Here is a 41,527-nt window from a genome sequence, read left to right as displayed (position 1 = left end):
CGCCGCCGCGCCCGCGGGCGACGGGCTGACCTTCCCCGCCGCGCGGCCCGCCGAGCGCATCGACGCGGTGTTCGCCGCGCGCGAGGCACGCGTCCTGTCCTGCGGGGGAGTGGCGGCCGCGAACGCCGATCTGGCCGGGGCCAGCGACCATCTGCCGGTGCTCGCCGAGTTGCAGCTTGGACTCTGACGGGCGAGCCGCCCGGGCCAGCCCGTAGCATTTGTTCATGACCCGTCGCTCTCAGCGGCGTGCGCTCTCCGTCCTTCTGGCGACGTCCGTGGCCTTGCCGCAGGTCACGCCCGCCGCGCATGCCGAGCCCCGCCCCGCCGCCGAGGCGTGGCAGAAGTCGACGAGCGCGCGCCTCGACGCGGACGGCTCGCTCTCCGACGTGCTCGCCGTCTCGCCGGGCGACGTGTGGGCGGTCGGCCAGCAGGAGATCTGGGACGTCTGGAAGAACCGCGGCACGATCCGCCACTGGAACGGCACCTCCTGGAACGAGGTGGCCGTGCGCGACGCCACCGCCGCGGGCAACCTGCGCGGCCTGGCCGCCGCCGGGGCCTCCGACGTGTGGGCGGTCGGCGACGGCCACGACGGCCTGCCCTACCTGGCCCACGGCGACGTCACCGGCTTCGACCGGGTCCGGCCGCAGGGGCTGCACGCCGGCGACTGGCTGGGCGGCATCGACGCCAAGTCCGGCCGGGTGGTCGCGGTCGGCAGCCGGGAGAAGTCCGGGCTCATCCTCACCGGCCAGGGCAACACCTGGACCGTCCAGGAGACCAAGGAGAAGGGCGCGCTCTACGCGGTCGCCTCGGGCTTCGCCGTCGGCGACACCGGCGGCGCGCCGCTGATCATGCACTACACGTCGGGGGCCTGGAAGTCGATGTCCGTGCCCGCCGTCCCCGGCGGCTACCTGCGCGACATCCAGGTCGACAGCTCCAAGCGGGCGGTGGCCGTCGGCGGGGTCTACCACGGCCCCGGCGAGATCTCGCCGCTCGTGCTCACCTGGAACGGCAAACGCTGGCAGCGCCTGGCGATCCCGGCCACCGGCGCCCGCCTCTACGGCGTCACCGGCGACGGCAAGGGCCGCTACTGGATGACCGGCTACGACCCGGAGCAGGCGGCCCAGCCGTTCGTGATGCGCTGCGAGAAGGACGCCTGCCAGATCATCCGCGGCGCCGCGGAGAAGGGCCGCAGCAGCGTACGCCTCCAGGCGGTGGCCTACCTGGCCGGCAAGGGGGCGCTGTGGGCGGTCGGCCACGCCGTCGACGCGGCCGACCGCTACACCGACGTCGTGGAGTCCTTCGCCCCCCGCACCACCACGGCCAAGTCGTGACGGGCCGGGCTACAGGACGGCGCCGTCGTCCCAGCCGGAGTCGTTGGGCGGGCCGTCGCCCATGCGCACGACCAGCGCCACGAACCCGCCGATGAACGCCGCCACCGCGGTGAACAGCGCCCACCCCTCCATCTGCCAGCTGGCCATCGCCGCCACCAGCAGGTAGGCGGGCCCGCCGAACAGCGCCACCCAGGCGAGCTTGGTGGGCAGGTCGAGCTTGGGCAGCGGCGGCGGGGGAGGCGGCTCGAAGTGCCCCTCGTCCTCGTCGTCGTCGCGGACGGGTTCGTCGCGGTCGTCACGGTCGTCGCGGTCGGGCGCGTCCTGGTCGAGTTCGGGCTCCTCGGACGGTTTGACCACCCTGCGGGTGGGCTCGGCGGGCACGTTCTCGCTGTCCGGCCATGGCTGGTCGGCCGAGTCGCGCTCGGCTGTGTCGTTGAAGGACGCGACGATCTGCCGCCAGACCTCGTCCTCGTCACTCTGGGGCGTCACCTAGATGGGCCTCTCCGCAGCGATCGCGACTTCCCCCTGGGTGCGATCAGTCCCTCTGCAAGGGTACCGAGGCATGTGTCCGGATGAAGTCGAGGCTACCGGCAAAGATCCTGTCGGCATCGTTGTCAAGCGTCGCAACATGGTAGCTGTCCGTGAGCTCCTCGATCGTGGCCTGCGGGACCTTCTGGCGAATGATCGCCACACTCGTCGGTTTCACCACGTGGTCGTCGCGGCTGTGGAAGACCAGCAGCGGCTGGGTGACCTTCGCCAGGTCGGCCTGCACCAGCGACCACAGCCCCGGCAGCGACGCGGCCGCCTTGACGGGCGTGCGGGCGTAGGCCAGCTCGGTCACGCCGGGCTTCTTGACGTCGCCCGCGACGCCGGGCACCGACGGCAGGAACCACTTCAGCAGCGGCGCCAGCCTCAGCAGCGGCACGTCACTGGCGATGGACGGGTTGACCACCACCACGCCCCTGACGGCGTCCCCGTGCACCTCGGCCAGCCGCAGCGCCAGGCAGCCGCCCAGCGACAGGCCCGCCACGAACAGCTCCGAGCAGCGCCCCTGGAGGTCGGCGAACGCCTTCTCCACCTCGGCGTACCAGTCTTCCCAGCGGGTGCGGTTCATCTCCTGCCACGTGGTGCCGTGCCCCGGCTGGCGGGGCAGCGAGACGCTGACCCCATGGCCCGCCAGGTACTCGGCCCAGGGCCGCAGCGACTGCGGCGTGCCGGTGAACCCATGGCACAGCAGCACACCGACCTGACCCGCTCGGTGGTGGTAGGGCTCCGCGCCTGGCATGAGCGGCATAACAGCTCCTTGACGCAATTTCATCCCGGAACTGCCCGATCGTCGCACGTTCAGGGGTGATTGTGCGAGAGCTGGTGTAGTTGCATCTCGCCAGGGATGGGAAGATGACTCTGCTCAATCACGATGTCCTGGGGAAGAGGTGGCCGGGTGTTCTACTGGGTGGTCAAGGCCATCTTGAAGCCGATCCTCATGCTCTTCCGCCCGTGGACGGAGGGCGGGGACAACGTACCCAAGCAGGGTCCCGCGATCCTGGCCGGAAACCACCTCTCCTTCGCCGACCACTTCTTCGGCCCGCTGCAGATCCGCCGCAAGGTGATCTCGCTCGGCAAGGCCGACTACTTCACCGGCACCGGCATCAAGGGCTTCTTCACCCGGCTGTTCTTCAGCGGCGTCGGCACCGTGCCGATCGACCGCTCCGGCGGCAAGGCCAGCGAGGCCGCGCTCCGCACCGGCCTGCGCATCCTGCGCGAGGGCAACGTCCTCGGCATCTACCCCGAGGGCACCCGCTCGCCCGACGGCCGGCTCTACAAGGGCAAGACCGGCGTGGCCCGGCTGGCGCTGGAGTCGCGGGTGCCGGTCATCCCGTGGGCGATGGTCAACACGTACGAGATGATGCCGCCCGGGCGGCTGTTCCCCAAGCTCGGCATCCGGCCGGGCGTCCGGTTCGGCAAGCCGCTCGACTTCTCCCGCTACTACGGCATGGAGGACGACCGGCTGGTCCTGCGCGCGGTCACCGACGAGATCATGTACGCGCTGATGGAGCTGTCCGGCCAGGAGTACGTCGACAAGTACGCCGCCAGCGCCCGGGTCGAGATGGAACGCGCCCGCCGCGCCGCCGCCAAGACCGGCTCCTGAGGGCCTGTCCGTTTTCGCGGTCAGCTCCTGAGGGCCTGTCCGTTCTCCGGCCGGTTCCCGGCGCCTTCGCGGTCAGCTTCTGAGAGCCTGTTCGCTTTTCGTCATCGCGCTGGTCAGTGAGGTCAGCTCCGCGCGGGTGAGCCGGTCGATCAGGTAGTCCCGCACGACCTCGACGTGCCCGGGAGCGACGCGTTCCAGGCAGCGCTCGCCCGCCTCCGTGAGCACCGCCAGCACCCCGCGGTCGTCGGACGGGCACGTGGCGCGCTCCACCAGCCCGGCCTTCTCCAGCTGCGTGATCTGGTACGTCAGCGCGCTCTTCGACACCACCACGCCCCGGGCCAGCTCGGTCATGCGCATCCGGCGCTCGGGGGCGGCCGACAACCGCACCAGGATCTCGTACTGCGGGTGCGTCAGCCCGGCCGCGGCCTTGAGCTGCTCCTCGATGCGCCGTTCGAGCAGGTGGGAGGCCGACAGGAAGGCGCGCCAGGCGGCCATCTCCGTCTCGTCGAGCCAGCGGGTGTCCGTCACGTCCCAAGTGTACTTGTTGTTCAGATTTGAACTACCGGTAGAGTGGTTGTTCAAATCTGAACGACTCCCTTTGGAGGGTCCATGATCGACCAGGCGCGTCCCATCGCCCTGCTGCTGGCCAGGATCGCCGTCGGCGTGATCTTCCTGGTGCACGGCTACCAGAAGTTCGCCGACATGGGCATCGCGGGCACCACGAAGTTCTTCGAGTCCGCGGGCATCCCCCTGGCCGGGGTGGCCGCGCCGGCCGTGGCGGTGCTGGAGGTGGCCGGCGGCATCGCGCTGATCCTCGGCGCCGCGCTGCCGATCGCGGGCACGCTGCTGGCCCTCGACATGATCGGGGCGATCGTGTTCGTCCACGGCTCCAGCGGCTTCGGGGCCGGTGAAGGGGGCTATGAGTTCGTCCTCGCGCTGGCGGCGGCGAGCCTGGCGGTGGGATTCACCGGCGGCGGCGCCCTGGCGCTCGACGCCCTCCTCGGCCGTCGCCGCACCACGGCTCCGGCCGCCGCCTAGCGACCCGCCCGTTCCGGCCGCTCAGGGACCCCCGCGCGCCCACGCGTGGGGGTCCTGCGGCCTTGCTGTCGTCCGTACGGCGCGAGGTCCTGCGGTCGGAGCTTCGTCCGTACGGCGTGTGCAGGGGCCTGCGGCCGGGGCTTCGTCTGTATGGCGTGCGCGGGGTCCTGCGGTCGGGGCTTCGTCTGTACGGCGGCCGGGGGCGTCGGGTGTGCCGGTGACGTCTCGCTGGGGCCTGGGCCTGGGGCGTCAGGTCAGGTGGGCGCGGATCTGCCTGATGTGCTCGGGGGTCGTGCGGCAGCAGCCGCCGATCAGCGACGCCCCGGCGCGCTCCCACTCCTTGGCGGCCAGCCCGTACTCCACCGGGTCGGACAGGCCCAGCCACCGGCGCTGCTCGGCGTCCCACGTCTCGCCCGAGTTGGGGTAGACCACGACGGGCAGGCCGCCGGACAGGCGGGCGACCAGCCCGGGGATGTGCCGCGGCGCCGTGCAGTTGACGCCGACCGCCACCACCTGAGGGTTTCCGGAGAACAGCGCGGCGGCCCGGTCGATCGGGGTGCCGTCGTTGATGCGCTCGGCGTCGCGGCAGGAGAAGCTCACCCACGCCTTGACCCCCGGCGTGGAGGCCAGCAGCCCGGCCAGCGCCCGCGCCTCGGCGTAGGACGGGATGGTCTCGCAGGCCAGCAGGTCGGCGCCGGCGGCGGCCAGGATCTCCCAGCGCGGACGGTGCCAGGCCAGCAGGCCGTCTTCGTCGAGGTCGTAGTCGCCGGTGTACTCGGCGCCGTTGGCCAGATAGGCGCCGTAGGGGCCGACCGAGGCCGCCACCAGGCCGCGACCGGCCTCGTCGCGGGCCTGCCCGGCCAGCTCGACAGACAACCTGATCAGCCGCTCGGCCTCGGACCGGTCGAGCCCGCGCCGCTGGAAGCCGGGGATGGTGGCCTGGTAGCTCGCCGTGGTCGCCACGTCGGCGCCCGCCGCGTAGTAGTCGGCGTGCACCCGCCTGATCAGCTCGGGCTGCTCCAGCAGCAGGCGCGCCGACCAGAGCTCGTCGCGCAGATCCGCGCCGAGCGACTCCAGATGCGTGGACAGGCCGCCGTCCAGGACGAGTGTGCTCACCCGTCCAGAATAGGAGGCCGCGGGGGATGGTGGCACATGGGAATGGCACGCCTTTTCCCGGGGAGGCCTGAATATCGCGGCGGAGATATCGCCGGGCGTGGAATTCATAATGGGTCGTGGGGGCATTCGCGCGCCGGTACGCGGGTGTGCCGGGTCGTTCGCGGCAGCGGGGCCCGTCATGGCGTGCCATCGTTCCCTGGACGCCCGCCACGGCCCATTACGCCGGGCTCGCAGATGATTAGGTAGCGAAATCAGCAAAGAATCCAGAATCCCCGCCTATGGTGGAAACGGCGGTTCTGGAAACGGCGCTACCACCAAGTCCGGTGCGGCACGGTTGGACCCGTTAGTGGCCGATTAGCCATTCACCCCAAGTGTCCGTGAACACGAGCCCCCGCCGATCACCGCCCAGCCGCCCCCACCCCACCAGCCCGCCGCCCGGCCCCGCGGGACTGTCCGGATGCCGCACAGCCGCGCCGCCGGGCCGCGCTGCGGCGTGTTCCCGCGTCGGACCGCTCATGGACGGAGGCGGCAGCGCTGCGGGGTGGTGCAGCGCTGCCGGGGTGTCAGGTGGGCGTCAGCCTCGTTTCCAGAAGGGACGGTGGTGCTTGCCGGGCTCGGGGTCGCCTGGAGCGAGCGGGCCGTCCTTGGGCAGCGGGTCGCCTGGGGCGAGTGGGCCGTCCTTGGGTAGGGGGTCGCCCGGCGCGATGGGATCGTCCGGGAGAGTGGGGTCGGTCGGGGCGTGGTCGGCGGGGGTGCCGGTGAGGGTGGCCAGCGCTTCGACGGCGTGGTCGTGCAGGGCGCGCAGGTCCGTGCCGGGACGTTCGGCCGCCTCCAGGTCGCGGGCCAGCGTCGCCAGCGCCTCGTTCCCGCCCAGGTACGACGCCAGCGCCGCCAGACGCGAGCCCAGGTCGGCCAGGTACAGCGCGTCCGGTACGCGCATTGCCCTGAGCCGGTCCAGTTCGGCCTTCAGCTGCGGCCTGACCGACTCCAGCCGGTGCGCCGGGCGCGGCGACGACGGAGGCGCGAACTTGGGCGAGGCTCCATGCCCAGGGCCGCCACCGGAGCCGGGTGCGGACGGCGCAGGCCCGGCAGGGCCGCCCGTGAGAGGCGGGGCCGGGAAGGGGGCGTCGGCCGGGGAGGGGCCGCCGAGCGGACTCGGCGCGCCGAAGCCCTGGTCGAAGGACGACGGGGCCGGCGGGGCCGGCGGCATCATCCGGGCGGCACCCGCGGGACGCGCCATCGTCATCGCCTGCGCCACGAACCCCCCGCCCATGGACGGGTTCGGCGGCAGCTCCCACCCGCTGGGCGGCTCGACCGGCTGGATCACCCGGTGCTCGGGCGCGCCCTCCGCGACCTGCCTCGTGTCGATCGCCACGTACGCCGTGAACCTGCACAGAACGCCGTTCTCCAGCGAGACCTCGACGATCCGCGACTCCAGGCCGTGCTCGCCCATGGCGTACCGGTCCTCCAGCTCGCGCAGGTGGGCGCGGGCCCAGACGGCGCGGAGGGCCGGACTGCCGGTGGTCACCCCTGTGACCCGCTCCTCCCACGGCCCCCCGGCCGACGTGCCGCGCACGGTGACGGCCTCGCCGCCCTCGCGGCACCGTCCGTACACCCGGAGCGGGACCCCGGGGAAGATCGAGCCGAGGTGGGTCACGGTGCCGGGCTCGGTCTCCAGCCCCTTCAGGGACAGGTCCGTCACCAGCGGCGCGCCGATCCTGCGGTGGATCTGCTCCATCGCCGCGTCGAGCCGGTCCTCGGACTCGACCAGCTCGCACCGGCCGGCGCCCAGCCCGGCGAGCCGGCCGAGGAAGCCGGCGTTCACCGCCCGGTCGATGCCGACCGTGTGCACCCGCATCGCCGACAGCGCGCCGCCGGCCTGCTCCAGGATCTGGTCCTCGTTGCCCACCTGGCCGTCGGTGACCAGCACCACCACCCGCTCCCTGTCGCCGGGCGCGCCGAGGAGGGCGGTGGCGCGGCGCAGCGGTTCGAGCAGCTCGGTGCCGCCGCGCGCGTCGACCCGCGCCAGGTGCTCGACCGCGCGGTACCGGTTGCGGTCGGACGCCTCCACCAGCCCCTCGAACGCCGCCTCGACCACCGAGTCGAACGTCAGCACGTTGAAGCGGTCGTGCGCGGTCAGCGTGTCGACGATGCGCGCCGCCGCCCGCCGCGCCGCGACCATCTTCCAGCCGCCCATGCTGCCCGAACGGTCGAGCACCAGCACCACGTCCCGCGGCGCGCGGGCGGCCTGGAGGGCGGGCGGGACGACGGTGAGCGCGAACGTCCCCCGCCCGTCGAACTGCAGGGACGTGGACGCCTCGAACGACAGCCGCAAAATGAAGTCACGGTCGAGGCGCTCGCCCGGACGCAGGCGCACGGTGTGGCCGTCCTCCTCGACCACGTGCAGGCTGGAGGCCACCTCACGCAGGTCGAGCCCGGAGGCGTCGACGCGGGCGGTGAGCGAGAGCCGTACGGGGTTGGGGAAGCCGGGCAGCAGCACCGGCGGCGTGATCCTCGACGCGTCGGGGACGGCGTCGGTGTCCGGCGCCACGCCGGAGCCCGCCGGGTCGCCGTCGAGCGGGGTGCCCGGGACGTACCGCGGGGCCACGACGAGCGGGAACCGGAAGGTCGCCGCGCCGTCCTCGTAGGGGAGGGGCTGGCTCATGGTCAGCCTGATCGAGACGCGTTCGCCGGGCAGGATGTTGCCCACCCTGATGGTGAAGACGTCGGGCCGGTCCTCCTCGGCGATGGCCGCCCGCCTGCCCTCGCGCAGCGCCTGGTCGTAGTCGGCCCTGGCCTGGCCGCGCTCCTTCAGCACGCCCTCCACGACCCGGTCGTCGGCCTCCATCCTGAAGGCCGTCACCGCCGCCCGGTCGGGCAGCGGGAAGACGTAGGTCGCCTCCAGCGTGACGTCGAACGGGTTGCGGAACCCCTGCTCGACCTCCACCCCGGCGACGAGCCCGGCGATGTCGGCGTGCACGTCCACGCTGTCCAGCGGCAGGTTGCCGCGCTCGGTCAGCAGCGCGCCGAACCCGGCCTCCGGCACCGGCAGGCACCGTGCGGGCTCCAGCGAAGTGATCTTCACAGCAGTCTCCTCTCTACGAGCACCGCGAGCAGCGGCCCAGCCGCCGCCAGCACCGCCTGAACGTCGTCCTCGGACGGAGGCCGCCCCCCGTCCCACACAATGCGCACCCCGTCCGCGAGCACGACCCCCGCGGCCGGCCCGCCCCCGGCATGCCCCGCTTCGGCGTCGGCGGGGCGTTCGCTCCCGGCCGGGGCGCGGCGGACCGGCCGCTCGGCCCAGAACCTTTCACGCCCCGGCTCGCCGCCGCCGCCTCCGGCCCGCCCGCCCGGCGGGCGCCGCGCCGCACGCGCCTGGCCGTCCAAGGTCCCGTTCGCCTCGCCGCCGGACGTCACGTTCGTCGTCGTGGCGACGACGGACGTGGGCCCCGCCGAGCGCGGGCTGTCCGGCGGAGAACCAGGGACCGCCCGCGCGTCGCCCGCGGACGGCACGTCGGCGAGCCCGGCGGCCGCCGCCAGCGTGGCGTTCGTCGCGCCGGCCAGCGCCGTCTGGATCTCGGCGATCGAGTGCCCCGCCGCCTGCATGCGCTTGACCGCCACCAGTTGCAGCAGGTGCCGCCGGCCGTAGCGGGCGATCCTGCCGCGCCGGGTCAGGGGCGGGTCCACGAGGCCGATGGTGGTGTACCACCTGATCAGGCGTTCCCCGGGCACGTCGCGGACCCGGCCGTTGACCGGCTGGGCGCCCGCGCGCAGCGCCCGCGCCGCGTGCTCGGCCAGCTCGCCGATGGTCCAGGTGTCGCTCATACCTCCACAATGACACTGTCACTATTACACTGTCAACGATCGAAAGATCGGAAGAATCCAGCCCCGGATGACGTTCTAAACAGGCATAAGCACCACTGAAGGGGAGGAAATACGACATGGCTACGATCACCGGTCCGCTCTCGGGTGAAGCCAAGAACACTGTCGCCGAAGCCCTGCAGGACGCCCTGGTCGATCTGATCGATCTCTCTCTGATCGCCAAGCAGGCGCACTGGAACCTTGTCGGCGCCCATTTCCGCCCGATTCACCTCCAGCTCGACGAGCTGACCGACCTGGCCCGTGCCCACATGGACACCATCGCCGAGCGGGCGGTCGCGCTCGGCGTGAACCCCGACGGGCGCTCGGCGACCGTCGCCAAGTCCACCAAGCTCCAGCAGCCCGAGCGCGGCTGGCTGGAGGACGGCAAGGTGGTGGCGACGATCACCGACATCCTCGACGGCATCAGCAAGCGCATGTACGAGCGCATCCGCGCCACCGACGAGGCCGACCCGGTCAGCCAGGACCTGCTCATCGCCGTGACGCAGGACATCGACAAGCAGCACTGGATGTTCCAGGCCCAGCGCTGACCGCGCGCGGCCGCCGGCCGCATCACCCGAAAAGCCCGGGCACGCCCACAGTGCCCGGGCTTTCGCGTGTCCGCCCCCAAGGTGGGCGATCTTCCGTCCGGTGGGTACGGACTGTCACGCATCGTCCAGGGCCTCCGGCGATCTCACGCCACGACGGAGCGCGGGGTTTGCGCAGAGTTTGATGTCGCGAGTCCTTGCCATTCATGTCGGTGCGGTCGACTAGCGTGGCACCTAGAGGGAGGCCCCACGATGTCCCACAAGACTCTCCTCCGCACGGGCCCGCTCTTGCAGGGCGGCATCAGCCCGTACGGGCCGCTCACGCCGGCGTCCGCCGACGGGCTCGCGCTCCCGCCGGGCTTCACCGGCCGGGTGGTGGCCCGGTCGGGCGACAAGGTGGCCGGGCTCACCTGGCACGCCGCGCCCGACGGCGGCGCCTGCTTCCCCGACGGCGCAGGCTGGATCTACGTCTCCAACTCCGAGCTGCCCCTGCTCGGCGGCGCCTCCGCGCTGCGCTTCCACGCCGACGGCACGGTCGCCGACGCCTACCGCATCCTGTCCGGCACCGACCTCAACTGCGCGGGCGGCGCCACGCCGTGGCACACCTGGCTGTCGTGCGAGCTCGGCGACCGCGGCCGCGTCTTCGAGTGCGACCCCTACGGCGCCCGCGCCGCCCGCCCCCGCCTGGCCATGGGCCGCTTCCGGCACGAGGCCGCCGCCTGCGACCCCGAGCGGCGCGTCGTCTACATGACCGAGGACGAGCACGACGGCTGCTTCTACCGCTTCCGTCCCGGCGACTGGGGCGACCTGACGGAGGGCACGCTGGAGGTGCTGTGCGCGTCGGGCGGATGGCGGCCGGTGCCGTCCCCGGCCGCGCTGCTCACCGCGGCCCGCCACCAGGTCGAGGACGCCCGCCACTTCGACGGCGGCGACGGCTGCCACTACGCGGGCGGCGTCTGCTACTTCACCACCAAGGGCGACACCGGCCTGTGGGCCTACGACGCCCACACCTCCACGCTCGACCGGCTGTGCGAGGGCGTGCGCGCGATCACCGCCGCCCCCTCCGGCGACCTCTACGTGGCCAGGGAGACGACGGAGATCGACGTCATCGCGCCCGACCGGGCCGTCACGCCGTTCCTGCGGCTCACCGGGCACGAGGGGGCCGAGCTCACGGGGCTGGCGTTCTCGCCGAGGGGCGACCGGCTCTACTTCTCGGCCAGGCGCGGCCGCACCGAGGGCCACACCTTCGAGGTCCGCGGCCCCTTCCGTCCCTGATCGCAGGCTCAGGTCAGGCAGCGGCCCCTTCCTCCCCTGATCGGTCTCCCGCCTCTCCCTGGCCCGCTTCGAGGCGCCGGGCTCGGAGTCCGACCGGGCCCAGGCCGAGCTCGTCCGCCGGTTCGGCACCGGCAGCCCCGACCTGGTCTTCCTGGTCACCCCCAGGTCGGGCACCGTCGACGACCCCGCGGCCGAGGCGGCGGGCCGCGCCCTCACCGACCGGATCGGCCGCTCGGACGGCGTCGCGGAGTCCTCCTCGTACTGGACCAGGGGCAGGCCCGCCACCCTGCGCAGCCGGGACGGCCGGCACGCGCTGATCGTGGTGCGCGTCCCCGGCGACGCCGACCACGTGCGGGCGCGGGTGCTGCCCGCGCTGGTGCCGCGGATCGTCGGCGAGCAGGGCCCGCTCCAGGTGCGGGCCGGCGGAGGGGAGGAGGTGTTCCGCGAGACCGTGCCGCTGGCCAGGCAGGACTTCGTCCGGGCCGAGCTGGTCATCTTCCCGCTGGCGTTCGTGCTGCTCTGGCTCTACCAGCGGCGGGTCATGGCCGCCCTTGCGCCGATCCTGGCGGGGGTGCTGGCCATGGTGGTCGGCCTGGCGCTGCTGCGCGGCGTCCTGGTGTTCGCGGAGGTCTCCACCTTCGCCCTCAACCTCACCCTCGCCATGGGCCTCGGGCTCGGCATCGACTACTGCCTGTTCGTCGTCCAGCGTTTCCGCGAGGAGGTGAGCGCCGGACGCGACCGCGCGGCGGCCGTCGCCGGAGCCGTCGAGCACGCCGGGCGGACCGTGCTGTTCAGCGGCCTCACGGTGGCCGCCTCGCTGGCCGTGCTGTTCGCGCTGCCCTTCGACTTCCTGCGCTCCTTCGCCTTCGCGGGCATCGCGGTCGTGGCCGGCGGCCTGTTCGCGGCGGTGATCGTGCTGCCCGCGGTGCTGGCCTCGGCCGGCGGCGCGATGCTGCCCGGGCCTGGGCGTCCCGGGCGCGGCGGAACCGAGGCCCGGGGAGCCGGGTTCTGGCACGGCCTGGCCGTCCGGGTCATGCGCCGGCCGGTGGTGTCCGGCGGCCTGGCGGCGGCGCTGCTGCTGGTGCTCGCCTCGCCGTTCCTCGGCCTGCGCTTCGGCACGGCCGACGACCGCATCCTGCCGCCGGAGGCGTCCTCGCGGCAGACCCAGGAGGTCATTCGGCAGACCTTCCCGGCGGAGGAGACCGACGCCATCCAGATCGTCTCGACGGGTGCGGCGCGGGCCGCCGACGTCTCGGCGTACGCGATGCGGCTCTCGCGGGTTCCCGGGGTCGCCCAGGTCGACTCCGCCGCCGGCGCCCACGCGGCCGGGCGGCGGGTCGGCGACGGCGACCCGGCCCGCTTCCGCGGGCAGGGCGCGTGGTTGTCGGTGGTGCCCTCCGCCGAGGCGCTGGCCGGTGACCCCGTCCGGCTGGTGGAGTCCGTACGGGCCGTGCCGCCGCCCTTCGAGGTCCTGGTCGGCGGCTATCCCGCCGAGCTGGCCGACTACCGCGCCTCGGTCGTCGACCGCCTGCCGCTGGTGCTGGCGCTCATGCTGGGCGTCACGTTCGCCGTGCTGTTCCTGATGACCGGCAGCCTGGTGCTCCCGCTCAAGGCGACCTTGCTGAACGTCCTCAGCCTCGGCGTCATGTTCGGCGCCGTCGTCTGGATCTTCCAGGAGGGCCACCTGTCGGGCCTGCTCGGCTTCACCCCGACCGGCACGCTCGACCCGAGCATCCCGATCCTCATGCTCTGCGTCGCCTATGGCCTGTCGATGGACTATGAGGTCTTCCTGCTGTCCAGGATCAAGGAGGAGTACGACAGGACGGGCGACACCGGGCAGGCCGTCGCCACCGGCATGCAGCGCGGCGCGCCCCTGATCACCGCGGCGGGCGGCATCCTGGCGCTCACGTTCGCCGCCTACGCCACCGCGCGGGTGGCGTTCGTGCAGATGCTCGGGGTCGGCATGGCCGTCGCGGTGCTGGCGGACGCCACCGTGATCAGGGCGGTGCTGGTGCCGAGCCTGATGCGCCTGGCCGGGCCGCTCAACTGGTGGCCGCGAGGTCGAGCGACCACATCTCCTCGGTGACCTCGGCGCCGTTCTCCACGCCCGGCTCCGCCGACTCCAGCTCGAACCCGGCCGTCTGGTAGATGCGCCGCGCGCTCACCAGGCAGTCGCGCGTCCACAGCGTGATCCGCCGGTAGCCCCGGTCCCTGGCGTGGCGCAGGCACTCGGCCACCAGGCGCCGCCCGATCCCGAGGCCGCGCGCCGACGGCTCGACCAGCAACATGCGCAGCTTGGCCGTCGTGTCGTCCTGGTGCACGCAGAACACGCACCCGGCGCGCTCGCCGTCGACCTCGGCGATCCAGCCGGCGTCGCGGGCGGGGTCGTAGGCGCCCACGATCCTGGCCACGAGCTGCTCGAACTCGGTGCCCCAGCCGTACTCCTCGCTGTAGAGGGCGCCGTGCCGGTAGGCGACCCAGCCGAGGTCGCCCGTCCGCGGGGGCCTGATCACGTACGAGCGGGCGGCCGGCTCGCCGAGCAGCCGCCGGATCGTCGCCATGCTGCCGACCAGCAGCGCCCGGTCGGCCTCGGGCAGGCCGTCGAGCAGCCGTTCGATCTCCTCGGCCGAACGGCGGTCGAGCCCGGCGAACGTGGCCGCGCCCGTCTCGGTCAGCCGGACGAGCTGCTTGCGGGCGTCGGCGGCCGACCGCTCGCGGGCGACCAGCCCGTCGCCCTCGAAACGGGCCAGGATCCGGCTCAGGTAGCCCGCGTCGAGGTCGAGCAGGCCGCGCAGCTCGCCGGTCTCCATGCTCTCGGCGTGCGCGAGCTCGAACAGCACCCTGACTTCCGTCAGCGAGTAGGGCGAGTCGAGCATGCCTGCCTGGAGGACGCCGATCACTTTCGTATAGAACCGGTTGAAGGCTCTGATCTCAGAAACTCTTGCCTCCGTCAACGAATTCATTGCCCCAGTCAACCATAAGAAGGATCCCGTTGTGAACCTCTACATAGGCGGTTACGGCCCCGGCATCGTCACGGTGGGCGGCGAGCTGACCCGCGTGGCCTCGCCGTCGTTCCTGGCCGCCCACCCCACCCTGCCGGTGCTGTACGCGGCCGGCGAGCTGCAGCGCGGCTGGCTCACCGCCTTCACCACCGAGGGCGGCCTGTCCCCGCTGGACGAACGGTCCAGCGACGGCGACAGCCCCTGCCACGTCGCCGTCCACCCCTCGGGGAGCCTGCTGGCCGTGGCCAACTACGGCGACGGCACCGCCGGCCTGCACCACCTGGACGAGCGGGGCGCCTTCACCGGCGACCCCGTCGTCCTGCGGCACGAGGGCTCGGGCCCCGACCCCGACCGCCAGGCCGGCTCGCACGCCCACATGTGCGTCTTCCACGACGACGTCCTGCACGTCTCCGACCTGGGCACCGACGAGATCCGCCGTTACCGCCTGGACGGCTCCCCGCTCGACCCGATCACCCTGGCCCCCGGCACCGGCCCCCGCCACTTCGCCTTCGCCGGCGACCGCCTGTACGTGGCCGGCGAGCTGGACGGCACCGTGACCCTCGTCGAGGGCGAGCGCCGCACCGTCGTGCCCGCCTCGCGCGCCGGGGGCGACAACGCGCCCAGCCACCTGCAGCTCGACGGCGACCTGGTCTACGTCGCCAACCGCGGGCCCGACACGGTCTCGGTGCTGCGCGCCGCCGACCTGTCCCCGGTGGCCGAGGTGCCCTCGGGCGGCGTCTGGCCCCGCCACTTCGCCATCGCCGGCGACCGCCTGTACGTCGCCAACCAGAACTCCGGCGAGGTGACCGTGTTCACGCTGGAGGACGGGGTGCCCGAGCCGGCCGGCCAGTCGTACGAGGTGCCCAGCCCGTCCTGCGTGCTGCCCGCATAGAACGCCGGGCGGGAAGCGGCCCGGTGTAAGGATCTGGCCAAGTCGTGGCCCGGCCCCGTGGCGGGCCGCGACGATGGCCGGGTGCGCAAGCTCCTGCTGCTCCTCACCCTGTTGATCGCCGTCCTGCCGGCCGCCGGATGCGGCGGCGGTCCCGTGCGGCCGGCGCCGTCCGCGTCGCCCGCGCCGCCCGTCCCGCAGCCGTCGGAGACGGGACGGCCGTCGCCGCCGCCGGTGGACGCGGGGGAGTCCTGGCGGATCACCACCCGCGGGGCCGACCACGAGATCGAGGGCTACGCCGACCACGTGAGCGTCCTGCCCGGCCGGCCCTTCGCCCTGCACGTCTCCACCACCGCCCCGCGCTTCACCGCCGGCGCGTTCAGGATGGGCGCGCACCCGGCCAAGGTGTGGGAGTCGCCGCAGGTGGAGGGCGTGCGCCAGCCTCCGGCCAGGACCGTGCACGGCATGGTGACCGCCGCCCACTGGAAGCCCTCGCTCACCGTGGACACCCGCGGCTGGACGGAGGGCGCGTACCTGATCAGGCTCGACGCCTCGACCGGCGCCCAGCGGTACGTGCCGATCACCGTCCGCTCGGCCTCCACCCGGGGCCGCGTGGTGATGGTGAACGCGGTGACCACCTGGCAGGCGTACAACCTGTGGGGCGGCCGCAGCCTGTACCTGGGCCCCGGCGGGTTCGCCGATCGCTCGCGCGAGGTCACCTTCGACCGCCCGTACGACGGCGGCGGCGCCCGCCTGTTCCTCGACTTCGAGCAGTCGGCCCTGGCCGTGGCCGAGCGCAGCGGCGTGCCCCTGGCCTACCTCACCAGCCTCGACCTCGGCCCCGGCGTGCTGGACGGCGCCAGGGCCGTGGTCTCGCTCGGCCACGACGAGTACTGGTCGCCCGCCATGCGCACGGCCGTCACCAGGGCCAGGGACAGCGGGACGAACCTCGCCTTCCTCGGCGCGAACGCCGTCTACTGGCGCATCGCGATCAAGGGCAGGACGGTCGCCTGCGACAAGGAACGGCTGTGCCCGCTGTGGCGGGACTCCCGCCCGGAGAGCGCCCTGGTGGGCCAGATGTACGACTGCTTCCCCGCCCAGGGCGCCTACACGGTCCGCAGGCCGGGCCACTGGATCTTCGCGGGCACCCGGGGGCGGCGCTTCCCCGGCATGGTCGGCCCGGAGACCGACAAGGTCTCGCGCGGCTCACCGAAGGGCGTGGAGGTGCTGGCCGACTCGCCGTTCTCGTGCGGAGGACGCGGGACGACGTCGCAGAGCACGTACTACACGGCGCCGAGCGGGGCCGGGGTGTTCGCCTCGGGCACGATGCGCTGGGTGTGCGCGATGCGCGGCAAGCGCTGCGGCCACGGCGTCCCGGAGTCCGCGGCCGCCTTCACCCGCCGCGCCACGGCGAACGTGCTGACCCGGTTCGCCGCCGGCCCGGCCGGACGCTCCGGTCAGCCCGCCCACCCTCCTCAGGGCCGCGCGGGCCCGCCGGGGAACGCCGCCCCCGGGGCCGGCCCGAGGGCGGCCGGGGCGGCTATGAGCGGCGCTCGCGCAGGATCGCCGCCAGCCGCTCCCTGATCTCCCGCTCGGCCGCCTCCTTGTGCACGCCGAGATCGGCCAGGGCCCGCACCACCGGGCCCTCCTCCAGGGAGAGCACGCCGAGCAGCAGGTGCTCGGTGCCGACGTAGTTGTGCCCGAGCCGCAGGGCCTCGCGCAGGGTGAGCTCCAGCGCCTTGGCGGACTGCGCGGAGAACGGCAGGGTGACGGGCGACTGCCCGCCGCCGGGCGCCATGGCCGCCGTGACGGCCTCCCTGACCGCCTCGGGGGAGGCCCCGAGCGTGGTCATGGTGGCGGCGGCCAGCGCCTCGGGCACGTGCAGCAGCCCGAGCACCAGGTGCCCGACCTCGATGTGGTCGTGCCCCGACAGGCGCGCCTCCTCCTGGGACTTGACCACCGCGACCCGGGCCTTGTCGGTGTAGCGGGCGTAGTTGCGCAGGTCGTCGGCGAGCGAGCCGCCCTCCTTGACCACGAACCGCTTCTGCGCGGCCTGCTTGGTCACGCCCATGCTGCGGCCGATGTCGGTCCAGGAGGCGCCGGAGTGGCGGGCGTGGTCCACGAAGTGGCCGATCAGGTGGTCGGCCACCTCTCCGAGGTGCTCGCCCAGCGTGACGGCGTCGGAGAGCTGGCCGAGCGGGTCGCCGTCCGGATGACGGCTCTTGATGGCGGCGATGAGGTCGTCGAGACGTACGGTTTCATCCATGCGTCAACCATAGGTTGACGCTGATGTGCCGTCAACCCCGGGTTGACGATCGCCGCTTCCAGGAAATGATCGAGGGCCGCGCGTTTGGTCTAGACCACTGAGCGTCGCGGCAGGCACAATGCGAGCAGTCACCGAGCAATGGTTCGTGAACCCCATCGGGAGGAACCCGCCATGCGTATAGGAGTGCTCACCGGAGGCGGAGACTGTCCGGGTCTCAACGCCGTCATCAGGGCCGTGGTGCGTAAGGGGGTGAGCACGTACGGCCATGAGTTCGTGGGCTTCCGCGACGGCTGGCGCGGGCCCCTGGAAGGCGACACGATGCCGCTCGACATCCAGGCCGTACGAGGCATCCTGCCGCGGGGCGGCACCATTCTCGGATCCTCCCGCACCAACCCGATCAAGATCGAGGGCGGCGTCGACCGCATCAAGGAGAACCTCGCCGCCACCGGCGTCGACGCCCTGATCGCCATCGGCGGCGAGGACACGCTCGGTGTGGCCAAACAGCTCTACGACCGTGACGTCAAGGTCGTGGGCGTGCCCAAGACCATCGACAACGACCTGTCCGGCACCGACTACACCTTCGGCTTCGACACCGCGGTCAACATCGCGATGGAGGCCATCGACCGGCTGCACACCACCGCCGAGTCCCACCACCGCGCGCTGATCTGCGAGGTCATGGGCCGCCACGCGGGCTGGATCGCGCTGCACGCGGGCATGGCCGGCGGCGCGAACGTGATCCTCATCCCCGAGAAGCCGTTCGACATCGACCGGGTCTGCGAGTACGTCGAGTCCCGCTTCCGCACCCGCTACTCGCCGATCATCGTCGTGGCCGAGGGCGCCCACCCGATCGAGGGCCAGATGGAGCTGCAGACCGGCACCCTCGACGCGTTCGGGCACGTCCGGCTCGGCGGCATCGGCGAGGTGCTGGCCAAGGAGATCGAGAAGCGCACCGGCAAGGAGGCCCGCACCACCGTGCTCGGCCACATCCAGCGCGGCGGCACCCCGACGGCCTACGACCGGGTGCTGGCCACCAGGTTCGGGCTGCAGGCGATCGACGCCGCGCACGAGGGCGACTACGGCACGATGGTCGCGCTGCGCGGCACCGACATCGTCCGGGTCGGGCTCGACGAGGCGACGGCCGAGCTGAAGACCGTCCCGGCCTCCCGGTACTCCGAGGCCGAGGTGTTCTTCGGGTGAGGCTCTCTACGGCTGGCTGAAAGCGGCTTGCAAGCGCCGGGCCGTACTTTCTGGGCAGCGGGGTTACCGCTTACAACCCCCCTCGGGGTACGGCTTGGGGCGCAGCGAGTCGGCGGCCCACTTTGCGCCGCAAGCCGTACCCAGGAGATAGCTCAATCGCGGGGCGCGCCGAGGTGATCCACCTCCGGCGCGCCCTCGTCGCGTCCGGCCCCGTCCGGACGCTCGTCGCCGCGGGCTACCTGCGGCGGGTGCGCATCATCCGCTGCTGTTGCGGGCGGGGGGCGGCCTGCGGCGCGGGGTAGGCCAGGCGCTGCTGCTGCTGGGCGGCGCGCCGGCGCAGCTCCAGGCGGGCGACCATCTCGGCGTCCTCGTGCAGCTCCTCCTCCGAGGGCGCGAGGATCACCATGAGCAGCATGGTCAGCGTGATCAGGCTGATCACGGTCATGAGCGGGACGAGGAAGTCGAGGGCGTCCGCGCCGGTGACCATGCCGGGCTCGGCGTCGACGGTGACCCGCATGGCGTACATGCCGGTGTAGTGCATGCCCGAGACGGCCACGCCCATGACCAGCGCCGCGCCGGTGATCCAGACCGGCTTCTTGACCCGCAGCGTGAACCAGAGCGCGGCGGTCGCGGCCACGACGGCGATCACCACGGACCCGGCCACGATCGTGCGGTCGTAGGAGACGTGGGCGCTCATGTTCATCGCGTACATGCCGAGGTAGTGCATGCTGGCCACGCCGAGCCCGGTGAGCAGGCCGCCGCCGAGCAGCGCCAGCGCCCGGCCGCGGCCGTAGGAGACCAGGAACAGCCCGGTGCCGACCACCACCACTGCCACGGCGGCCGAGGCGACGGTGAGCGGCACGTCGTACTTGATCTGCGTGCCCTCCACCGCGAAGCCCATCATCCCGACGAAGTGCATGACCCAGATGCCGGTGCCGCCGATGGAGATGGCCGCGCCGATCAACCAGCGCACCCGCGACGCGCCGCGGCTGGCGTGCGCCTGTGCGGTGAGCCGCAGTCCGAGCATCGAACCCAGGCACGACATCAGGTACGCCAGCAGCGGTGTGAGCGGTCCGTGGGTGAAATGATTAACAGCGGTCATATATCGACATTCCTTGTGATTAGGGGTTGACGGATTGTGTCATCCGGTCCGCCCCTTCTGTATGGATAACGCAACTATCTGTCAACCGGCGTGTCGGAAACATGAGAGGGTCTCATGAGCATTGAGGGGCCCTTCTGGCGCGCGATCGCCGTCTTCCGCGCCGCGTCGTTGCTGTACGCGGCCGTGCTGATGGCCCAGTACCGCGGGTACGAGCAGCCGGTCGCCGGCTGGCTGGTGATCGCCCTGATGGCGTTGTGGACGGCCGGAGCCACCTACGCGTACGCGTCGGAAAGGCTGCGCGGGTGGCCGCTGCTGGCCGTGGACCTGCTGGTGGCGCTGGCCTGCCTGCTGACGTCCCCGTACGTGGAGGGCGCCCGTCAGGGCGTGGCGGGCACCATGCCCGTGCCCGCCACCTGGGTCGCCGCGCCCGGCCTGGCCTGGGCCGTGTACGGCGGCAGGCGCGCGGGCGCGGTGGCGGCGGCCCTGGTCGCCGCCGCGGACCTGTGGCTGCGCGTGCGCGCCCCCGAGGCGCCCGTGATGATCAACGGCGCGGTCCTGCTGTTCCTGTCAGGAGTGGTGGTCGGACACGTGGCCCGGCTGGCCAAGGAGGCCGAGGAGCGCATGCAGCGCGCGGCCGAGATGGAGGCCGCCCAGCGCGAACGCGACCGGCTGGCCCGCGACCTGCACGACTCCGTCCTGCAGGTGCTGGCCCTGGTCCAGCGGCGCGGCCGGCAGATCGGCGGCGAGGCGGCCGAGCTGGGCCGCCTGGCCGGCGAGCAGGAGGCCGCGCTGCGCGAGCTCATCGCCGCCCGCCCCGCCCCGACCGGCGCCACGGACCTGCGCTCCCTGCTCATGCGGCACGGCTCGCCGCTGGTGACGGTCTCCACCCCGGCCACGCCGCTCGTCCTGCCCACGCCGGTGGCCGAGGGCGTGGCGGCCGCGGTCGGGGCCGCACTGGACAACGTGCGCGAGCACTGCGGCGCGGACGCGCGGGCCTGGGTGTTCGCCGAGTCCTGCGACGACGTGGTCATGGTGACCGTGCGCGACGAGGGCCCCGGCATCCCGGAGGGGCGCCTGGAGCGGGCCGCCGCCGAGGGCCGCCTGGGCGTCGCGCAGTCCATCCGCGGGCGCGTCGCCGACCTGGGCGGGACGGTCGCCGTCGCCTCCACGCCGTCCGGGACCGAGATCGAGATCAGTCTTCCCTGCGGATAGGCGCGGATAGGCGGGGACCGGCCCGGTTAGAGTGACGTCATGGTGCGGGTCATGGTGGTGGACGACCATCCCATGTGGCGCGACGGCGTGGCCAGGGATCTGTCCGAGGCGGGCTACGAGGTCGTGGCCGTGGTGGGGGAGGGCCGGCAGGCGATCAGGGCGGCCGCGGCCGTGCGCCCCCAGGTCGTCGTGCTGGATCTGCGCCTGCCCGACATGTCCGGCGCGGAGGTGGCCGCCGGGCTGGCCGGGGCCGAACCGGCGCCCAAGGTCCTGGTGTTGTCGGCCAGCGCCGAGCAGGACGACGTGCTGGCGGCCGTCAAGGCGGGCGCGTCCGGCTACCTGGTGAAGTCGGCGAGCCGGGAGGAGTTCCTCGACGCCGTCCGCCGCACCGCCGAAGGCGACGCCGTCTTCACGCCGGGCCTGGCCGGGCTGGTGCTGGGGGAGTACCGGAGGCTGGCCGCGCGCCCCGCCGCCGGACGCGCCGACGACGACGGCCCGAGGCTGACCGAGCGCGAGACCGAAGTGCTCAGGCTGGTCGCCAAGGGCCTGACCTACCGGCAGGTCGCCGACCGCCTGGTGCTCTCGCACCGCACGGTCCAGAACCACGTGCAGAACACGCTGAGCAAGCTCCAGCTGCACAACCGGGTGGAACTGGTCCGATATGCGATCGAGCAGGGCCTCGACGCGGACTAAACTCGATGGGTCGCGGCGTTGCCTTCCTAGCGGCCGCGCCTTCCCCGTCTTCCCCGGAGGTTCCACCATGACGATGTCCGCCCTGGGCGAGCCATGCGTTCTGCTCAAGCTGGGCGAGATCGTTCTCAAGGGCAAGAACCGTGAGCTGTTCGAGCGCCGTCTGATCGACAACATCCGCTTCGCGCTCCAGGATCTCGGCCTCAAGACGGACGTCCGCCGGCGCCACGGCGTCGTCGCGATCTTCCTGCCCGAGGGGTCGGACGTCGAGCAGGCCGACGCGGTGGCCCGGCGGGTCGCCGACGTGCCCGGCCTGGTGTGGATCCACCGCGCCTGGCGGGTGGCCAAAGACCCCGACACCGTGCTCAAGGCCGGCCTGGAACTGATCCGCGACCGCGAGGAGGTCGCCCGCGGGGCCCGCTTCGCGGTGCGCTCCCGCCGCCGCGACAAGCGCTTCCCGCTGACCTCCAACGAGCTCGACCGGCTCGTCGGCGGCGCGATCAACGACGAGTACCACCTGCCCGTCGACCTGAAGAACCCCGAGCTGACCGTCTTCATCGAGGTCGACCGGGACGAGGTGTTCGTCTTCACCGACGGCATCCCGGGCCAGGGCGGCCTGCCGGTCGGCAGCAGCGGCCGGGCGCTGGTGCTCATGTCGGGCGGCATCGACTCGCCGGTGGCGGCCTACCGGATGATGAAGCGCGGCCTGCACGTCGACTTCCTGCACTTCTCCGGCATCCCGTTCACCACCTCCGAGTCGATCTACAAGGCGTACGCGCTGGTCAGGAAGCTCGACAGGTTCCAGGGCAGGTCGCGGCTGTGGGTGGTGCCGTTCGGCAAGGCGCAGCAGTCGATCCGCAACTCGGGTCAGGACCGCCTGGCCGTGATCGCCCAGCGGCGGCTCATGCTGAAGACGGCCGAGGAGGTCGCCCACCGCATCCGCGCCGGCGCGCTGATCACCGGCGACGCGCTCGGCCAGGTCTCCTCCCAGACGCTGGCCAACATCACCGCCCAGGACAACGCGGTCGAGCTGCCGATCCTGCGCCCGCTCGTGGGCTGGGACAAGACCGAGATCATGGCCGAGGCCCGGCGCATCGGCACGCTGGAGATCTCGGAGCTGCCCGACGAGGACTGCTGCTCCCTGCTGGCTCCCAAGCGCGCCGAGACGCGGGCCAAGATCGACGACCTCAAGCAGATCGAGAAGCGGCTCGACGCCGAGGAGCTGTGCGTGCAGCTCGCCGACTCGATCCAGGAGTACACGCTGTAGCTCAGGCCGCGTCGACCTTGAACGGGTCGTGCTCGGCCAGCAGCTTGTCCAGTCTGGCCTGGTCCACGCGGTTGGTCACCTCCGCCAGCTCCTGCCGGTCGCGGACGACCTTGCACAGGTTGACCGTGGAGGTGACCACGTACAGCAGGCCGAGCGCGAGGAACGCCCTGATCCAGCCGGAGGCCGGCAGGTAGATCAGGGCGATCACCACGGACGACACGGAGACGGCGAACGACAGGACCGCCTGGACGTAGAACGCGGCGGTCTGCGTGGGACGGATGGGCTTGCTCATGAGTTCATGGTGATCTCGCAGGCCAGGCCGTCGCATGGGCTTTCGTACTCAAGTTACTAATGAGTACGAAAGGCCCGGCCGCAGCCCCGGACGCGGGGCGCGGGCGGGCCGATGGCAGGATGGCCCAAGACGCGAGATCGGTGAGGGGAGTGATCGTGGAGGAGTCGCGCCTGCCTCCAGGCCAGTACGTCCCGCGCGGCCGCCCCGTGATCCACTACGGCAGGGTGCCCGCCTTCAAGCCGGACAGCTGGGACTTCCGCGTCTTCGGCGCCACGGCCTCCGGCGAGGAGCACTGCCTGACGTGGGCGGACTTCGAGCTGCTGCCCCGGGACACGCGCATCGCCGACTTCCACTGCGTGACCAAGTTCTCCCTCATGGCCAACGAGTGGCGGGGCGTCACCCCGGCCACGATCATGGAGCTGGCGCCGCCCGACCCCGGCGTGCGCCACGTCATGATCTGGGCCGAGTACGGCTACAGCGCCAACCTCCGCATGTCCGACTTCGCCGCCCCCGACACCCTGTTCGCCACGGAGCTGGACGAGAAGCCGCTCAGCCCCGACCGCGGTTTCCCCGTGCGCATCGTGGTCCCCCACCTGTACGCGTGGAAGAGCGTCAAGTGGGTGCGCGCCGTCGAATACCTCCTGGAGGACCGGCGCGGCTTCTGGGAGGAACGCGGATACCACAACCTGGCCGATCCCTGGCGCGAACAGCGCTACTCCTATCAGGAGGAACCCGGCGAGGGCCCCCCGTAGACTTCACTGCGGGTTTCCACCCGAACACGACCGGTTATTGGCTACGGTTTGGCGCATGCAGACCACCGCATGCGTGGCGCTCTCCCTCCTGCTCTTCCTCCTCGGCTACGCCTGCGCCAGGACGCGCCGCCCGGCGCTCCCGGAAGGCGGCGGCAAGCACGAGGCCACCTTCACCGCGTTGCACGTCGCGGGGCTGGCCGCGCCCGCCCTGCGCGGCGGGCTCGACCGCGACTCGGCGCGCAAGGCCGTACGCCACCTGCACGCGCTGCTCGGCACCCGCGCCGTCGCGATCACCTCCACCGACGCCGCGCTGGCCTGGAACGGCCCGTGCACCGACGACGTGCTCACCTACGCCCGCACCACCCTGGCCGCCGGGCGGGCGCAGGTGTTCGCCGGGCAGCCGTACGGGGCCGTGGTCGTGCCGCTGACCGTGGACGACACGGTCGTGGGCACGCTGGCGGCCTTCGACGAGGAGGTCAGCGCGGCGCTCGTGCGCGCCGTGACCGAGCTGGGCCGCTGGGTGTCGGGGCAGCTGGAGCTGGCCGACCTCGACGCCTCCCGCAGGCGGGCCCTGGAGGCCGAGATGCGCGCCCTTCGTGCCCAGATCTCGCCGCACTTCGTCTACAACGCGCTGACCACGATCGCCTCGTTCGTCCGGACGAACCCCAAGCGCGCCCGCGAGCTGCTGCTCGACTTCGCCGACTTCTCCCGTTACGCCCTGCGCCGGGCCCACGACTTCACCACCCTGGCCGACGAGCTGACCTGCGTCGACCGGTACCTGCTGCTGGAGCGCGCCCGCTTCGGCGACAAGCTGCGCTTCAGCCTGCAGGTCGCGCCCGAGGTGCTGCCGGTGCCGGTGCCGTTCCTGTGCCTGCAACCGCTGGTGGAGAACGCCATCAAGCACGGCATGCGCGGCCGGCGCGGCGGCGGCGAGGTGCGGGTCGTGGTCCGCGACGCCGGCCCCGAGGCCCACATCACCGTCGAGGACGACGGCACCGGCATGGACCCCGAGTGCGCCAGGCGCATGCTCGACGGCGAACCGGCCCGCGAGGGCGGCGGCATCGGCCTGGCCAACGTGGACCTGCGCATGCGCCAGATCTACGGCGACGGCTACGGCCTCGTCGTGGAGACCGCGCTCGGCGCCGGCACCCGGGTCCGGCTGCGCGTCCCGAAGACGCAATTTACCTCATTGTAGTCAATTCCTTACGCTGAGCTGGCGTGTCGCTTGTGACCTCTGCTTTCATACGGCAGCGTGGAGCCCATGCTGAGGGTCCTGGCGGTCGACGACGAGCTGCCCGCTCTTGAGGAGCTCGCCTACCTGCTGCGCCAGGACACGAGAATCGAACACGTCGCGACCGCGGCCGACGGCGTCACCGCGCTGCAGGACATGGTGCAGATGATCGGCGGGGGCGAGCGGCTCGACGCGATCTTCCTCGACATCCGCATGCCGGGCCTCGACGGGCTCGACCTCGCCCGGCTGGTCGGCGGCTTCCCCAGCCCGCCCAAGCTGGTGTTCGTCACGGCGCACGAGGAGTGCGCGGTGCAGGCGTTCGAGCTGGAGGCCGTCGACTACCTGCTCAAACCGGTCCGGGCCGAGCGCCTGGCGGAGGCGGTCAGGCGGCTGGAGGCGGCCTCCGCGCCGCTCGCCGAGCCGAGCCAGGACGACGTGATCCCGGTCGAGCTGGGCGGGCGCACCAGGTTCGTGCCGCAGCAGGCCATCTGGTTCGCCGAGGCCAAGGGCGACTACGTGCGGCTGCACACCGGCGACGGCAGCTACCTCGTCCGCATGTCGCTGGCCGCGCTCGAACGCCGCTGGTCGGAGGCGGGGTTCATCCGCGTCCACCGCAGCACCCTGGTCTCGGCCCGGCACGTCAGCGAGCTGCGCTTCGAGGGCGGCCGGGTCACGCTCACCGTCGGCACCGAGACGTTGCAGGTCAGCCGGCGGCACAGCCGTCAGGTGCGCGAACAGCTCGTCCGCCAGCATCGCGGCGCCTTCTCCTGACCGCCGGCCCGCGGGGGCTGGTGCCGATGGGTGGGCGTGAAGCTGGGCGCGTCCGGCGGGCGCCGGGCGGACGCCGGGCCCCGGCCGCCGGGCGGTCTGCCGCCGCGATGGTAAAAGATTTCCCAGGTCACGTCGGGGGTGGGCCCTTGGCGGCGGTTCCCGCGATGCCCTCCAGGGGCCTGCCGGTCGCTGGGAGGAACCATGAACCAGCCGTTCGTCGCTCGCCGGTGACCGCTCGCCGTCCGGCCACCCTCCGTATGTCGATGACTACAGACCGTTCAGCGAGCTGGCCGTGAACAGGGTTTCGCCCACAAGATCGCGACCGTAGTGTTTCGGCATCGGAAGCCACCCGGCGCATCGGGGGGGACGGGCCGCAAGGCTCAAGCAAGGGCCTGATGCGTCGGCTTCACCGGTGACCACCAGGTCACCACGGCTGTCGGGCCTTTGACCGGGGGGTAGGGCCCGCCTGCCGATCAGGTGAGGGGGCGCCTGCGGAGGCCACGGACCCCGGCCCCGCGATCCGGCCTTCGGGGGCGGCCGGATCGTGCGAGCAGGCGCCCCTATCACGATTGCTGACCAGGACGGGCTCTCATCCCCGTCACCGGGGATCGCGCCGGGTCAGCCCTCGTCGCGGAGCTTCTTCAGCAGCTCGATGTCCTCGCGGTGCTTGTCGGCCTTGCCGGGCGTCTCGATGCAGATCGGCACGCCCGCCACCGCCGGATGCCGCATGATCTCGGCGAACGGCTGCGCGCCGATGTGGCCCGCGCCGATGTTCTCGTGCCGGTCCTTCTTGGCCCCGCACACGTCTTTGCTGTCGTTGGCGTGGATGAGCTTGAGCCGGCCGGGCGCGATGGCGTGCAGGGCGTCGAAGGTCTCCCGCACCCCGCCCTCGGCGGCCAGGTCGTGGCCGGCGGCGAAGGCGTGGCAGGTGTCGAGGCAGACGCAGGCGCGCGGGTGCCAGTCGAGCGCGGCGAGATAGGGCTCCAGGTCCTGGACGGTCGCGCAGAGCATCGCGCCCTGGCCCGCCATGGGCTCCAGCAGCAGGTCGGGGCCGCCCTCGGGGATCTCGTCGAGCAGCGGCAGCAGGGTCTCGTGAATCTGCCGCAGCGCGTCGTCGCGGGACTGGGTGACGGCCGAGCCGGTGTGGACCACGACGCCCTTGGCGCCGGTCTCGACCCCGCGCCGCAGCCCGTGGCGGACGACGGCGATGGAGTTGGCCAGCGTCTCGGGGTTGGGCGAGCCGAAGTTCACCAGGTACGGCACGTGGATGAACGCGGTGACGCCGGACTCGGCCAGCTTGGCGTCCTCGGCGGGCTTGCCGTCGTTGAGCGCCCAGCCGCGCGGGTTGGTGACGAACACCTGGACCATCTCGGCGCCGATCTCGGCCATGTACTTCAGGCCGCCGGTCGCCAGGCCGCCGGTGACGGACACGTGCCCGCCGATCAGGGATGTCAAGGTCATGATGGCTCCCAGTGTAGGCGCAGCTCAGGGGCGTCCCGGCCGGGGCCGGGTTGGAGCATGACACGAAAAGTCCTGGCCATCCCGTTGCGTACTTGGGAGTTCTCACGGATGGACCGGGAACCAGGCCCGTGTGTGTACTGCTGACATGTCCAACTCCCTGGCCGGGTTCAACCGGCGGCCGCGCTCGGAGGCGGAGGCGGAGCTGCTGGCCTGCTGCGCCTCCCGCGCGTTCGCCGCGGCGGTGGCCGCCCGCAGGCCCTACGCCGCCCGCGAACGGCTCGCCGAGGCCGCCGAGACGGCGGTGCGCGAGCTGACGTGGCCCGACGTCCTGGAGGCGCTGGCGGCCCACCCGCGGATCGGGGAACGCCCGTCCGGGGACGGCCGGGAGTCGCGCTGGTCACGCCAGGAGCAGGCGGGCGCGCACCCGGACGCGCCGGGGGCCGAGGAGCTGCGGGCCGCGCTGGCCGCGGGCAACCGCGCGTACGAGGAGCGGTTCGGGTACGTCTACCTGGTCTGCGCCGCCGGCCTGAGCGGGGCCGAGCTGCTGGCCCGGCTGCGCGCCCGGCTGGACAACGACGAGGAGACCGAGCGCGGGGTCGTCCGCGAGGAACTGGTGAAGATCACCCGGCTTCGGCTGGGGAAGCTCATGGAAGGGGAGGGGAGATGAGCTTCTCGACGCACGTCCTGGACGCGGTCTCGGGCCGCCCGGCCGCCGGGGTGGGCGTCCGGCTGGAGCACGAGGGCCGCGTGCTGGCCCGGGGCAGCACCGACGACGACGGCCGGATCAAGGGCTGGGACACCGAGGAGGGCGTGCACCGGGTCGTCTTCGACACCGGCGCCTACCTGGCCGACACCTTCTACCCCGAGGTCGTCATCGCCTTCACCGTCACCGACGCCGCGGCGCACCACCACGTGCCGCTGCTGCTCAGCCCGTACGCCTACTCCACCTACCGAGGGAGCTAGATGACCGTCAAGCTGGGCCCCAACCGTTACGGCAAGGCGGAGACCAGGCTGGTCCACGTGGTCAGGGAGGGGGCCGTCCACCACCTCAAGGACATCAACGTCAGCACCGCGCTGTCGGGCGACATGGAGGAGGTGCACAGGAACGGCAGCAACGCCGCCGTCCTGCCCACCGACACGCAGAAGAACACCGCCTACGCCTTCGCCAGGAAGCACGGCGTCGGCGAGATCGAGGACTTCGCCCTCTTACTGGCCCGCCACTACGTCTCCGCGCACCCGTCCATCCATCACGCGCGGGTGGAGATCGAGGAGTACGCCTGGAACCGCATCCCCGGCGAGTCGCGGCACTCCTTCGTGCGCGACGGCGGCGAGGTGCGCACCTGCGTCGTCCACCACGACAGGGACGGCCGCACCACCGTCGTGTCCGGCCTGACGGACCTGGTCGTGCTGAACTCGACCGGCTCGGAGTTCCACGGCTACCTCGTGGACGAGTACACCACCCTCCAGCCGACGACCGACCGCGTCCTGGCCACCGCGGTCACCGCCCGCTGGCGGCACGCCGGGACGGGCGAGCGCCCGCCGTACGCGCAGGTGCGCGCCTGCCTGCTGGACGCCTTCGCGCAGACGCACAGCCTGTCGTTGCAGCAGACCCTCTACGCGATGGGCGAGCGGGTGCTGACGACCTGCCCGCAGGTCTGCGAGGTCCGGCTGACGCTGCCGAACAAGCACCACTTCCTGGTCGACCTGTCGCCGTTCGGCCTGGACAACGAGAACGAGGTCTTCTACGCCGCCGACCGTCCCTACGGGCTGATCGAGGGCAGTGTGCTGCGTGAGGACGCACCCGACGCGGGATTCGCCTGGGAGTGAGGACGATGGACTTCTTGCGGCCCACCACGTGGGCGCAGGCGCTGGCCGCCAAGGCGGACCGGCCCGGAGCGCTGCCCGTCCAGGGCGGCACCGACGTGATGGTCGAGATCAACTTCGACGTGCGCAGGCCGGAGGCGCTGCTCGACCTCAACCAGGTGGCCGAGCTGCGTGAATGGGGCATGACCGACGGGGTCTGCCGGATCGGGGCCGGGGTCACGTACGCCACGGTCGTCGACGAGCTGGGCGGCGTGCTGCCGGGGCTCGCGCAGGCCGCGCGCACGGTCGGCTCGCCGCAGATCCGCAACCGCGGCACGGTCGCCGGCAACCTCGGCGCGGCCTCGCCCGCGGGCGACAGCCATCCGCCGCTGCTGGCGGCGGGCGCGGTCGTCGAGGTCGAGTCGCGCGAGCGCGGCACCCGGCTGATCCCCGCGGCCGAGTTCTACCTCGGGGTCAAGCGCAACGCCCTGGAGCCGGACGAGCTGATCAGGGCCGTGCGCGTCGAACCCGCCCAGGGACCCCAGTACTTCTCCAAGGTCGGCACGCGCAACGCCATGGTGATCGCGGTGTGCTCGTTCGCGGTCGCGCTGCACCCCGGCGAGCGGCGGGTCGGCACCGGGATCGGCTCGGCCGCGCCCACGCCGCGCCGCGCCCTGGAGGCGGAGGAGCTGCTGGCCCGGGAGCTGGACTGGCACGCCCCGCTCGACCCCGCGCTGCTGGCCCGCTTCGGCGAGCTGTGCGCGCGGGCCGCCGCGCCGATCGACGACGTGCGCGGCACCGCCGCCTACCGGGTGCACGCGGTCGGCGTGATGGCCCGGCGCACCCTCACCTGGGCCTGGAACGACCACCTCGCGAGAAGGGCCGCCTGATGCGCCTGAACGTCACCGTCAACGGCCGCGCCCACAGCGTGGACGACGTCTGGGAGGGGGAGAGCCTGCTGTACGTGCTGCGCGAGCGGATCGGGCTCCCCGGCTCCAAGAACGCCTGCGAGCAGGGCGAGTGCGGCTCGTGCACGGTCTACCTCGACGGGCTGCCGGTCTGCTCGTGCCTGGTCGCCGCCGGGCAGGCCGAGGGGCGGCGGGTGCGCACGGTCGAGGGGCTGGCCGCGGGCGACCGGCTCGACCCGGTGCAGGAGGCGTTCGCCGAGTGCGGGGCCGTGCAGTGCGGGTTCTGCACCCCTGGGCTCGTCGTACAGGCCCATGACCTGCTCGAACGCGTGCCCCGGCCGTCCGACGCGGAGATCCGCGAGGCGCTGGCGGGCAACCTGTGCCGCTGCACCGGCTACGAGAAGATCCTCGACGCGGTCCGGCTGGCCGCCGCGCGGAAGGCGTCCCGATGACCCTGTTGATCGAGAACGTGCACATCGCGCCCGTCGCCGGCCCCGAGATCCCCTCCGGCCACCTCGTCGTCGAGGGCGACCGGATCGCCGCCCTCGGCCCCGGCCCCGCGCCCGCCATCCCCGGCGCCCGGCGGGTGGACGGCTCCGGCTGCCTGGCCACCCCCGGCCTGGTCAACACCCACCACCACCTCTACCAATGGGCCTCCCAGGGGCTGGCCCAGGACGCCACCCTGTTCGAGTGGCTGGTGGCGCTCTACGACGTGTGGGCCGCCATGGACGCCGAGGTCGTCAGGGGCGCGGCCACGGCCGGGCTCGGCTGGCTGGCGCTGTCGGGCTGCACCACCTCCAGCGACCACCACTACGTCTTCCCCAAGGGCCGTGGCGACCTGCTCGCGGCCGAGGTCGAGGCGGCGCGGGAGATCGGCCTGCGCTTCCACCCGGCGCGCGGCTCGATGGACCTGGGCCGCTCGCAGGGCGGGCTGCCGCCGGACGAGGTGGTCGAGGAGCTCGACGACGTGCTGGCCGCGACGGCCGAGGCGGTGGACGCCCACCACGACCCGTCGCCGTCCTCGATGGTGCGGGTCGCGGTCGCGCCGTGCTCGCCGTTCTCGGCCGGCGCCGAGCTGATGACCCAGTCGGCGGCCCTGGCCAGGGCCAAGGGCGTCCGCCTGCACACCCATCTGGCCGAGACGCTCGACGAGGACGAGCACTGCGTCGAGCGGTTCGGCCTGCGTCCGGTCGACTACATGGACAAGCTCGGCTGGCTGGGGCCCGACGTGTGGCTCGCGCACGCCGTGCACCTCAGCGACGCCGACATCGCCAAGCTCGCCCGCACCGGCACGGGCGCGGCCCACTGCCCCTCCTCCAACGGCCGCCTCGGCTCCGGGATCGCCCGCGTGTCGGAGATGCTGCGCCGGGGCGTGAACGTCGGGCTCGGCGTGGACGGCAGCGCCTCAGCCGAGCTGACCTCACTGGCCGGGGAGATGCGGCAGGCCCTGCTGTTCCAGCGGGCCAGGTACGGCCCCCGCGCGCTGTCGGCCCGCCAGGCGCTGGAGCTGGCCACCCTGGGCGGGGCGCGCAACCTGGGCCGGGAGGCCGAGCTCGGCTCGCTGGAGCCGGGCAAGCTGGCCGACGTCGTCCTGTGGCGGACCGGCGGGCCCTTCACCGCCGCCGTGGCCGACCCGGTGTGCGCGCTGGTGTTCGGGCCCCCGCCGCCGGTGGCCCGCGTCCTGGTCGGCGGCCGGACCGTGGTCGAGGACGGCGAGCTGCGGACGACGTCCCACGACGCGGCCGGACGGGCGGGCGCCGAGGCCCACCGCAGGCTGATGCGGCTGGCGGCCGAGCGCGGGCACTCGGCGGGCAGGGAGGTCCAGCACTAGGGTGGTGAATGTCCGGAACGTGGCATTCAGTACCGAAAGGCGGTCCCGTGTCGGCAGAACTCCCCGGTGAGCGGCTGGCGCAGCTCAAGAGCACCTTCGCCGAGATCGACACCGACGGCGACGGCTTCGTCAGCGAGGCCGAGCTGAAGCGGCACTTCCCCGACCTGCCCGCCGAGGCCCTCGGCGCGCTGAGCCAGGAGGCCGACTCCGACCAGGACGGGCGCTACTCGCTGGAGGAGTTCATCCGCGTCGTCTCCTGACGTCCTACTCCGCCAGCGCGCGCTCCAGGGGCGTGCGGAAGCGGGGCGTGATCCGCACGCCGCCGAGCCAGGAGGCCAGACCGGCGATCTCGGCCTCCACGGCGGCCACGGCGTCGGAGCCGAGGTCGGTGAGGGCCCGCCACACGATCTCGCCGCCGGGCCGCTGCCCCCAGCCGCCGACGACCCGCCCGTCCCACCACACAGTCGGGCCGACGTTGCCGCTGCGGTCGAACAGCTCGGCCCGGTGCTCCTTCGGCAGGTACCAGTCGCGGCCCTGCCAGCCCATCGGCGTCGGGTCCAGGGCGGGCAGCAGCGTCGCCCACGGCTCCGGCTCGGGCGTCTCGTCCAGATCGCCGGGCAGGACGTATCCCGCGCCCTCGTCCAGCTCGACCTCGACCGCGCCGACGGCGGCCAGCGCGGCGCGCACCTCGCGCAGCGTCCAGCCGGTCCACCACTTGACGTCGGCCTCCGTGCCGGGGCCGAACGCGGCCAGCCAGCGGCGCACCAGCTCCGCCTGGGCCTGCGGGACCGTGGTCGCGTCCATGGGCGGGGCGACGGCCCACAGGTGCTGCGTGCTCGTCCACGAGCCGGACGGGCGGCCCTGGCGGACGAGCCGGCCCTCCATGCCCATCAGCGTGATCAGCCGCTGCCCGACGCTGTGCACGGCCTCGTACGGCTTGCCCACGGCCACCCGGAACTGCTCGCGCAGCCGCGGCTCCAGCACCCCCAGCCGGGCCGCCGTCGCCGTGCCCTCCGCCGCCAGGACGCGCAGCACCGACGACTCCACGTCGGCCAGCCAGGCCTCGTCCCAGCCGCCGGCCGCGGTGAGCTCCTTGACCAGCGCCTTGCGCACCCTCGTGGCGACCGCGAGCGTGGAGGAGTGGTGCACGACGGGCACCAGCGCGGCCGGGACCACGAACACCGTGCGGCGCATCCCGTGCATGCGCACCAGCGTGCGGTCCTCGTACAGGGCCCGCTCGACCGGCGCGGTCCCGGGCGCGGTGAGCCGGGCGCCCGCCGACAGGAACACCGTCGCCGGGTCGGTGGCGTGCAGCGCCACCACGGACGCCGTCGCCTCCTCCGGGGTCGCCGCCTTGGCCGCCAGGCTGTGGCGCACGCCCAGCCGGCGCCGCCTCTCCCGCTCAGATATGCGCATCAAACGCCTCCTTACGGGATGTGAGCCTAATTGGAGGATCACACACCTCAGAACCCGCCAGAACAGCTCAGGTTCGTGCTCGCGGCCCATGGGCGGCGGGCGCGGGCGCCTGCTTCACTGAGAGCACCTTCCTTGAGGGCACCTTTCACTGAGGGCGCCTACCCTCGGCCGCCGCCGGCCGGGGGGCTGATGTGATGATGAGTCACGCCTTCCTGCCCGCTCGCACCGGGCAGGAAGGCGTGTCCGGCCATTGTTCAGCATCTTGTGGGAGTTCGTAGTGGTAAAGCAGGTTCTGGTGGCACCCGACAAGTTCAAGGGCTCCCTCACGGCCGCCGAGGTCGCGGCCCGGGTGTCGGCGGGGCTCGGGGTGCCCACGGTCGAGCTGCCGGTCGCCGACGGCGGCGACGGCACCGTCGAGGCGGCCGTGGCCTGCGGGTTCGACCGCGTCACCGTGGAGGTCGCCGGGCCCACCGGCGAACGCGTGAGCGCGGCGTACGCCTGGCGGGCGGCCGGCGGCACGCCGACGGCCGTGGTCGAGCTGGCCGAGGCGTCGGGGCTGCGGCGGCTGCCCGCCGGGCCGGCCCCCCTGACCGCCACCTCCTACGGCACCGGAGAGCTGATCGCCGACGCCCTGCGCAGGGGCGCCCGGCGGGTCGTCCTCGGGCTCGGCGGCAGCGCGTCCACCGACGGGGGAGCGGGCATGGTCCGGGCGCTGGGCGCCCGCCTGCTCGACGACGAGGGCGCCGAGCTGCCCGACGGCGGCGCCGCGCTGCGCGGGCTGGCCCGCATCGACCTGTCGGGGTTCGCCGACGTCTCCGGGGTGGAGTTCGTGGTGGCGAGCGACGTGGACAACCCCCTGCTCGGCCCGCACGGGGCCGCCGCCGTCTACGGGCCGCAGAAGGGCGCCGGCCCCGAGGACGTCAAGGTGCTGGAGGCGGGCCTGTCCCGGCTGGCCGCCGTCGCGACCCAGACCCACGGCCTGGTCGGCGCCGTCGAGCACGACGACACCCCGCGCGCCATGGGCGTGGCCGGAGCCCCCGGGGCGGGTGCGGCGGGCGGCGTCGGGTTCGCGGCGCTGGCCTTCCTCCACGCCGAGCTGCGGCCCGGCATCGAATACCTGCTCGACCTGCTCGGCTTCGGCGCGCTCGTCCAGGGCGCGCGGCTGGTGATCACCGGCGAGGGCTCGCTCGACGAGCAGTCCCTGCGCGGCAAGGCGCCGATCGGCGTGGCCCAGGCCGCGGCCAGGGCGGGCGTGCCGGTGGTCGCGGTCTGCGGACGGCGCACCCTCGGCGACACCGAGCTCAAGGACGCCGGCATCGAGGCCGCCTACGCCCTGACCGACCTGGAGCCCGACCCGGCCCGGTGCATGGCCGAGGCCGGCCCGCTCCTGGAACGCCTGGCCGCCCGGGTGGCCGCCGAGCATTTGGAGGGCAGATGACCGTTCACGACCTCGTCGTCCGCTCCCGCAGGGTGGTCACGCCCGAGGGGGAGCGGGCCGCGGCCGTGGCCGTACGGGGCGAACGCGTCCAGGCCCTGTACGACTACGCCGAGCCCCTCGACGCCGCCGAGGACATCGACCTGCGCGACCTGCCCCTGCTCCCCGGCCTGGTGGACACGCACGTGCACGTCAACGAGCCGGGCCGGACCCATTGGGAGGGCTTCGCCTCGGCCACCAGGGCGGCCGCCGCGGGCGGCGTGACCACGATCGTGGACATGCCGCTCAACTCCCTGCCGCCGACCGTCAGCGTGGAGGCGCTGGAGGCCAAGCTGCGGGCCGCCCGCGGGCAGTGCCACGTGGACGTGGCGTTCTGGGGCGGCGCGGTCCCCGGCAACCTCAAGGAGCTGCGGCCGCTGCACGAGCGCGGCGTCCGGGGCTTCAAGTGCTTCATGTCCCCGTCGGGCGTCGAGGAGTTCCCGCCGCTCGCCACGGCCGAGCTGCGGGCGGTGCTGACCGAGGTCGCCGGGTTCGGCGGGCTCGTCGTGGTGCACGCCGAGGACCCCGAGCTGCTGGCCGAGCCGGGCGGGCCGACGTACCGGGAGTTCCTGGAGTCGCGGCCGGGAGCCGCCGAGCGCAGCGCGGTCACGCGGGTCGTCGCGCTGGCCGCCGAGACCGGCGCGCGCGTGCACATCCTGCACGTCTCCAGCGCCGAATGCCTCGACGTGCTGGCGCGGGCCCAGGCCGACGGGGTGGCGGTCACGGCCGAGACCTGCCCCCACTACCTGACGCTGGAGGCCGAACAGGTGCCCGAGGGGCGCACGGCGTACAAGTGCTGCCCGCCCATCCGCTCGCGGGCCAACCGCGAGCTGCTGTGGGACGGCCTGGCCCGCGGCGTGCTGAGCAGCGTCGTCTCCGACCATTCGCCCTCGCCCGCCGACCTGAAGGTGCCCGACTTCGCCGCCGCCTGGGGCGGTGTCGCCTCCCTCCAGCTCGGCCTGTCCGCGGTCTGGACGGAGGCCGCCCGGCGCGGCCACACCCTCGCCGACGTCGTCCGCTGGATGTCGTCGGCCCCCGCCGCGCTGGCCGCGATCCCCGGCAAGGGCGCGATCCGCCCCGGCGGCGACGCCGACCTGGTCGCCTTCGACCCCGACGCCGACAACCCGGTGGACGCCGCCCGCCTGCACCACCGCAACCCCGTCACCCCCTACCACGGCCGCGTGCTCAAGGGCGCGGTGCTGACCACCTGGCTGCGCGGCCGTCCCGTGGACGGCGAGCCGCACGGCCGCCTCATCCTCGGGGAGCAGTAGATGCCCGGCTTCACCGCCCTGCCCGACCTGGCCCTGCGCACCCTCGGCGGCGCGGTCGTGGCGGCCAGCGACGAGTCCTTCGCCGAGAAGGAGAGCCTGATCAGGCCGGGCCGCCCCGGCTTCCGCGCCGAGACGTTCGGCAACAAGGGCCAGGTCTACGACGGCTGGGAGACCCGCCGCCGCCGCACCCCCGGCCACGACTGGGCGCTGGTGAGGCTGGGCCTGCCGGGCGCGATCCGCGGCGTGGTGATCGACACGGCCTGGTTCAAGGGCAACTACCCGCCGTACGCCTCGGTCGAGGCCGCCGCCGTGCCCGGCCGTCCCTCGCCCGCCGAGCTGGCCGCCGCCGACTGGACGGAGATCGTCCCGAGGACGGCGCTCAAGGGCGACGCCGAGCACCACGTCGAGGTCACCGGGGACGACACCCGCTACACCCACGTACGCCTTAACATGTACCCCGACGGCGGCATCGCCCGCCTGCGCGTGCACGGCGAGGTGCGCCCCGACCTGTCCGTCTACGAGGGGCTGAGCCTCGACCTGGCCGCCCTCCAGAACGGCGGCCTGGTCACCGCCTGCTCCGACGAGTTCTACTCCGCGCCGAACAACGTCATCGCCCCCGGCCTGGCCCGCCACCAGGCGGAGGGCTGGGAGACCGCGCGCCGCCGCGGGCCGGGCAACGACTGGCTGCTCATCCGCCTGGCCGGGCCGGGCCTGGTGCGCCTGGCCGAGATCGACACCACGAACCTGATCTTCAACGCCCCCGGCCACGTCGCGCTCACCGGGCTGTCCGGCGGGCGCGAGGTCACGCTGCTGCCGAAGACCCGGTTGCAGCCCGACACGCCCCACCGCTTCCGGCTCGGCCACCCCGAACCGGTCACCCACGTACGGGTCGACATCTACCCCGACGGCGGGCTGGCCAGGGTGCGCCTGCACGGGCACCTGGCCTGACCCGGCGCGCTACTGCCAGAGGAAGACGGTCGCGCCGGGCGGCCGCTCACTGTTCGGTAACGGCCGCTGGTACTGCACGACGCCGCCGTTGGCCAGCCGCTGGACCCGTACGTGGAAGCCCAGCGACTCCAGCTCCGACTTGGCGTCCTTGACGTTCTTGCCGATGACCGCGGGCACCAGGCGGAACTCCTGGTCGTCGCGGGCCTCGTTGTCGCCCTTGAACCAGTCCCAGAAGTCGGTCTGGCAGCGCGCCACCGTGATCATCGCGGGGGTGCCCTTGTCGACCTCGGACTTGGCCTTCGGCGCCTGGGCGATGACCGTGCACGGCTCGGCGTCGTCGTCGACCTCGTTGACCTGCACCGCGAAGCCCTGGCCGCCGAGGTAGGCGGCGGCCTCGTCCTTCGGCATGCCGGTCACGTCGGGCATCACCATGCCGGCGCTCACGAAGATGCCGACCTTCGCGCCCTCCTTGACCTTCTCGCCGGCCTCGGGGGAGCTGCGGATCACCTTGTTCCGCTCGACCTCGCCGTTGGGCAGGCGCTTGACGCTGCCCACGGTGAGCCCGGCCTCGGCGATCTTGACGCGGGCCTCGTCGCTGGTCAGGCCCCTGACGCTGGGGACGATCACCCGCTTGGGGCCGAGCGAGGGCACCAGCGTGATCGTGCTGCCGCTCTCCACCTCGGTCTTGCCCTCGGGGTCGGTACGCAGCACCAGCCCCTCGGCGGTGTCCTCGTTGTACTCGCCGGCGACCTTGTTGACCTTGAAGCCCTTGCTCGTGGCGGCGCGCTCGGCGACCACCACGTTCTGGCCGACGAGGTCGGGCACCTGCACGTACTGGGTCTGGGAGAAGTACCAGCCGGTCACCGCCACCGCGACGACCATGACCGCGGCGAGCAGGACCAGGAACCAGTTGGGCCTGAACGAACGCCTGGACGGCGGCGGCGACACCGGCGGCGTCACCTCGGCGCGCGGCTGGATCAGCGTGTGCGCCGGCGCGGCCAGCGGCATCGACGGGGCGCCCGCGCCGCTCGGCCGCGGCGGCATCGACTGGTTGAACACGGCCGTCATGGCCGGCGGGGTGCTCAGCCGGGGCAGCATCCGGTGGGCGTCGACCGCCTCGACCAGCATCGCCGTGGCGTCGGCCGGGCGGTCGTGGGGCTCGCGGGCCGTGGCGTGCCCGACCAGCGTGTCGATCAGCGGCGGCACCTCGGGCACCAGCGACGACGGCGGCGGCACCGTGTCGTGCACGTGCCGGTAGGCCACCGACATCGGCGTCTCGCCGTCGTAGGGCTGCTGCCCGGTCACCAGCTCGAACAGCATGATGCCGGCGGCGTAGACGTCGCTGCGCACGTCGGCGCCGCCGGTGGTGACCTGCTCGGGCGACATGTAGCCGATCGTGCCGATCATCACGCCGGTACGGGTCTGGTTGGTCGCCTCGATCGCCCTGGCCAGCCCGAAGTCGACGACCTTGACCCGGCCGTCGTCGGTCATCAGCACGTTCTCGGGCTTCACGTCGCGGTGGACCATCCCGGCCTGGTGGGCCGCGCCCAGGGCGGCCAGCACCGGGATCATGATCTCCAGCGCCTCGCGGGCGGGCAGCCTGCCGCGCTCGCGCAGGATGTCGCGCAGCGTGCGGCCCGGCACGTACTCCATCGACAGGTAGACGACGTCGGTGTCGGTGCCCTGGTCGAAGACGTGCACCACGTTGGGGTGGGACAGGCTGGCCACCGACTTGGCCTCGCCGATGAACCTGCGGACGAACGCCGGGTCCTCGGCGAGCGAGCGGTGCATGACCTTCAACGCGACAGTGCGATCCAGCCGGACGTCGAGCGCCAGGTAGACGGTCGCCATCCCGCCCCGGGCGATCCGGCTCTCGATGCGGTAACGCCCATCGAGGAGCCGCCCGACCAGGGGGTCCGCAGTCGTCTTATCCACCACCCCCCTGAGTTTACGGGCGTTTTGCCACCGGCAGGGCCCACGCGCCCGAAACCGATGCGGAGACGTTCCCGCGAGAGCGGCCCCGACCGGCGGAAGGGCCGGCGCGAGCCGGTCCCTCCGGCGGTCTCGGAGGGGGATCTCCAGGGGATCACCAGGTCGTCTCCGGGGCGTCTCCGGGGCCGTCTCGCGCGGGCGTCTCCGGGCCGTCTCCCGGGGGCGTCCCCGGGGTGTCTCCGGGGTGTCTCCGGCCGTCTCCTGGGCGTCTCTGGGGCGCCTTTAGGGGGTCGTCGGTGAGGACGCCTCGGCGTAGCGCCGGCGCGGGATCCGGCCCGCCTGCCGAGCCTGGCGTCCGGCCGCCACGGCCGCCCTCATCGCCGAGGCCATGAGCTCGGGCCGCTGCGCCCGGGTGACCGCCGTGGCCAGCAGCACCGCGTCGCAGCCCAGCTCCATGGCCAGGGCGGCGTCGCTGGCCGTGCCGATGCCGGCGTCGAGGATCACCGGCACCCCGGCGGACTCCACGATGAGCTCGATGTTGTGCGGGTTCCTGATCCCGAGCCCCGAGCCGATCGGCGCGCCCAAGGGCATCACCGCCGCGCAGCCGGCCTGCTCCAGCCGCCGCGCCAGCGCCGGGTCGTCGCCGATGTACGGCAGCACCACGAACCCGTCGGCCACCAGCCGCTCGGCGGCGTCGAACGTCTCGATCGGGTCGGGCAGCAGCGTGCGCTCGTCGGCGATGACCTCAAGCTTGACCCAGTTCGTCCCCAGGGCCTCGCGGGCCAGCCGGGCCGTCAGCACGGCCTCGCCCGCGGTGAAGCAGCCCGCGGTGTTCGGCAGCACCTTGATGTCGCGGCGGCGCAGCACGTCCAGGACCGAGCCGCGGGCGCCCGGGTCGAGCCGCCGCATGGCCACCGTGGTCAGCTCGGTGCCCGAGGCGACCAGGGCCTGGTCGAGCACCTCCAGGGAGGGCGCGCCGCCGGTGCCCATGATGAGCCGGGAGGCGAACTTCTCCCCGGCGATGATCAGCTCATCCACCCTGCACCGCCGTCAGCACCTCGACGCGGTCGCGGTCGCCGAGCGCCGTCGTCTCCCACGAGCTCCGCGTCACCACCTCGTCGTTCACGGCCACGGCCACGCCGGTGGTGGCGGTGGTCAGCGTCCGTACGGCCTGGGCCACGGTGGTGCCGTCGGCCACCTCGTGCGCGGCGCCGTTGATCGTCACAATCATGAAATATCCCGAAATCTCGCGGGCGAGCACAGCGCGGCGAGCTCGCCCTCCTCACCCGTCAGAATCCCCGCGCCCGTCGAAACCCGCGCCACCCGAGCCGCCGCCTGGGCCGCCGCCTGGGCCGCCGGCTGCGTGCCTGTCTGCACCGCCGCCTGGGCCGCGGCCTGTGTGCCTGTCTGGGCCGTTGTCGGGGCCGCCGTCGGGGGCCTCGACGTCGCGGACGGGGGCGTCGTGGACGGTGTCAGCACCGCCGACGTGACCAGGGCCGCCGTCAGGGGGGCCAGCAGCACCCCGCCCCGATGGTGGCCGGTCGCCAGCACCAGCCCCGGGACCTCGCCCGCCCCGATGATCGGCAGGTTGTCGGGGGTGCCCGGACGCAGCCCGGCGACCACGTCGGCGACCTCCAGCTCGGTGACGCCCGGCACCAGCTCCCTGGCGTCGCGCAGCAGCTCGTAGAGCCCGCCCGCGGTCACCCGGGTGTCGAACCCCAGCTCCTCCTGGGTCGCCCCGAGCACCAGCTCGCCGTCGCCCCTGGGGACGAGGTAGACGGGCGCGCCGTGCACCATCCCGCGTACGCACCGGCCGAGCAGCGGCTGCGGCGAGCGCAACCGCATGATCTGCCCCTTGACCGGCCGGACGGGCACGTCGGCCAGCTCCCCGCTCCACGCCCCGGCGGCCAGCACCACCCGCTCGGCCGCGATCTCCGGCACCGCCGGCTCAGGCTGACCGAGCACGGCCTCAAGCCGCACCCCTGTCACAGCACCTGTCACGGCTCCCGCCACAGGTCCTGCCGCACCGCCTGCCCCAGCACCGATCCCAGCGCCGGTCCTAGAGCTGATCCCACCGCCGGTCAGAGCGCCGGTGCCAGAGCTGGTCCCAGCGCCTGTCGCGGCGCCCGGAGCGGCGTCGCCGTCGCGCAGCAGGCCGGTCACCCGCGCCCGCACCACGGGCACGCCCAGCCGGTCGAGCGCGGCCAGCAGCGCCGCCGTGACCCGGCGCGGATCGACCCAGGCGTCACCGGGGGCCAGCAGCCCGCCGCGCACCGAAGGGGCCAGCATGGGCTCCAGACGCCGGCACTCGCGCCCGGTCAGCCGCTCGACCCGCAGCCCCAGCTTGTCCATGAACGCCGCCAGGTCGTCGAGCGCCGCGAGGTCGTCGGCCCCGAAGGCGACGTCGAGCGTGCCGTCGGCGCGCAGGTCGAGCGCACGACCAGCGGCCCCCTCCGGCCCGATCACCCCGAACGCGCCCCCGAACGCCTCCCCGGCC

41 protein-coding genes and 1 pseudogene are annotated in these 41,527 nt (G+C 73.1%); 26 read left to right on the top strand and 16 right to left on the bottom strand.

The features are described from left to right. Both ACWCSD_RS11115 and ACWCSD_RS11110 read left to right on the top strand, forming a co-directional pair. Positions 1-187 (top strand): annotated as a pseudogene (locus ACWCSD_RS11115) (endonuclease/exonuclease/phosphatase family protein); the annotation flags it as partial. Between the two features lie 37 nt (positions 188-224). Beyond that, the gene (locus ACWCSD_RS11110) at positions 225-1,331 is read left to right on the top strand and encodes a hypothetical protein (protein WP_397162218.1); all 1,107 of its coding nucleotides are present in this window, start codon (positions 225-227) and stop codon (positions 1,329-1,331) included. 9 nt (positions 1,332-1,340) lie between these two features. On the opposite strand, the gene ACWCSD_RS11105 is transcribed toward ACWCSD_RS11110, so the two are convergent. Next, positions 1,341-1,820 carry a hypothetical protein gene (locus ACWCSD_RS11105; protein ID WP_397162217.1) on the bottom strand — a complete coding sequence of 160 codons (480 nt, stop codon included), beginning with the start codon at positions 1,818-1,820 and terminating at the stop codon, positions 1,341-1,343. A 46-nt stretch (positions 1,821-1,866) separates the two neighbouring features. Further along, the gene (locus tag ACWCSD_RS11100) at positions 1,867-2,625 is read right to left on the bottom strand and encodes an alpha/beta hydrolase (protein WP_387666207.1); all 759 of its coding nucleotides are present in this window, start codon (positions 2,623-2,625) and stop codon (positions 1,867-1,869) included. 147 nt (positions 2,626-2,772) lie between these two features. Here ACWCSD_RS11100 and ACWCSD_RS11095 point away from each other — a divergent pair, with 147 nt between their 5' ends. Next, complete coding sequence (locus ACWCSD_RS11095) at positions 2,773-3,480, top strand: lysophospholipid acyltransferase family protein (RefSeq protein ID WP_387666209.1); 708 nt, start codon at positions 2,773-2,775, stop codon at positions 3,478-3,480. 72 nt (positions 3,481-3,552) lie between these two features. Here ACWCSD_RS11095 and ACWCSD_RS11090 read toward each other — a convergent pair whose 3' ends face one another. Next, positions 3,553-4,008: a MarR family winged helix-turn-helix transcriptional regulator gene (locus tag ACWCSD_RS11090; protein ID WP_352353253.1), complete on the bottom strand. Its 456-nt coding sequence runs from the start codon at positions 4,006-4,008 to the stop codon at positions 3,553-3,555. Positions 4,009-4,089: 81 nt separating this feature from the next. Here ACWCSD_RS11090 and ACWCSD_RS11085 point away from each other — a divergent pair, with 81 nt between their 5' ends. Further along, positions 4,090-4,518 carry a DoxX family protein gene (locus ACWCSD_RS11085; protein WP_397162216.1) on the top strand — a complete coding sequence of 143 codons (429 nt, stop codon included), beginning with the start codon at positions 4,090-4,092 and terminating at the stop codon, positions 4,516-4,518. 249 nt (positions 4,519-4,767) lie between these two features. Here ACWCSD_RS11085 and mmuM read toward each other — a convergent pair whose 3' ends face one another. The 3 genes from mmuM to ACWCSD_RS11070 all read right to left on the bottom strand — a co-directional run bounded on the left by mmuM (position 4,768) and on the right by ACWCSD_RS11070 (position 9,459). After that, positions 4,768-5,634, bottom strand: a complete 867-nt coding sequence (mmuM, locus tag ACWCSD_RS11080; RefSeq protein ID WP_352353249.1) for a homocysteine S-methyltransferase — start codon at positions 5,632-5,634, stop codon at positions 4,768-4,770. Between the two features lie 574 nt (positions 5,635-6,208). Further along, positions 6,209-8,719, bottom strand: a complete 2,511-nt coding sequence (locus tag ACWCSD_RS11075) for a VIT domain-containing protein (protein WP_449914124.1) — start codon at positions 8,717-8,719, stop codon at positions 6,209-6,211. Next, positions 8,716-9,459, bottom strand: a complete 744-nt coding sequence (locus tag ACWCSD_RS11070; RefSeq protein WP_449914122.1) for a helix-turn-helix domain-containing protein — start codon at positions 9,457-9,459, stop codon at positions 8,716-8,718. The genes ACWCSD_RS11075 and ACWCSD_RS11070 overlap by 4 nt, the downstream gene beginning before the upstream one ends. A gap of 116 nt (positions 9,460-9,575) precedes the next feature. Here ACWCSD_RS11070 and ACWCSD_RS11065 point away from each other — a divergent pair, with 116 nt between their 5' ends. The 3 genes from ACWCSD_RS11065 (at position 9,576) to ACWCSD_RS11055 (ending at position 13,401) form a co-directional block, all read left to right on the top strand. Further along, on the top strand, positions 9,576-10,043 hold the full coding sequence (locus ACWCSD_RS11065) for a Dps family protein (protein WP_387666223.1): 468 nt from the start codon (positions 9,576-9,578) through the stop codon (positions 10,041-10,043). Positions 10,044-10,292: 249 nt separating this feature from the next. Beyond that, a complete protein-coding gene (locus tag ACWCSD_RS11060) occupies positions 10,293-11,315 on the top strand; it encodes an alkaline phosphatase PhoX (protein WP_364331674.1) in 1,023 nt (340 codons plus the stop codon). A gap of 58 nt (positions 11,316-11,373) precedes the next feature. After that, positions 11,374-13,401, top strand: a complete 2,028-nt coding sequence (locus ACWCSD_RS11055) for an MMPL family transporter (RefSeq protein ID WP_449914130.1) — start codon at positions 11,374-11,376, stop codon at positions 13,399-13,401. Here the strand turns inward: ACWCSD_RS11055 and ACWCSD_RS11050 are convergent. After that, the gene (locus tag ACWCSD_RS11050) at positions 13,358-14,215 is read right to left on the bottom strand and encodes a bifunctional helix-turn-helix transcriptional regulator/GNAT family N-acetyltransferase (protein WP_449914120.1); all 858 of its coding nucleotides are present in this window, start codon (positions 14,213-14,215) and stop codon (positions 13,358-13,360) included. The two genes, ACWCSD_RS11055 and ACWCSD_RS11050, sit on opposite strands and share 44 nt — an antisense overlap. 94 nt (positions 14,216-14,309) lie before the next feature. Between ACWCSD_RS11050 and ACWCSD_RS11045 the strand changes: the two genes are divergently transcribed. Both ACWCSD_RS11045 and ACWCSD_RS11040 read left to right on the top strand, forming a co-directional pair. Then, complete coding sequence (locus ACWCSD_RS11045; RefSeq protein WP_352353237.1) at positions 14,310-15,209, top strand: lactonase family protein; 900 nt, start codon at positions 14,310-14,312, stop codon at positions 15,207-15,209. A gap of 81 nt (positions 15,210-15,290) precedes the next feature. Then, positions 15,291-16,790 carry a N,N-dimethylformamidase beta subunit family domain-containing protein gene (locus tag ACWCSD_RS11040; protein ID WP_449914118.1) on the top strand — a complete coding sequence of 500 codons (1,500 nt, stop codon included), beginning with the start codon at positions 15,291-15,293 and terminating at the stop codon, positions 16,788-16,790. Here the strand turns inward: ACWCSD_RS11040 and ACWCSD_RS11035 are convergent. After that, complete coding sequence (locus tag ACWCSD_RS11035) at positions 16,747-17,472, bottom strand: Clp protease N-terminal domain-containing protein (RefSeq protein WP_397162211.1); 726 nt, start codon at positions 17,470-17,472, stop codon at positions 16,747-16,749. The genes ACWCSD_RS11040 and ACWCSD_RS11035 overlap by 44 nt on opposite strands. A 171-nt stretch (positions 17,473-17,643) precedes the next feature. Here ACWCSD_RS11035 and ACWCSD_RS11030 point away from each other — a divergent pair, with 171 nt between their 5' ends. Next, positions 17,644-18,669 (top strand): 6-phosphofructokinase, encoded by a 1,026-nt coding sequence (locus tag ACWCSD_RS11030; RefSeq protein ID WP_352331196.1) that lies wholly within the window; start codon positions 17,644-17,646, stop codon positions 18,667-18,669. 235 nt (positions 18,670-18,904) lie between these two features. Here ACWCSD_RS11030 and ACWCSD_RS11025 read toward each other — a convergent pair whose 3' ends face one another. Beyond that, on the bottom strand, positions 18,905-19,771 hold the full coding sequence (locus ACWCSD_RS11025) for an MHYT domain-containing protein (protein ID WP_397162209.1): 867 nt from the start codon (positions 19,769-19,771) through the stop codon (positions 18,905-18,907). Positions 19,772-19,885: 114 nt separating this feature from the next. Between ACWCSD_RS11025 and macS the strand changes: the two genes are divergently transcribed. From macS to thiI, 3 genes are all read left to right on the top strand, one after another. Next, on the top strand, positions 19,886-20,983 hold the full coding sequence (macS, locus tag ACWCSD_RS11020) for a MacS family sensor histidine kinase (RefSeq protein WP_449914116.1): 1,098 nt from the start codon (positions 19,886-19,888) through the stop codon (positions 20,981-20,983). Positions 20,984-21,022: 39 nt separating this feature from the next. Continuing rightward, on the top strand, positions 21,023-21,676 hold the full coding sequence (locus ACWCSD_RS11015; RefSeq protein WP_364331652.1) for a response regulator transcription factor: 654 nt from the start codon (positions 21,023-21,025) through the stop codon (positions 21,674-21,676). A 67-nt stretch (positions 21,677-21,743) separates the two neighbouring features. Then, on the top strand, positions 21,744-22,940 hold the full coding sequence (thiI, locus tag ACWCSD_RS11010) for a tRNA uracil 4-sulfurtransferase ThiI (protein WP_397162207.1): 1,197 nt from the start codon (positions 21,744-21,746) through the stop codon (positions 22,938-22,940). A 1-nt stretch (position 22,941) separates the two neighbouring features. Here the strand turns inward: thiI and ACWCSD_RS11005 are convergent, their stop codons facing one another. Next, positions 22,942-23,232 carry a YiaA/YiaB family inner membrane protein gene (locus tag ACWCSD_RS11005; protein ID WP_352330712.1) on the bottom strand — a complete coding sequence of 97 codons (291 nt, stop codon included), beginning with the start codon at positions 23,230-23,232 and terminating at the stop codon, positions 22,942-22,944. A gap of 155 nt (positions 23,233-23,387) precedes the next feature. Here ACWCSD_RS11005 and ACWCSD_RS11000 point away from each other — a divergent pair, with 155 nt between their 5' ends. From ACWCSD_RS11000 to ACWCSD_RS10990, 3 genes are all read left to right on the top strand, one after another. Beyond that, positions 23,388-23,984 (top strand): molybdopterin-dependent oxidoreductase, encoded by a 597-nt coding sequence (locus ACWCSD_RS11000; RefSeq protein WP_357993229.1) that lies wholly within the window; start codon positions 23,388-23,390, stop codon positions 23,982-23,984. 55 nt (positions 23,985-24,039) lie between these two features. Beyond that, entirely contained in the window at positions 24,040-25,179 is a 1,140-nt protein-coding gene (locus tag ACWCSD_RS10995) for a sensor histidine kinase (RefSeq protein WP_397162206.1), read from the top strand. Positions 25,180-25,245: 66 nt separating this feature from the next. After that, a complete protein-coding gene (locus ACWCSD_RS10990) occupies positions 25,246-25,986 on the top strand; it encodes a LytR/AlgR family response regulator transcription factor (RefSeq protein ID WP_358294068.1) in 741 nt (246 codons plus the stop codon). 618 nt (positions 25,987-26,604) lie between these two features. On the opposite strand, the gene ACWCSD_RS10985 is transcribed toward ACWCSD_RS10990, so the two are convergent. After that, positions 26,605-27,447 carry a deoxyribonuclease IV gene (locus ACWCSD_RS10985; RefSeq protein ID WP_397162204.1) on the bottom strand — a complete coding sequence of 281 codons (843 nt, stop codon included), beginning with the start codon at positions 27,445-27,447 and terminating at the stop codon, positions 26,605-26,607. Between the two features lie 145 nt (positions 27,448-27,592). Here ACWCSD_RS10985 and uraD point away from each other — a divergent pair, with 145 nt between their 5' ends. Genes uraD through ACWCSD_RS10950 form a run of 7 tightly spaced genes read left to right on the top strand, consistent with a single transcriptional unit; the run spans position 27,593 to position 32,249 of the window. After that, positions 27,593-28,114: a 2-oxo-4-hydroxy-4-carboxy-5-ureidoimidazoline decarboxylase gene (uraD, locus tag ACWCSD_RS10980; RefSeq protein ID WP_449914113.1), complete on the top strand. Its 522-nt coding sequence runs from the start codon at positions 27,593-27,595 to the stop codon at positions 28,112-28,114. Further along, positions 28,111-28,410: a hydroxyisourate hydrolase gene (gene uraH / locus ACWCSD_RS10975; RefSeq protein WP_364331632.1), complete on the top strand. Its 300-nt coding sequence runs from the start codon at positions 28,111-28,113 to the stop codon at positions 28,408-28,410. Before uraD ends, uraH begins: the two co-directional genes overlap by 4 nt. Next, positions 28,411-29,274 carry a factor-independent urate hydroxylase gene (gene pucL, locus ACWCSD_RS10970; protein ID WP_387666252.1) on the top strand — a complete coding sequence of 288 codons (864 nt, stop codon included), beginning with the start codon at positions 28,411-28,413 and terminating at the stop codon, positions 29,272-29,274. It begins immediately after the preceding gene. Positions 29,275-29,279: 5 nt separating this feature from the next. Then, on the top strand, positions 29,280-30,140 hold the full coding sequence (locus ACWCSD_RS10965; protein ID WP_449914111.1) for an FAD binding domain-containing protein: 861 nt from the start codon (positions 29,280-29,282) through the stop codon (positions 30,138-30,140). Beyond that, positions 30,140-30,610, top strand: coding sequence for a (2Fe-2S)-binding protein (locus ACWCSD_RS10960; RefSeq protein WP_352353219.1), 471 nt, complete (start codon positions 30,140-30,142; stop codon positions 30,608-30,610). The genes ACWCSD_RS10965 and ACWCSD_RS10960 overlap by 1 nt, the downstream gene beginning before the upstream one ends. Beyond that, a complete protein-coding gene (locus tag ACWCSD_RS10955) occupies positions 30,607-31,989 on the top strand; it encodes an 8-oxoguanine deaminase (protein WP_397162200.1) in 1,383 nt (460 codons plus the stop codon). The genes ACWCSD_RS10960 and ACWCSD_RS10955 overlap by 4 nt, the downstream gene beginning before the upstream one ends. Positions 31,990-32,036: 47 nt before the next feature. Further along, the gene (locus ACWCSD_RS10950) at positions 32,037-32,249 is read left to right on the top strand and encodes an EF-hand domain-containing protein (RefSeq protein WP_357967865.1); all 213 of its coding nucleotides are present in this window, start codon (positions 32,037-32,039) and stop codon (positions 32,247-32,249) included. A gap of 4 nt (positions 32,250-32,253) precedes the next feature. On the opposite strand, the gene ACWCSD_RS10945 is transcribed toward ACWCSD_RS10950, so the two are convergent. Continuing rightward, positions 32,254-33,405, bottom strand: a complete 1,152-nt coding sequence (locus ACWCSD_RS10945; protein WP_449914109.1) for a winged helix DNA-binding domain-containing protein — start codon at positions 33,403-33,405, stop codon at positions 32,254-32,256. A gap of 295 nt (positions 33,406-33,700) precedes the next feature. Between ACWCSD_RS10945 and ACWCSD_RS10940 the strand changes: the two genes are divergently transcribed. Genes ACWCSD_RS10940 through alc form a run of 3 tightly spaced genes read left to right on the top strand, consistent with a single transcriptional unit; the run spans position 33,701 to position 37,098 of the window. Continuing rightward, complete coding sequence (locus tag ACWCSD_RS10940; protein ID WP_449914108.1) at positions 33,701-34,843, top strand: glycerate kinase; 1,143 nt, start codon at positions 33,701-33,703, stop codon at positions 34,841-34,843. Next, on the top strand, positions 34,840-36,150 hold the full coding sequence (allB, locus tag ACWCSD_RS10935; RefSeq protein ID WP_449914106.1) for an allantoinase AllB: 1,311 nt from the start codon (positions 34,840-34,842) through the stop codon (positions 36,148-36,150). Before ACWCSD_RS10940 ends, allB begins: the two co-directional genes overlap by 4 nt. Then, entirely contained in the window at positions 36,151-37,098 is a 948-nt protein-coding gene (gene alc, locus ACWCSD_RS10930) for an allantoicase (RefSeq protein ID WP_449914105.1), read from the top strand. It begins immediately after the preceding gene. A 9-nt stretch (positions 37,099-37,107) separates the two neighbouring features. Here the strand turns inward: alc and pknB are convergent, their stop codons facing one another. From pknB to ACWCSD_RS10910, 4 genes are all read right to left on the bottom strand, one after another. Next, positions 37,108-39,033, bottom strand: coding sequence for a Stk1 family PASTA domain-containing Ser/Thr kinase (gene pknB / locus ACWCSD_RS10925; protein ID WP_397162195.1), 1,926 nt, complete (start codon positions 39,031-39,033; stop codon positions 37,108-37,110). Between the two features lie 279 nt (positions 39,034-39,312). Next, positions 39,313-40,068 (bottom strand): thiazole synthase, encoded by a 756-nt coding sequence (locus ACWCSD_RS10920; protein WP_397162194.1) that lies wholly within the window; start codon positions 40,066-40,068, stop codon positions 39,313-39,315. Then, the gene (thiS, locus tag ACWCSD_RS10915) at positions 40,061-40,261 is read right to left on the bottom strand and encodes a sulfur carrier protein ThiS (RefSeq protein ID WP_352331034.1); all 201 of its coding nucleotides are present in this window, start codon (positions 40,259-40,261) and stop codon (positions 40,061-40,063) included. Before thiS ends, ACWCSD_RS10920 begins: the two co-directional genes overlap by 8 nt. Continuing rightward, positions 40,258-41,496, bottom strand: a complete 1,239-nt coding sequence (locus tag ACWCSD_RS10910; protein ID WP_449914128.1) for an FAD-dependent oxidoreductase — start codon at positions 41,494-41,496, stop codon at positions 40,258-40,260. Before ACWCSD_RS10910 ends, thiS begins: the two co-directional genes overlap by 4 nt. Positions 41,497-41,527: the final 31 nt, after the last annotated feature.

It is taken from the genome of Nonomuraea sp. NPDC001684 (assembly GCF_053596515.1).
The sequence above is the reverse complement of the archived record's forward strand: the minus strand, read 5'-3'. Positions and strand labels throughout refer to the sequence as shown.

Bases quoted from the DNA above. Each gene is read 5' to 3' on its own strand.
- ACWCSD_RS10995 (WP_397162206.1), top strand. From the start codon at position 24,040: ATGCAGACCACCGCATGCGTGGCGCTCTCCCTCCTGCTCTTCCTCCTC.
- ACWCSD_RS11030 (WP_352331196.1), top strand. From the start codon at position 17,644: ATGCGTATAGGAGTGCTCACCGGAGGCGGAGACTGTCCGGGTCTCAAC.
- ACWCSD_RS11110 (WP_397162218.1), top strand. From the start codon at position 225: ATGACCCGTCGCTCTCAGCGGCGTGCGCTCTCCGTCCTTCTGGCGACG.
- ACWCSD_RS11065 (WP_387666223.1), top strand. From the start codon at position 9,576: ATGGCTACGATCACCGGTCCGCTCTCGGGTGAAGCCAAGAACACTGTC.
- pucL (WP_387666252.1), top strand. From the start codon at position 28,411: ATGACCGTCAAGCTGGGCCCCAACCGTTACGGCAAGGCGGAGACCAGG.
- ACWCSD_RS10990 (WP_358294068.1), top strand. From the start codon at position 25,246: ATGCTGAGGGTCCTGGCGGTCGACGACGAGCTGCCCGCTCTTGAGGAG.
- ACWCSD_RS11060 (WP_364331674.1), top strand. From the start codon at position 10,293: ATGTCCCACAAGACTCTCCTCCGCACGGGCCCGCTCTTGCAGGGCGGC.
- ACWCSD_RS11035 (WP_397162211.1), bottom strand. From the start codon at position 17,472: ATGGATGAAACCGTACGTCTCGACGACCTCATCGCCGCCATCAAGAGC.
- ACWCSD_RS11015 (WP_364331652.1), top strand. From the start codon at position 21,023: ATGGTGCGGGTCATGGTGGTGGACGACCATCCCATGTGGCGCGACGGC.
- ACWCSD_RS11005 (WP_352330712.1), bottom strand. From the start codon at position 23,232: ATGAGCAAGCCCATCCGTCCCACGCAGACCGCCGCGTTCTACGTCCAG.
- macS (WP_449914116.1), top strand. From the start codon at position 19,886: ATGAGCATTGAGGGGCCCTTCTGGCGCGCGATCGCCGTCTTCCGCGCC.
- ACWCSD_RS10960 (WP_352353219.1), top strand. From the start codon at position 30,140: ATGCGCCTGAACGTCACCGTCAACGGCCGCGCCCACAGCGTGGACGAC.
- ACWCSD_RS10985 (WP_397162204.1), bottom strand. From the start codon at position 27,447: ATGACCTTGACATCCCTGATCGGCGGGCACGTGTCCGTCACCGGCGGC.
- ACWCSD_RS10965 (WP_449914111.1), top strand. From the start codon at position 29,280: ATGGACTTCTTGCGGCCCACCACGTGGGCGCAGGCGCTGGCCGCCAAG.
- ACWCSD_RS10955 (WP_397162200.1), top strand. From the start codon at position 30,607: ATGACCCTGTTGATCGAGAACGTGCACATCGCGCCCGTCGCCGGCCCC.
- allB (WP_449914106.1), top strand. From the start codon at position 34,840: ATGACCGTTCACGACCTCGTCGTCCGCTCCCGCAGGGTGGTCACGCCC.
- thiI (WP_397162207.1), top strand. From the start codon at position 21,744: ATGACGATGTCCGCCCTGGGCGAGCCATGCGTTCTGCTCAAGCTGGGC.
- ACWCSD_RS10945 (WP_449914109.1), bottom strand. From the start codon at position 33,405: ATGCGCATATCTGAGCGGGAGAGGCGGCGCCGGCTGGGCGTGCGCCAC.
- thiS (WP_352331034.1), bottom strand. From the start codon at position 40,261: ATGATTGTGACGATCAACGGCGCCGCGCACGAGGTGGCCGACGGCACC.
- ACWCSD_RS11025 (WP_397162209.1), bottom strand. From the start codon at position 19,771: ATGACCGCTGTTAATCATTTCACCCACGGACCGCTCACACCGCTGCTG.
- ACWCSD_RS11070 (WP_449914122.1), bottom strand. From the start codon at position 9,459: ATGAGCGACACCTGGACCATCGGCGAGCTGGCCGAGCACGCGGCGCGG.
- uraD (WP_449914113.1), top strand. From the start codon at position 27,593: ATGTCCAACTCCCTGGCCGGGTTCAACCGGCGGCCGCGCTCGGAGGCG.
- ACWCSD_RS11085 (WP_397162216.1), top strand. From the start codon at position 4,090: ATGATCGACCAGGCGCGTCCCATCGCCCTGCTGCTGGCCAGGATCGCC.
- alc (WP_449914105.1), top strand. From the start codon at position 36,151: ATGCCCGGCTTCACCGCCCTGCCCGACCTGGCCCTGCGCACCCTCGGC.
- ACWCSD_RS11100 (WP_387666207.1), bottom strand. From the start codon at position 2,625: ATGCCGCTCATGCCAGGCGCGGAGCCCTACCACCACCGAGCGGGTCAG.
- uraH (WP_364331632.1), top strand. From the start codon at position 28,111: ATGAGCTTCTCGACGCACGTCCTGGACGCGGTCTCGGGCCGCCCGGCC.